We start from the raw sequence: 56,357 nt of genomic DNA on the forward strand, positions 1-56,357 counted from the left end.
TGGAGAACTATTCTGATTAAGGTCTCTGCTTATATGACCGATTCCACATGAGTTGGGTCTTTACGACGCTTCTTCATAGATTATCATCGAATTTTTAACCTTCAACTCAACTTCTTGGCGTCACTTATGATACGGTTCCCCCCGATTTATCCGCATCGCGCGATAAATCTGCTCCACCAGCACCAGCCGCATCAGCTGGTGCGGCAGCGTCATGCGGCCGAAACTTAGCCGCATATCCGCTCGGCGCAGCAGCTCGCTCGAGAGCCCGAGCGAGCCGCCTATAACGAAGGCCACCTGGCTCCGCCCATAGGTGGCCAACTTATCGAGCGAGCTCGCCAGCTGCTCGCTCGTCCACATCTCGCCGTCGATGGCCAGCGCCACGACGTACACATCCGGGCGCAGCGCAGCCAGCAGCCGCGCGCCCTCACGATCTTTGACCTGCTGTTCCTCAGCAGGGCTCATGTTCTCAGGTGCCTTCTCATCCGGCACCTCAATCATTTGCATCTTGGCATACGGGCCAAGACGCTTGACGTACTCCGCGATCCCGTCCACGAGATAGCGCTCTTTTAATTTCCCAACGGTCAGTATCTGTATATGCATAATGTACCCCTTCTTTTATCTCAATCTTTTGATCAATTCATTCTTTTCTCAAATAACCATCCATTCCTCCCATCATACCATTCGTTGTATATACGCACCAATAGCACCCCTCCACGCCAAAAAAGCCCAGAGTTATACCAACTCCAGGCTCCCTACTCATTCTCATTTAATTGATTATAATTGCTTACGAATCATTATTTGGCTGTGACGCCGCCATCGACAGGCAGTTCAACACCTGTAATATAAGCTGACTCATCAGAGGCAAGGAATAGTACGGCTTCGGCTACCTCAGACGCGCGCCCGACTCTTGGCAGTGCAGTCTGAGACAAGAACCATTGCAGCATCTGCTTATTATTTACAAATTCAGAGCTCATCGGCGTTTCGATAAAGCCTGGATGAACCGAATTGACACGGATGTGATCCTTGCCGAAATCCACAGCAGCCGCTTTGCTTAACATGCGGACACCACCTTTGGAAGCCGTGTACGCACCCGCTCCACTGCTGCCAGTTAATCCCGCGATAGAGGAAATGTTGACGATGGATCCACCGTTATTCGCCTGCATATGTGGGATAACGTGCTTCATGCCAAGGAACGTGCTCGTCAGGTTAATGCTCATGACTTTATTCCATTGTTCAATGGTCGTTTCCAGCAACCCAACTGCAAGGGAAATACCCGCATTATTGACCAAGACGTCCACTTTGCCGTAAGTCGCAACAGCTCCCTCGACTACTTTGATCCATTCTTCTTCAGAAATAACATTGTGTGCATAAGCTGTGGCTTGACCTCCGGCAGCTTCAATCTCCTTGACAACAGCTTGTACAGCAGCTTCGTTAATGTCCGTTGCTACTACCATAGCCCCTTCTTTGGCAAATAAAAGCGCTTCTTCACGGCCCATACCACTGCCTGCTCCAGTAATGATGGCAACTTTATTAGTAAGACGAGTCATTGCGATCTCTCCTTTTATAAAATGAAATTTTTAAATTATTACGTAAATGATAGTTTAACTATCACTACAATATTTATTATATCACCATGGTATTATGAACTCAACTTCCACTTGCTGAAAGAATACCCAGTCGATATAATACTTGTATTGAAATACCTAAGTTGAAAGGTTAATAACCCTCATGGATCCGAAAGCAAGATACGAGAAAGAACGATTTGACGGCAAGCAGCAACGACTATTTCTGATTCTCGACTCAGCTGAGCGTGTATTTACGCTGAAGGGAATCGAAAAAACCACCATGCAGGATATCGCCAGTGACGCGAATATCGGCATCGCAACCTTATTTCGGTATTTTCCCAAAAAAGAAAAACTGATCGTTGCCGTAGCTACCAAATTGCTTGAACCGATGCTTCATCGTTTTCAATACGTCGCTGACCAGCCCCTGTCTTGTCTTGAAAAGCTTGAACGTTTATTCGATTCCTTTATCGAAGATCAGAACGATTCGAGCATCAAATTCATGGTGGATTTTGAAAGCTACGCATCCCACTCGCTGGAGCCATTGGAAGGTATTCTCGACTTCAATGCCTTGAACCGTAAGATTTCACGTGAGTATGGCAGGATTATTCAAAATGGCATCGAGGACGGCTCAATTCGATCTGACCTTCCGGTTAAGGAAACCTTGACTACGATCATTAACACCTTCGGTCTCTTTTCCAAAAAACTGTCACTGCAGAAAAACATTCTCCTACTGGAGTCTGATCTGGACAACGAGCAGCAGTTGACTATTCTCAAGAACATTCTGATTGATTACCTGAAAGCTCGATAGACAGAACAAAGAGCCAGTTTCCTCCATAGAGGAACTTGGCTCTTTCTTTTAGTTCGAAACGATTAATTTCGGGTCTGTCTGCCAGAACCGCTCAAGGGCCATGACCACTATAGTGGCAACTAACAACCCGTTACCAAACGCATACTGCATGACTACAGGAAGCTCAGGCAAAGGTGAAGCCGCGATGAGGGTGAATCCGGCACCGACAAGAATTCCGATTCCAAGAATCGTCAACTGGCGTTGTGTTTGAACGACGCGCGATAAGGAAGAGAATGAGTTACTGGTCATTTGCACGAAAGTCGCTAACGAGACCGCACTAGCTACGGACGTAGGCAGCTGGGCAAGGAAATGAACGATCGAAGGAACAAGAGCAATTGCCGAGAGCGCCAAGCAGGCGATGATGAACGGCATTCTTCTCGTTTGCCCCGTCATTCTGATAAAACTCGCCGTAACCGGAAGCGAAACGACACCGACAGCGGAAAATAAAGCCGAAAGTCCGTGCGATACGCCTGCAATTAGGCTAGCCCGGTTGTAGACATCCTTGCCAGGGAGTTCCTTCCTCGGAACGGCCTGCTGGGCCGCTGTAATGGCGGCAACAAGATTTGAAACAAGGATCAGCGTAAATAGCGCGGCTGTTAAAGCCATGCCTGGATTCAACTGGGGGAATCCCCAGGCCCATATATCGGGAAGATTGATCCATACACCGGAGGCCGAGCCAGCACTAGAGACCCCTCCGACAGCCAATGCTTGAAGCACCCAACCGCCGGTAATCCCTAGCAGTACGGCATAGTTACGCGTCCATCCTTTCCCTTTTACATTCAGGAACACCACGCCACCAAATACTGCTAATGAGATCAGAATCGTTCCATAATCTACAGCCCCTTGCCCTGCTTTCAAGCCGAACATGCCTTTCAGAAACACACCACTCAGCTGCAAAGACAAGATGAACAAGAATAAATTCGTCACGAGTGGTGTAAATAGATTAAGGAGTTTATAAAAGAGGCCTGTTATGCCCAGTAAAAACAACAGCACACCGGCCATTAGCAGCCCGCCTTCTAGAACCTGCAGAGCTTCTTTGGCCGTGTGACCTTGGTTCGCGGAGATACCGGCCATCATGACAAACACGCTTACCCATGAACCCGCTGGACCATCCACGATCGGAAATCGATGACCGAGTGCTGCTTGCAGCATTGAACTGAGCCCGACTACAAAAAATGTACGCTGCATCAACGAGGCAATTTCGTCCTGAGACAAATGAAAAAGACCACCAATTACGATAGGAAGCGCCACGGAACTAGCTGTCATAAAAATAAACCATTGTAGAACATGTAAATACGGATTGGAATGATACTTCCGAAGCATAAAGGCTCCCCCTTTTCTGTCCGGTTCTATGGTATCATATCGAAAAGCATACGAAAAATATCTATATCCTTTGGTTTTCATACTTTTATCGTTTGGAAAGGAATCGTCACTACGATGGATATTCGCCAACTTCGCTATTTCATCGCAATCGCTGAAGAGAAGCAAATTACAGCTGCCGCCCAAAGATTGCACATGACGCAGCCCCCGCTAGGACAACAGTTGAAGCTCATGGAGCAAGAGCTCGGCGTCGAGCTTATTCTACGAACAGGTAAAGTCATCGAACTGACCGAAGCCGGACAGGCCTTATATAAACACGCCCTACATTTGACGAAGCTTATAGAAGAAGCGGAGAATGATGTAAAAGAGATCGGTCAGGGTACGCGCGGCAAGTTACGAATAGGCGTTAACACGCTGTCCTCGGCCCAGCTGCCGCAATTGCTGCGTATTTTTAAAACCCGCTACCCTGAGGTAACGTATAAAATACAACAGAATGAATCCGCGCAGCTGCTTCGGCTTATTCGAGAACATACCATCGAGCTTGCTATCATCCGGCTCCCGATGGAATTAAGTGATTTTGAAGTCATCCAGCTGCAATCTGAACCTTTTTATTTCGTTACAGCTAAGTCCTTCGCGTCAGAATCACAGGCATTCACTTACGCTGATATTCAACGTTTTCCGCTCATTTTGCCTAGCACAGAGGGTCTTGGGTTGTATCATAGTATCATCGATCAATTCACCGAACGCGGCTTGCAGCCTAACGTAATCGGGGAATGTTCCGATATGGTCACGCTATTGGACTGGGTATCCTCTGGAGATGCAACAACGATTGTACCGGAGTCCATTGTTAAATTGCATCGCGAATATGCGTTCCAAGCTTATCAAATCGCAGACAGTCAGCTCAAATTAGCAACCGGATTAATATGGCTGAAGGATCGCCATGTATCCAAAGCAGCCCAGCATTTTATCGAGCTTATGCAAGAAACGAAATAACAGTAGCTTGTTTATTTGGGGCGGTTCCGACTTCCCCTCTCCCTTTTTGTATACGGCGGCCACGTTGGCGCTCCTCTCTCGTGCAGGGATGCGGGCAGCCGTGGACCAAATTCTAGAGTAACTGTATTTTGTACAGCTAATTTCACCTCTAATTCGCGTTTCAGTGAATTAACTGGAAATTATCCATGTAATTTTAAGATTTCAAGAGAATACGGATGAAATCCGATGATTTAACTACATAAATTCCATCTAATCGTGGAATTTGGAGGAATTTGCGAGAATTAACTGTATGTTTTCCATTTAGCCGGGGTGGGAAAGCTGAAATCAGAGAAATTTGATTATACATGAAATAAGGGGATAGCCTCACTTACCCAAACCCAAAACTTATAAATTCTGGACAGAAAAAAGAGGCCCTTAGGCCTCCCTCATACGATAAGAAAACGTGATAATGACTGGCAATGCTCGCAGTGCTCAGGCGGTGCCCAGTGGGCGAAGTGCGTTTTCTGCAAATCCACCACGTCTGGCGCTTCCTCATACTCATCAACAAATTCATCTATGGCTATCTCCACATGATCTTTACAAACGACATGCATGTCTAGTACCTCTCATCCGCAACGGTTCTGTAGATTTCTATTCTATTACTTGTTCTTCTTCTTGTACTAGTTCTTGCACTTGACCCTTATTCCACTCTTGCACTTACGCTTCCTCTACTTATCCGTCGCCTCAACCAGCGTAAGCACCGTCGTCAGCTTCTTCCCGCCACGATAGTACACCACGTTGATCTTATCTCCGATTTTCTTTTCATTGTAAAGGTATTTCCTCAGCCCAATCGTACTCTCAATCTTGCGATCGTCCAACTGCACGATAACATCTTGCGCCTTTAGTCCCGCTTCTTTCGCAGGGCCAGAGACGTCGAAGACGATAACTCCAGTTTTGACATCTGCAGGCAGCTTTAATACATCCGTCCCCTTAAAAGCTTGCAGCTCCTGCGTCGACACCCCAATCAACGGTCGTTTCACCTTGTGGTCCTTGATAAGACTATCAATAATCGGTGTCACACTATTAATCGGAATCGCAAAGCCTAAACCTTCAACGCCTGTGTCCGAAATCTTCATCGAATTGATGCCGATCACTTTGCCCTCGATATTGACCAGCGGGCCTCCGCTGTTGCCTTGGTTAATCGCGGCATCCGTTTGGATGACGTCCATTTCCCAGTCATAGTCGCTACCTTCGCGTGAAAGCGAGACAGGTATCGTCCGCTTCGGTGAAGAAATGATACCTTGCGTCACAGTTGGTGAAAAGCCAAGACCTAGTGGATTGCCCACGGCAATCGCCATTTCGCCCGCTCTTAGCTTATCGGAATCGCCAAACTCAGCAAGTATTTTCACATCCTTGCCATCCGCCTCTAGTACAGCCAAATCGGTAATCCGATCGCGGCCAACCAACGTAGCTTTGCGATGCTCGCCTTCGAAGTTTACGATTTCGAACTGGTTCCCGTTCTCTACAACATGGCTATTCGTCACAATGCGAACTTTATCCCCGCTGCGTGCGAACATGACACCTGATCCGATGCCAATGCCTGTTTCTTGCCCCGCATCGTCCTTCTTCGAAGAGATGACACTGACCACGGCTGGTTTTATTCTTTCCGTCGCTGCAACAACCGAGTCATTGCTATTCATCGGATGCACATCCGCTTTGGCCACCACAGGAATCGCAAGTGCGTTTCCTGACGGGTTACTTCCTCCAATAGCGTGAACGATTCCTACCACGATGAGCATGCCTAGTGCCCCAACGAGTCCTGCGATGAGGGCTACATACCGTCTTCGACCAGCGAAGCTTGTGAAACTCGTGAAATTCCCTGTCCCTTTGGGACGCCAGACCGGCTCGCGCCTTCTGGACCTTTTGGTCGAATAAAAATCATCATCAAACAAACTCATTTCAGGTCCCTCCTCGCTGACGGGGTTTGAAGCTCACTCGCCTTGCTTTATTTCAATCCATGGATGGATTCACGAAGACATCACCCTGCGATTGTTTTTTCACAAAATATAGGAATGTTTCGCTCGCTTCTTGCCTACAATAATAGTAAACCAAATCTCTCACCGAATTACTAGAGTGTTAGGAAAGTTTTCCACATAAGAATGTATAAGTTTTCGATTCCCGAATAAGAAAGTATAAGTTTTCGGTTCCCGAAAATTGCTTTCTTATTGGCGATAAAACTTACCACTAAACGCGGTCGCTCATCTTTGAGTGGCTTCGATAGAAGTTTTCTCACTAGACCTTATTTAAAGGAGAATGCCACTATGAACCGTATTCCGTCCCATTTTGAAGAAATTAATATGATCGGTAAGCTTGCTGACCTTAAGGAAAGCCACTATCACCAGTCGCTCGTCCTCTCTTCTCTCATTCAGGTCTTGATTGATAAAGGTCTTATTACCGCGCAAGAAATCCAGCTCAAGTCCCAGGAACTCGATGCTGCACTTACTCCGAATCCAATACATCCCATTTCGTAGAACGGTCAAAATACGTATCCATCAGCCGCAGCTGTTTCGCCTCAGGCGCTCGCTCTTGTACTATGTTATTCACGGTTAGCCTGGCCAAATCCATTAAGTTATGATCACGGCTAAGGTGCGCCATATAGACAGACTTCGTCTTATTCGTCATGATATCACAGAGCGCTTCACCTGCGGCTTCGTTGGATAAATGTCCCTTGTCTCCGAGAATACGTCGCTTAATGCTCCATGGATAATGCCCCACGCGCAGCATGTCCACATCATGATTGGTTTCCAGAACCAAGGCATCCGAATCCGAGATCTTTTCTTTTACTTTTTCGCTCATATATCCAAGATCCGTTACGACGCTTAACTTCTGTTCCCCTTCATAAAAGACGTAACCCACCGGCTCCGCCGCATCATGCGAAATCCCGAAGGATTCCACCTTCAATGAGCCGAACTCCTCTACGCCGCCTGTATCCATCACACGCTTGTTGCCTTCGGCGATCACGCCAATTTGGCGATCTAACTCAACCCACGTCTTCTCATTGGCGTATATCGGCACATCATATTTCCGAGCGAACGCACCGAGTCCCTTAATATGATCAGAATGCTCGTGCGTGACGAGAATGCCGTCAATACTACTCGCGGCGAGCTCCCGCTCCTTCATGAGCAGCTCCATCTTCTTTGCACTGAAGCCTACGTCAATCAGCAGCTTGACCTCACCGTTATCGACAACTGTTGCATTCCCCGTTGAACCACTTGATAACACCGTAAATCGAATTCCCATCTTCCCTACTCCTCTATGCCTACCTGTGTGCCAGTTGGTTATTCCTTGCTAGTGTTACTTCTTCGGTGTGTTCTTTGCACCTGGCGCTGGAGAACCAGTGGATGTCTCTCCGTCACCCTTCAGGCCAAATGGGGTAAGTGCTGCCCCCTTCTCCACCGCGCCATTGAAAGCTTGTAAATAATAAATATCTCCGTTATCAATCGTTATGCGCCAGTGCGGATACATCGGCTGTGTTTGCGAGTTATAAGGTTGTCCGTGATACCCCAACCGAACCTCGGTAATAATGGAGCCATCGCTTAAATAATTGTCCACTAAGCTGCGGACCGCTAATTGGGCCGAAATCATCTTCTGCTCCGTCTGTTCTACCTCTGATTCTACTTCAACGAAAGCTTGACGGTAACTGGTAATTTCTCCATTTTTCTCATTTAGCTCGACCATCACATCGAATAGTGGAATCTTGCTATACATTTGGGAAAATACATAGATTCCGTCTCGACTAATCGCTGAGTCTAGCTGATACATCGTAAAGTTTGGAATCTCCGACAGCGACTGAACCTCTTTACTAGCGCCTTTACCGAGCAGTGCACTCATGTAAAGTGGTGTTTTGAGCGTTCTCTCCTCGCCTGGCTTGATACTATCATCATATTTCACCGTGATGACTTTCAACTTAGGCGGATCCGTTGGAAGCTCGTCCGCAAGCCGAATATTTTTGTTGCGGAGCGCACGGTTCAAATCCTCCACAGTACTAGATGGATCCAAGGATACGCCAGTCTGATTGGAACGATTGGTGGACCACAGCTGGAAGCCGAGAATCATATTCAGCAGTAAAAATGAAGCGATCAAAATCGACTTGGCCCTACTCCAATTCATAATCTCACCAACCCTTCCCTGTCATCTTTGTCTATTCAATAAAATCATAGGTTCCGTCACGCAGCTCGATTGCCCACGTACTCGTTAATGTTAATGTCTTCTCCATAATAACCGGACGATACGCTGGGAATATAGAAACGATGCTGGATCGACGTTGATAATACTGTAATCGTTGCTCTATGGCTTCGCCCGACATCAACTCATTCTCTTTGCGTTGCCCCGACTTCAGATCGGGAATCACCATCGATCGTTCGAATCCTGAGATAACACCTTTCTGTACTTGCATATTCATCGTTCCAAAGCCTTCTGGCTGTGTGGTTACGATCGGAAGTGACTCGTAGTATTGGCGGAATATGAACGTCTGGTTGTTCAACAGTTTCTCTGGGGTGCGGGCTACCATATATTTCCCATCCCAACCAATATGCTGATTGATAAATTTGATGCCAGCCATCAAATCTTCCAACACCTCGGTTTTACTAGCCGCTGGTGCTACTGGATCGAAATACGTCACCCACCGCTGGTCTCGATTCAGTTGGAAACCGCGCTTACTATCCGTGTAGATCTCCGAGCCATCCCGTTCTTTCAGATAGCGTGTAATGCCGGGGTCTACGAACAAGCTTTGCTTCAATTGATCCGCCGTAAGCTGCGTATAAGTAAATGTATAGCTAGGTAGATGCAGCGTCTTCAACGGTAGATAATAATCACCGCTATTCGTAGTCTTATATAAATTGCTTGGCTCTCCGTAGGCCACGAAATTCTCAACGTCCTTACTCGTGAAATCCGCCCCAATGACTTCATAACCAACACCTGGCGAATCCGTGAAAAAGAACGCACGAACCTCATCATTTGTCCCCTTGGAGTAGATCCAAATCTTCGTAATTTTGTCGTTCTCAACAGGGATTTCACCTTCGATCCGGAACAGTTGCTGCAGAATTGTGAAGGGAATTCCTTCCCGGAATCGAATCTCCACACCCAGCTGCTTGGTCCGAACTTCTTCCCAGTTCACATTGACGAGATACATGGACGTCTTACGGAAGCCTTTGAAGCTACGTTGCTTAATATTATCCAGCAATCTGGTGTAGTAGTAATTACTTGGGTACAACACGGAATGCTGTTGATTTCCTAAGTGAATGATGAGTTGATCAGGAAATAGCATATCAGCTAGCTCCGCTTGCTTACCGAGCGTTTCCGTCTGCACATAGTTGCTTTGCTTAATGGGCTCAATCTTCGGAGGGCTATATGAAGCTAGGATAAAGCTCTGATACAAGCTTGTTCCAATCAATAGAACGAGCAAGACCGATTTCAGACTCTCTATCATACTTCACCCTCCTCTTCCTGCCTAATCGGTAATGTAAATAGGACGCGCGTTCCTTGACCTAGCTCTGACTCTAATGCAATCGTCCCACCATGTGCTTTCACTATTTCCCGGGCAATGGATAGACCTAATCCTGTGCCTCCCATGTTGCGAGAGCGTGCTTTATCTACGCGATAGAAACGGTCGAAAATCCGGGAAAGGTCTTTCTTCGGAATCCCCATCCCGTTATCTTGCACGGATATTTCCAATATCTCTTTATCTATCTTGCGAGCTTCCAAGCGAATCGTACCTTCGTCGCCAGTATATTTAATCGCATTAGATACCAAATTATCGAGCACCTGATCAATTTTATCTCGATCAAGCAAGAGACTCGTTACACCATATTCCACGTGTAACATAATTTGAATTTTCCGTTGCTGCAGCTGAAAAGAAAACCGGTCCGCGACCTCCTCCAGCATCTCGCTGACGAGCGTCGAGGACTTGCTCATCATCGACTGCTTCGAATCCAGCCGCGAGAGATGCAAGAGATCCGTCACCAAGCGGATCATCCGCTCGGTTTCGCTACGCGTCACGCTGATGAAGCGTGACGCCAGCTGTGGCTCCTCGATAGCTCCGTCATCGAGCGCCTCGAGGTAGCTCTTGATCGTCGTCAGCGGTGTGCGCAGCTCATGAGAGACGTTCGCCACGAACTCTCGTCTGGCTTGCTCCAGCTTCTCCTGATCCGTTACGTCCTGCAGCACCGCGATGATCCCGTGCTGGCCCTCGCCACGCTTATGAATCGGCGTAAACGTAATACGAACCGACAGCTGTTCATCCTCGTCGTCTGGCAGCTGAATATCCAGCAGCGTCGTATTCACTTGCCCCGTGACCAAGCCGCGGATCGTATCTATCGGAATCCCGATGACTTCGGATATATCCAATCCCAGCGTTGTTTCCTCTTCCACCTGCAAGATTTGCTTCGCCCGACGATTCAATACGATTACTTGTCCTCTATCATCCGTAGCGATAACACCGTCATTCATATTCGTTAGAATGGAAGCAAGCTTCTCCTTCTCTTCTTCATTGAGCGAGAGCGCCTCTTTCAGTCGATTCATCATGAAATTAAAGGTCTGCCCCAGCTGGCCGATCTCGTCGGTCCCCTGAATGATGACCTGTTGATCAAAATTCCCCTCAGCTACCGCTGTTGCCTGCTTCGTAATCTCTTTAATAGGGTTCGTAATCGTGCTCGTTAAGAGAACACCTAATAAGGCAGTCAACCCTAGGGCAATCAACGTCGCCGAAATGAGGATTCGGTTAATGGAACGAATCGTCTTGTACACATCTTCCATGGAGGCGATGATGTACACCGCCCCTAAGACACGGGCCCCGCTGCCGACTGGCTTCGCGATAATAACCTTTCGATATCCATCTTCGTCCGTGAAGATCCGTTGATTATCTTTGATCCCTTGCAAGGCTCGAATGACTTCGGGTTGTGTATTTTTTTGCTTCAAATGACTGGCGACCGATGTGCTAATCACATTACCATTCGCATCAATGATTTGAATTTCCGCATTATTAATGGAAAAAAGATTGCTCACGAATTCATTTAAATCCGCGTAGGTTTTCTTGCCCTCGGTCGCATTCTTGCTCTCCTGATCCCCCGTCAAATACGATTCAACGAAGCCAGCAAGCAGCGTGACCTGACTATTGCGGGATGCTAGGAAATCATTCTTAAAATATGTTTCTACCGTCTTATAGAAATACACCCCAATGAGCTGCATCGCGATCAGAATCAGCAGAACATAAATAATAATTAGCTTCGCTTGAATCGATTGAAAGAAGCGGATGCCCTTCATGTTTAGAAGCCACCGGCTTTCGGACTGCGCATCAAGTAGCCCAGACCCCTGCGCGTCATGATATATTCTGGACGACTTGGATCCGTCTCCAGCTTCTCGCGCAGACGGCGAATCGTCACATCGACAGTTCGTACGTCGCCGAAATATTCAAAGCCCCACACCGCTTGCAGCAGGTGCTCACGGGTCATTACTTTGCCGGAGTTTTTGGCCAAATATTGAATGAGCTCGAACTCCCGATGTGTCAGATCAAGGGGTGTTCCATCCTTGTAAACCATGTACATGTCGTTATCGATAAAAAGCGCATGAATGCGCATCCCATTCCGCTGCGCCTCCGGCTCGTTCGGTGCCGTTTGCACCTTCGTTTGTCTGCGCAGATGCGCCTTCACACGGGCGAGCAGCTCCCTGGTGCCGAATGGCTTCGTCACATAGTCGTCTGCGCCCATCTCTAAGCCCAGAACCTTGTCCAGCTCTGTATCCTTCGCTGTCAGCATAATAATCGGCGTATTGAGCTTAGAGCGCACCTCACGGCATACGTCCATGCCATCCTTCACAGGCAGCATGAGATCAAGCAAGATCAGATCTGGCTGCTCCGAGAACGCAAGCTCAACAGCGCTTCCACCATCGTACGCACAGATGACCTGATAGCCCTCTTTCTCCAGGTTAAACTTCAAAATATCTGCAATTGGTTGTTCGTCATCCACCACGAGAATTTTTCCAAACATGCGACCACCGCCTACTATAAAGTAACTGACGCTAACACGCCCGATCGCGTGCAACTGCCAGAGTTAGATCCGTTTTTCAGCCAGTAATTTCCTACATACTCTTCTTCATTTTAACATACATTGATTGAAAAAGAGACAAGGCCCCCCGAGTTGTCCGGATCGACCTTGCCTCTTATCTCATCTTAACGATTCAAATATTTCAAAGGATTTTCCAAGTTACCGCTGCTGTGTATTTCAAAATGCAAATGCACACCAGTAGAGTCGCCTGTGCTCCCCATAATTCCAATTTTTTCGCCCTTTTCGACGATGGTGCCTGACTTCGTAGTAATTTGGCTTAAATGCCCATAAAGTGTTTCATATCCGTTGAGATGGTTAATAATAATATAATTGCCGTAATCTGACTTATAGCCCGTTTCGATGACCTTGCCGTTATCTGCTGCCATAATATTTCTGTTACCTGTGATGTCGATGCCCTTATGTAACTTGCCCCAACGATAACCGAATGTACTTGAGATACTAGGAGAAATAACAGGCCACGCGAACTTCCCTGTACCTTCACCTTTAATAACTTTTGTCCCTTTTTTCACCTTAGCGGTGACGGGCTGATCAATGATTTCTTCGTTCACGACTTGCTCTTCGGTCATTAAACCATCAACCTTCGTCACTTGAATGGTTACTTTCTTAAGGCCATTCTTTCCTGGCGAAATCGGTTGGACGACGCCTAAGCGCATCGAATCGTCTTTCACATACTCCGTATCGTACTGAATCTCTTGATTCTTTACGATTTTCTCCGTCGTTTTCACAGAAAGCGTTGGCTTCAGCACGGTAACTTCCAATTGATTTCCGATTTTAAGCTTATCATCTTGAAGGCCTGGATTATTATCATAAATAAATTGCTTGGTGATGCCTAATTTCTTCGCAATACAAGAAACGCAGTCACCTTCAACAACCGTGTACTTCGCTGGTGCAACATCGCCAGTTTGCAGGGTCTTCACGACATCATCTGGCTTCGCTAATTCCGTTGGATCGATAGGAACTTCCTCTTGATCGACCTTTTGAACGAATTCCACCTTTTCAAGCTCGGATGGTGCTGTTGAGATATCCTCACCTAGACCGGTAGATAAGGCAGCTACTTTTTCGCTATTTTTCCCTTTGGGTGTAAATGGTTCGCTGACTTGATTCAGAATCTGATTGGCTGTTGCCTGATCCTTCACAATCGCTACCGTCTTGCCATCTACTTTCAGTGCCACACCCACAGGTTGCGGTATGAGCATTTGATCCAAGGAGGAAATAACACCGGAATCGTCCGTTTTCATATTGTAAGCCCTTTCAGACGTGTAGGTGATTCCGTCTGTTTTAAGCACGACATGAACATTTGGAAAATCCTTCTGAACATCTAACGGTTTGTTCTTCTTATATTCATCAATTATCTTATTATCGCTTACGATACCCACTTCTTGGTTGTTAAGCATCACATGATACACTTCATCCATGCCCGCTTCTACATACTGATGTCCGGTGAACGTAATCACTCCCGTAAGTGCAATAACACCTACGCCTACTGCAAGAGACCATTTATGTCGTTTGATTACCGTTAGTGTCGTGGATGTCTGAACATCGGCTGATTGAACTTCCTCTAGCTGCTTGTCTGATAATGATTCATTTCCGGTCAAGCTTTCTCGCTTAGGCGTGAATCTCTTAACGAGATCCATGACAAAACGCATTCCCCTGAAACCTGTCATGATCTTCTCCCTTTGAACGGTTTTGCATCCCTAGAGTAAACACTCGTAGATACATAAATAAACCTTGATTAGACATAATATCCATTATGTTGTCTTTCTTTTGTTAAATTTAACACACTTTCCGTGCCTATTTCAACAAAATACTCGATTACCATGTGATAGATTCGTGTCCACCACCAAAAGAAGTCGCTAAAAGTCTATTTTTTTGTTCGAAATCCCAACTGTTTTGCCTGCAAGTTAAGAGAAATGACGAATAGGCATGAAACTTAGAAGGGAAGCTACGGATTGAGATCCATGGTCAGCAACTTCCCCTGAGCCTAGTACTTATTTAATATATCTGTTAATTGCGATAGCTCTTTGTCACTCAAATACTTCTTAAGTGTCGCGTTTACTTCATCAAGTTCTTGCGTAGTAATCCCATCTTCCAGGATCGCGGATAGTGTCTGCACCTCGGTCTGCGGCAGTTTAGCGACAACAAGTGAAAATATTTTCATTTTATCATCGCTTGAGAGGGCTTCTTTCTTTTTCGCAAAATCCTCTGTGGACATAACCAGCTCCTTCTTCTCGCTCTCCTCCGTTCGAGCGCTTCCCATCACGGCTACCGCATCGTCTTGATTCACAGTCGATGTGTCTAAACCGCCGCTTGACGAACTAATTCCGCCCACAGGTTGTTGATCATTCGGATTTGGACTTGAACTCGGGCTTGGAAAGGCTCCTGACGGGCCCCGACTAGGAGTTGGCGAAGGCTTCGTTGTTGGGGTTACTTCTACGGCAGCCTTCTTCCCCTCGTCTTTCCCCTTAACTATATTCAACTCTCCCACCAATCTTGACGCAAATTCACCAAATTGAATCTTTTTACCCATCGCTGGTAGCTGATATTGTCGAAATATATCCTCCACGTACATGTTCACCACGTACCATGTTGTAAACATCGTAATTGATGTAATAAGGACGGTACTTATGACGATTTTACTTAACCAAGTTAATAGTTTCATACGATTTATATCACTCCTAACATTGCTTCCAGCTAGATATCCTTCTCCTCCCAGTATGGACGAAAACCCTGCCATTATATCCCTGTAGGAAAAAAGAAAAATCCCCTAAGCTGCAAGAGCAGCCTAGAGGATTATTTAGCTTATCTATGAATTAAGCGTAGATAGGACGAACCAAATTCGTTTGCTCACGGTTACGACCTACGGAGAAGATCGCGATTGGGATACCTGTAAGCTGAGATACACGCTCTACATAGTGTCTTGCGTTCTCTGGCAAATCACTCAACGTACGAGCTTCAGAAACATCTTCTGTCCAACCTGGAAGCTCTTCGTACACCGCTTCACACTCGGAGATAGCTTTCAAGCTCGCTGGGTAGTGCTCAATCAACTCACCGCGGTACATGTAGCCTGTGCAAATTTTGACCGTTTCTAGACCTGTCAGAACGTCGATGGAGTTCAAGGACAAGCCCGTGATGCCGCTAACGCGTCTTGCGTGACGCACAACAACACTGTCGAACCAGCCAACACGACGAGGACGACCTGTTACCGTACCGTACTCGAAGCCTTTTTCACGAATCCAAGCGCCGATTTCATTGTCCAATTCCGTTGGGAAAGGACCGTCTCCGACACGTGTCGTATAGGCTTTAGCCACACCGATGATGTTGTGAATCTTCGTTGGGCCTACGCCTGAACCGATACACACACCGCCAGCTGTTGGGTTGGAAGAAGTCACATACGGGTATGTCCCTTGGTCGATATCCAACATAACGCCTTGCGCGCCTTCGAACAATACTCTGCGACCTTGGTCGATATATTCGTTCAAGATAACGGATGTATCTTTTACGTATGGACGAATGATTTCTGCATACGCAAGGTACTCTCTGAGGATTGGCTCCACATCAAGACCTGTAGAACCGTAGACTTGCTCGATCAATACGTTTTTCTCAGCAACGATACGACGAAGCTTCAATTCGAACTCTTCTGCATCCATCAAATCCGCGATACGAATCCCGTTACGTGCTGCTTTATCCATATAACAAGGGCCGATCCCTTTGCGGGTCGTACCGATTTTGCTATCACCTTTGCGATCTTCTTCCAGACCGTCAAGCACCAAATGATACGGCATAATGACATGCGCGCGATCACTGATATTCAGGTTCGTCGTTGTAAAACCATTATCATGAATGTAATTAATTTCTTCAATGAGTGCAGCCGGATTAATAACCATCCCATTCCCGATCACACAAGCTTTATCTCTGTAAAAAATACCGGAAGGAATCATCGTCAGCTTGTACTTTTTCCCACTGATAATGATCGTATGGCCTGCATTGTTACCACCTTGGTAACGCGCAACAACCTCAGCAGATTCCGCTAAGAAATCCGTGATTTTACCTTTCCCTTCATCTCCCCATTGCGTACCGACAACAACAACCGTTGACATATGCACTTACCTCCGTACGGTGACTAGTCACCCATAATGAGCCGTTATGGCTGTAAGACCACAGAGGAAAGTTGGACTTCATTAAAGCGCTAAAGCGTTCAGCGTCCATTGCACTTTCCCTCTGGCGATTCTGGTGATGCAACTACCTCTATTCACTGCTACACGCGGCAACAGACAAGAGAGCTAACTCTCACTTACTCACCGCAAAGGAATACTGGGTCTCTTTCGGCAGTGATCTGCAGGAAGGAAACCTACCCTTCGGCATGAAAAAACGACCTTATTTCGAGTTACCTGCCTAGGGCCGGCTTGTCGATCAAGGTTTTTTCACCGTCTTTAGTTTAGCAGTCCCCCATGCCAAAGTCAATGAAAAACGAACGATTATAGGGGCGTCTGTATAATTGTTCGGAAATTACGCAAACTTTTTCATTGCTGCCGCTTAAAGAAGGTAAACCTCTGTCTTTGCCAGTTTCACATGCATTCTGTTCCCCATAAGATTCCTCTTGAGGGCACTTTTTATGTCTGTTGCTGGAGAAAAACGCTGACACATTTGGGATAACACGCTGGAAGCGTGTTTAACCGCGTTATTCAGCCTGAAACTGCAGCTGTAACGATGGTTTTCATCACTATTACGGCGCTTTACCGGATTCCGCCCACTCCGAACGCCTCCCCATCTCCCCTACATCATCCGTCTCACTCTCCCATTAACACGCTACTCAGCATTAAATGGAAATACTACAGCTATTTTCGAGAAATTTCGCTGAAATGAGAATTTAGCTGGATAACATGTGGTTATTTCCAGCAGTTTCGCTCAAAAGAGTGAAATGCTGAGGAATTAGCTACATGAAATACAGTTAAGTGGATTTTGAACTGAAATTTTCCGGATTTAGCTACATGAAATACATTTATTTCTGTGACGACATAGGTGTAAACGAGTGTACACGGTCTTCCACAGGGGGAGCACCCGCCCCCCTCTAGAAATAAAAAAACAGCCGTCAATACTGCGCGGCGGCTGCTTCTTGATGACTGCGATCCATATTCACGAATTTATTGAATTGCTTCAGGAAGGCCAGCTCGACGGTACCTACGGGACCATTCCGCTGCTTAGCAATAATAATCTCGATAATGTTCTTCTTCTCGGATTCTTTATCGTAGTAATCGTCCCGGTAGAGGAACGCTACGATGTCGGCATCTTGCTCAATGGAACCGGATTCCCGAAGGTCAGACATCATCGGACGCTTGTCCTGACGCTGCTCAACGCCCCGGCTCAGCTGCGAGAGCGCGATGACCGGTACATTCAGCTCACGGGCAATTTGCTTCAGCGTACGGGAGATCTCAGAGACCTCCTGCTGACGGTTGTCTCCGCCCTTGCCGCCACGTCCGGCAATCAACTGCAAGTAGTCGATGAGGATCATGCCGAGCCCCTTCTCCTGCTGCAAACGACGGCATTTTGCACGAATATCCGCGACCGTAATCGTCGGGGTATCGTCGATATAGATATTCGCCTCTGACAAGGCGCCAATCGCCATCGTCAGCTTCTCCCAGTCATCGCCTTCGAGATAACCCGTCCGCATGCGGTTCGCATCGACGTTGGCCTCGGCGCAGATCATACGTTGTACGAGCTGCGCGGCACCCATCTCGAGCGAGAAGATCGCGACGGTCTCTTTGGCCCGAACGCCGACATTCTGCGCCACGTTCAGGGCGAACGCGGTTTTACCAACAGAAGGTCGGGCGGCCAGAATGACTAAGTCTGAACGCTGGAAGCCAGACGTCATCTTGTCGAGGTCAATGAATCCTGAAGGGATTCCCGTTGACCCGCCCTTGTTCGAGTAGAGGTTTTCAACCTTCTCGAACACTTCCATCAGCACGTCGCGAATGACGACGAAGCCGCTGGAACTGCGACGCTGCGAAATCTCGAGGATCTTCGCCTCCGCCTCGCTGAGCATCGCCCCAACATTATCCTCATTGGCATAGCCATTGGTGACGATCTGCGTCGCGGTCCGGATCAAACGACGAAGCATCGACTTCTCCTCGACAATCGCCGCGTAGTAGTCGATGTTGGCAGCGGTTGGCACTGCATTCGCCAGCTCCGATAAATACGTCACACCGCCGATCTCCTCAAGCTGCTGCTTGTTTTGGAGAAGCGCTGTTAGTGTAATAAGATCGACAGGCTCTTGATCCTCTGCGAGCTCAACGATCGCCTCGAAAATGCGCTGATGAGCGCCGCGATAGAAATCATCGCTAGTTATTCGCTCCATCGCGGTGATCAAAGCATCCGCATTAATCAGAATCGCACCAAGGACGGCTTGCTCAGCTTCTATATTTTGAGGCGGAACACGATCCACAAACATATTATCTCCGTTGCTCATGCTACTGTGCCCGCCTTTCATTTTCACAATTGATAGTTTACTAGCTAGTTTATGTCTACAAGAGAGAAGAGCCCCATCAGGGACTCTCGTTCTACTGCCTGCTATTCAAAATCTTCATGTCCTCTGTGGCTGAAGCTTACTTCTCTTCCGTTACTTGAACGTTCAAACTAGCTGTTACTTCCGCGTGCAGCTTAACCGGAACTTTCGTTACACCTAGGGTACGAATCGGCTCTTCCAGTACGATTTTACGCTTATCGATCACGATCTTATACTGCTTCTCTAACACCTCAGCGATTTGTTTACTAGGAATGGCTCCGAACAAACGGCCGCCTTCGCCAGACTTCGCTTTAATTTGAACGGTCATTTCACCAAGCTTCTCGCCTAACGCCTGCGCATCTGCCTTCTCTTGGTCCTTGCGGCGCTGCTCGGCTTTCTTTTGATTATCTAACACTTTGACTGTGCCCTGAGTAGCTGGAGCTGCAAGTCCTTGTGCGATTAGGAAATTTTGTGCGTACCCTTCGGATACTTCCTTCACTTCGCCCTTCTTACCTTGGCCTTTAACGTCTTTGAGTAAAATTACTTTCATTCGAAAAGTCCCTCCTCTTCCTGCATATCGGCTAGTACTTGTTTTAAGCGGTTCGTCGCTTCTTCTAATGTGCAGTCTGTTTGCGTCGCAGCATTGGTTAAATGCCCGCCGCCGCCCAGACGCTCCATCACGACTTGGACGTTCATTTGGCCCAGCGATCTCGCACTGATCCCAATTAATCCATCCGGTCGTTCGGCAATTACGAAGGAAGCCATAATATTCGTCATATTTAACAATGTATCAGCAACTTGCGCGATCATCAACTGAGAATATTTACGTGATGGCTCAGCAACTGCCAAAGCCACATGTTCATAGATGGTTTCGGTGTGCTTAATAATCTCGGAACGCTCAATATAAGAATCCAAATCTTCCTTCAATAACTTCTGAATGAGAGCGGAATCTGCCCCATTGCGTCGCAGGTACGACGCGGCTTCGAAGGTTCTTGCACCAGTCCGAAGACTAAAGCTCTTCGTATCTACAACAATTCCTGCGAGCAGCATCGTGGCCTCTAGAACCTCCATCGATAGCTTCTCGTTGATGTACTGCAGCAGCTCGGTCACTAGCTCACACGTAGAGGACGCGTAGGGCTCCATATAGACGAGTGTAGCATCATGGATGAACTCCTCACTCCTACGGTGATGATCGACCACCACGACCCTGTGTGTCAGCTGTAGCAGCTTAGGCTCAGCGACCATGGATGCCTTGTGTGTATCCACGACGACAGCAAGTGTTCGCTGCGTCGTAATCTGCATGCCCTGCTCAGGTGTAATGAACCAACGATGTAGCCGCTCATCAGAGGAAATCGTCTCCATCACCTTCTGAATGGCTGGATTCACGCCCTCCAGCACAATATAGCCTTCTTTGCCGACGACTTGGACAGCCTTGAGCACGCCAATCGCCGCGCCGATGGAATCCATATCTGCAAATCGATGACCCATGATGATGACCTTATCACTGTCTTTCATCAGATCACGCAGTGCATGCGAGATCACCCGAGCTCTAACTCGTGTACGTTTCTCAACCGCGTTCGTTCTCCCACCGTAGAATGACAGTCTCTGTCCAACCTTCACCGTTACCTGGTCACCACCGCGGCCGAGCGACATGTCCAGCCCCATTTGTGCCATTTGACCAAGTTCAGTGAGTTGTTCAGCCCCAGATGCAATCCCGATACTAAGCGTTAGAGGCAGCTTATTCTCAATCGTAAGATCGCGAACATCGTCTAGAAGTTCAAAACGTGTTTGTTCCAACTGGCGTAATGCCTTCTGATCCATCAAGATTAGGAATCGGTCTGATGAAGTCCGACGTAAGTACAGCTGATTCTTCTGAGCCCACTCGGTAATTTCACCAGTGACCTTGGCCAGCATAAGGCTGCGTGTCTGATCATCCAGACCCTGTGTCGCCTCTTCCAAATTATCCATCATAACGATACCAATCGCCGTTTTACTATCTTCGTATTTCTTCGCTAGCATGGCTTGCTCCGTAATTTCACGCAGATAGAGGAGTCTCTCCTCGGGTTTGGACCAGACTTGATAAATAAATTGGCCAACTTTAAGCTCGAGTGTTTCGGCCTTGTCTTTCTTATTCTTGAGATCGGGGAAATAATCAAAGAGCGACTCACCAATCACCGAGTCTTGCCCTAGCATTTTCGCTACAAAAGGATTGTGCCACTCCATGCGTTTCTCTTCATTATATAAAATAATGCCGATGGGCAGCCCGCTCATGACTTCATTACCGGCTTTTTTCACCCGATGAGTTATCGTTCCGACGTACGTATTCAATTCTCGACGAAAAGCTGTCTCCGCTTGCAGCGTAAAATACGCCATTACTCCGCAGAGTAAGAGAGCCGTTAGGCCAAGCCACCATTTGAACATATAGATAATGGCTGTCAAGGCGATGAGCAGAACGAACATCCACACAATATGTTGACCGTGCCACCGCTTCAAAAGGAACTTCGGCATTCGAACTAGCTCCTAATCCTATAAATTTTTCTTGAACCGTTCACGGATTGGAAACGCAACATCAAATACCCCTAATAAGCTATACACAATAAATAGTGGCGGCATAAAGATGAGAATGATAATGGCCACAATGGGCAAGATCGGTTTCCACTTATTTGCATGCGCCACAAAGAACAGAAAGCCTATCGCTTGAACTGCAAATACGAGCATTAACAACGGCATCGCATTCATCAGCAGTGTTGAAATGAGTGAACTTGAATCAGGCTTTGAGAATAAATCTAAAACAAAAGCCACTAAATAAATCCAGACAAGTGATCTTTGCAGCTTCCACTCTCGCATTGGGCGCAAACCAGGAATACCTTCTCCTGTTTTGTTCAAGAACCACCGCGTTACACCATGTGTCACAAAGGTTATAAACAACGCCACAAAAATCAAATACAACGGTATCACTTGCACGATGAATCCAACGTACCAGTCCTGATCTTTAGGTAAAATCTCCTGAATGCTACTCGGCATCGTTGCAATACTATCTATCATGAATTGCTTGAACTTAGTCACCGGGTCAAGACCTAAAGCAAAGCCTAGAAGCAGGCTTAATAATGACTCAGCCAAGACGGTAACGATACCCGCAGTTAATACGGATCTTGCTGCCGCTTTGCGTTTGTACAGGTTCCCCATCACTAACACTGGAGGTAATATGAACAACGCAATCGTTATTAAATAGAGACCTACCCACTGGGTAAGTATGTAGACGACGAGCAGACTGAGTACATAACTTATGACGAAGCGCTTCGTACTTGTTTTGACGTAAAGCATTAGAACGGGTACCAACAGAAAACTACATGTAAAAATAATAAATGGTGTCATCAGCGATAGCAATGAAATAATCATAACAACGCTCCAAATGACACTCTGCCAACTTCGATTCCCCAACCGGGCTCACCTCTTACGTAAATGTTCTTCGAGCGATGAAATGTCGCCGTACCAGTCCTCAAGTTGATGGCCCTCTTGGCGGTGCTTCTTCATTTTCTCAACAATAGCTTCGTCCAAACTGCGATAAGAAATCCCCAGTCTTCGGCCTAAAATATAGCCACTCGAAATCAAACTGGCTAATCCATCGACCATTTTTACATGACTACCTTCCCACATGCCTTTGAGCAAGTGAGCTACATGATCTACGACTTCTGTTTTGAGCCACTCAATGACTTTGGCCCGTCTGGCTAGGTCAACTTCTTTATCCCTATTCAGCAACCGTCATCACTCCTCATATCAGCAGAAACGATATTGATCAATTATACCACAAAAAGGTACTAGAAAAGAAAGCCTCTAATCGAGCTCTCCGATGCCATAGAAAAAGACAGCTGATCTGGACAGCTGCCTTGTTGGGGAATTGTATTCTTTTAGGATAAATGCCTCGAGATTGGCAATCTAGATTACTCCCTCAATTTGTAATTAACTGCTCCTTCAAAGCTAGAATCTGCCCTTCCGTTATACCAATCGTTAGTAAATAGCGTTCCGCATTGCCGTACCGAAGCTCTAAGTGAGATAGCAATGCCTCCATATAAGCGGGGTCACAACCTAAGAAGCTCTCATACACTTCATCAGGCACATTCACAGGTTTACCCTTACGCAATTCATCCATGATTGGCGTAATACAGGCATTCGTTAGCACATAGTCTTCCAAAATTGTTCCATGTGGAACATTTGCAAGGTCTAACAAGAGGGCCGAAACGACACCAGTACGATCTTTACCTGCCGCGCAATGGAAGAGACTTCCATGGATGGATCCCTCAGCAAGCAAACTGAAAACACGTAACAATTCGGCTTGCGAAGTTTCAAGCAAGTTAATATATAAATCACCTAGATTGCGAATTTGTGTCAGACTCGATGTCGCTGGATTGATCAAACTTACATTATGATAGCTCACTTGCTCGGAATCTGCGAACACGTTCTTACTCTCCACAAGCTCATGCGCATTTCGCAAATCAATAATCGTCCGTACACCTCTGTTCACCAAATCTTGTTGGCTATCCGTACTAAGTTTGTGCAAACCATCCGCTCGAAACAGTACGCCCCAACGTGTCATTCGCCCGTCTTTCGTCTTGTAGCCTCCTAGATCACGCAAGTTATATGCGCCTTCAACCTGTAGAACGCGCTGCTCATTGGCCATATGTGTTGTCATGGTTATTCATCCGCCTCTATTCAAATTTGGTATACGTCAAATATCGAATTGCTTCAGTTGCTGATGCAACATCTCATTCACTTCATAGATCGCTTCTTTCGCATCTTGGATGTTCCCTTGCTTAAGAGCCTCATAGATGCGGGAGTTGATCCTTCTCCCCTGTCTCGGATTGGATAGAGACTGCGGATTCATTGTTCGATAGGAAACAACTTTGCACATATATTTACCTTTTATTTGCTCCAGAATCTGCATCATGTTCTGATTGTGAACGGTAGTTAGAATCGTCTCAATAAATAGCAGCGAACTTTCATAATAGAGCCAGTGATCACCGTCATCCGCCGCTTGAATTTGACGATCCAGATGGCCTCGTAACGACGTCAAATCGAAGGAAAGTCCTCGCTTTTCAGCAACATCGAACGCATAAATCTGCATAGAAACCAATACTTCAAACATGTCACAAAACTCTTTGAACGAAATATTTTTAACAAAAACGCCCCTGCCCCTTATCGACTCCACGAAACCTTCTTGCTCCAGTAAAGAAATAGCCGCCCGAATCGGCGTTCTACTCATGTTCAGTTGATCCGCCAATTCATTCTCTGATAAAAGGGTGCCAGGCAAATAATTCGCATGAATAATGTGATTCCGAATTTCTTGGTAGGCTTTCTTTTCTAGCGATGGTTTGGCCTCACTTTTTGTTTGAAGAAGATGTCGTGGCTGTGTAAATAATGAACTCATTAACGCAAACCGCCTTTGACGAACGAATCGATAATTTGACGCTGTAGAATAAAATAAAGCAGAAGAATCGGCAAGCTTGCCATGGTTGTCGCCGCCATCATCGGACCCCACAGATTAGCGTCTGTGGACATAAACGACTGCAACCCGATTTGGAGTGTGGCATGCTCCGGTTTGTTCGTGACCAGTAACGGCCAGAAGTAGTCATTCCATGAGGAAATGAATAGTAGCACGCCTATAGAAGCAATCGATGCACGTAAATTCGGGAAAATCGTTCGCCACAACACGCTCCAGTCGGATGCCCCATCCAGATGAGCCGCTTCAATTAACGTTCGCGGGAACGATTTGAAGGTGTTGTACAGCTGGAGCACTGCAAATGCGGACACGATGTTCGGGATGATTAACCCCATCAAGGAATTCCGCAGCCCCCACCCGCTAATAACCACATAGTTAGGAATCATGATGACCTGAAATGGAACCAGCCATGTCAATGAAATTAAACCGTAGAAGAAACCTTTGCCGCGAAAATCCCAGCGTGTGAACGCATATGCCGCCAGAATGCTCGTGAGCAATTGGGCTGCTGTTTGACTTATAGCAACGATAATCGAGTTCGTCATCATACGAGCCATAGGAATGGCGTGCCATGCCTGCACGTAGTTATCGAACGTCCAGTGCGTGGGAAGCAGTGACGTGGAGTACACTTCACCTGCTGGTTTAAAGGATGTGTTTAACATCCAGTAGAATGGGAAAATCGCAAGAAAGCTAAGCAATATCAATACGGTATGCTTACCGACGGTTGCGCTGCGGGATCCATTCAATCGCGGATTCTTCATGCTGATCCTCCTTTAGTTGTCGTAAAACGAGAGCTTTTTCGAGAGTTTCATGAAGCCTAATGAAATAAGTCCAGAACCAATAAACACGCACACAGCGGCTGCTGAGCTCCAACCTACGGAGAACGTTTTGAACCCGTACGTCCATAGCAAGTAATAAATGTTTGTCGTTGAATTGAGTGGCCCTCCCTGCGTCAATACATTGACATAGGAGAAGCTCCACTCTGCAGCAAACAACGTACTGAGCATCGCCATAAACATAATCGTAGGCGACAACAATGGCAGCAAAACGTACCAAATGATCTGATAACGATTCGCTCGATCGATTCTAGCGGCTTCTATATAATCTTTGCTAATCCCGGTCATCGCTGCGGAGAAAATCAACGTACTGAAGCTGAGCAGCTTCCAACCCGTGATGAACGTGATCGACCAGATCGCCCACCGCTCATCGGAGAAGAAGCGTATCGGTTCCTGAATGTGCAACACAGCCTGCAACGTTTTATTGAGAATACCGCCCATTGGATTCATAATCCAGTTCCAAACGGCTGATACCGCAACAGGTGCCATAATCATGGGTACAAAAATTAACGCTCGGTACGCATTGCGAGTACGCTGCCCAATGTTGTCCGTGGCAATCGCAATCAGTAGCGGCAAAAGTAGCGAAAATGGCATAACGCCCACCGTGTAAAACAAGGTATTCAATAAGGCTCTACTCATCTCGGGAAGAGTAACTAGCTTCTCAAAGTTATCCAATCCCATGAATTCCTTCGGGGATGTCGGCAGCATGTTCCACTCGTAGAAGCTGAGCTGAAAGGTCTCGATTAAAGGACGATAGATCCAGAAGCCAATCGAAATCATCACCGGCAACAAATATAAATAAGGGATCAACTTTTTATAGGGGAACGGTCTTTTTACCTGCTGCACCGACTTCGGACGAGCCTTAGAAACTGTCCTCGTGATTGCATTGCTATTCATGGTATCCCTCCTGAATGTCTAGAACGGTCTCTCGGCGATCATCGAATGACCGATTCATGGCAGAAGACAGAAGGAAATGACTACCTCCTGTCTTCGCACCCATTATGGCATTAGTGATTGTGCACGTTTCTGAGCATCCTGCATGATGGACGTGGTATCTCCCGAACTCTGAATTGACTTCTGCACGCCTTCCAGCAAGATCGTCTCGATTTGGCTCCATTTTGAACCTGGATAGGATACCCAAGGCTGCAAGCGTGTCAGCTGGTCTAGATTTGGTTTCACCAACGGATTGGCTGCCACCCAGTCCTTCAAATACTTCGGATCATCCACAATAGCTGGGCGAAGCGGCAGATACCCGATTTTGGACGTAATGATCGTGTAGCCCCGCTCACTGGTAACAAACTTGAGGAATTCCCACGCTGCCTGCTGTTTCGCTTTATCATCAGATAACACGAACAAGGCACTTCCTGAGTTCACTGGTGTTGTAGGTTTACTTCCGAAGGATGGCATCTGGACAGCTTTCAGATCCCAGCCTCCAGCTTTAGAAGCACTGAGCAAGGCGCTCTGTAATGCGCTTGTATACAGCAGCATCCCAACCTTCGATTCGCTGAACGCTTGAATCACTTCCGTGTCGTTCATCTTGTCGCTTGCGCCACTTTGAACGAGATCCTGCCACATCTTGATCGCGCCAATCGCTGCGGGTTCACCGAACTGAATCGTTTTGCGGTCATCCGATAGCACCTTACCGCCGTTGCTGCCGATCAAGGCCTGGACAATCCAGTCCGCTCCGGCTGCACCACCTACATGCACACCAGAAGCTTTCGTTTTGGCAGCGATCTGCAGCGCATAGGTCTTCACTTCTTCCCACGTTTTCGGAGGGTTTTCTGGGTCAAGACCCGCATCCTTGAATAGCTTTGCATTATAAAATAAGACCGGTGTGCTGAATGTAAAAGGAAGTCCATATGTTTTGCCCTTCAGTTGACCTAATTTCAGTCCATTCGGAGAGAAGCCTTCGAAGTTCTTCTTCAGCTCGTCAGCAGGCACAATATCCTCCAATGCCTTCGCATTGTAGTTCTGAACGGCATAATCCAACCCATCGAATACGAGCTGCGCAACGTCAGGTCGCGAACCTGCCGCGATATCTGCCTGTACCTTCGTATTAATTTCCGTTGACGTAACCGGAATCGCATCGATCTTAATGTTCGGATGAGCTGCCTCGAATTCCGTAATCAGTTGCTGAGTGCCTTCCTTTTGACTAGCGATCGCTAAGTTGTAGCTATAGAAAGAAATCGTAACTGGCCCGGTTGATGCACTCTCCTTGCCATTTCCACATGCTGCTGTTACCAGTGCAGTTAATGAAAGCAACATTATGATCTTTGTTTTGGTTCGTGACATGTCACAGCTCCTTCTTATTATCGATCTATGGGTAGGATTAGGCCTCAGCATGAATCTTGGATACATTCATTTCATATAGCAAACGTTGTTCACCGGGCAAGGTCATGGGTTGTACGATCATTTGTCCGTTCTTCACCGTGATCAAGTTGTAACCAGATCTATCGATGAATCGCATGTTCGTCGACGAAGACGGATCCAGACCGAAGGCAAGTCCATCTGCGGCTGCGCACAAAATACCATTAAAAACACCGACATTATGATAATGAATGTGCCCCGACAATAAGCCAATCACGTCCGTTCCTTCGATGACGTTTGCCAAGTCCTGCGGGTTTTCCAATAGATGATCATCCATTATTACCGTAGGTGTCTTCACAACCGGATGATGGTGCACAATAATCGTTCCAGATGGTGCCGGCTCAGCTAGCACTTGCTCTAGCCAGGCGAGTTGTACGTCATCAAGTCTACCGCCATGAGTCCCTGGTACTTGTGTATTTAATATCACGATGCGGAGGCCATCGGCCATAAAGCTATAGTAATAGGACTCGTTCGATGGCTCTTCTTCTAAGAAACCTTCGCGAAATGGCTCGCGGAAATCATGATTGCCCAGCGCGACATGAATCGGAATACCGAGAAGCGCTTCTTCTTCGTCTAGCAGCTTTTTGAGAAAACGATAGTCTTCCAAATTGCCATCATGCGTCAAATCACCGCTAATTACCACGAAGGATGGTTTCGCCTCCAAGGTGCGAATTTCCGCACAAGCAGCGCGCAGCTTATCTGACATTTCGAGGCCGAACAATGGTTTCTTTCCTGGTGTGCTGATGTGAATATCCGTTAATTGTATGAAAAAGATCGGTTCTTTCGTCGTCATGTTAGACACTCTCCCCGTGAACGTGTTGATGAGGCTGATAAGCTGTTAAATCATTGACACCATCCAGATGAATAACGCGATATGTAGGCATTCCTCCGCGCATGGTGACCCATAACACGACATTCTCGTCACTAGGATTCGTGCCATCCCCATGTGCAAGACCACCTGTTCTACCTAGCTGTATGAACTCTGCATTACCTTTTCGAGAATACTCCATCGCATGCAAATGCCCAGCAAAAATGGTGTAGGAGCGTTTCCCAAGCATCCCAATGAGCTCTTGGTATTCTTCGCTTTCTGATTTCCAACCTGGCTTATGCATGTTGACGAACGTCCATTTTACATCTGCATTGTTGGCCAGTACGCGTCTAAAGTAAGCAAGTTGCTCCTCGCCCAAACTCAGCTTGATCTTGCCAAAACCTTGTAGTTCCTCAGGTGTGAGTTGCCCTTTCAGTTCATCAACAAAAGCACTCATGTGTTCATTGGCGCGTTCAGGTTCGCGTTTCACGTCCGCTGTTATCCGTTTGATGATGTCGATAAATGCATCGGAGAACTCATCCGGTGTATGCTCCGTATTTAAAGAAAGGAAGAGTGTATCCCCTACACGAAACGCGTAGTAGTCCAAGCCTCTGCGCTCGCGCCATACCTCTGCCATCGTTAGATTGCCATAGTCGTGATTGCCGATGACCGGAAAGAAAGGTAGTCCCATCGCGGCAATTTTGCCGTCAATGTCATCCCATTCCTGATGTGTGTCCGCGGCGTTATTCCAATAGCCTTCGATCAAATCACCAACTGCCAAGACAAAGTCAGGCTTCAAATCCTTCACCATGTCCAGCGCCTTCTCAAAAACCCCCTCCGTCGCCATCCCGCAACGGTCCCCCATCACAACAAACGAAAAGTCTTCTCCCAGTTGACTAGGCATGCTCCCAAACCAAGGGCGTTTCTCTGTGTTCACTTGCTGATCCTCAAAGATCGTTACGTTCTTCTTTTCATCGAGCTGTACAGTTTGCATGGTTCCTATCTCCCTTCTATTGGTGAAAGCTTGTTCTTATCCTTAGTATGCAGGTTGTATGTAAGCAGAATATTAGCTTGATTTATAGTTATTATTAATCTAGTTGTCCTTGGGTCTGGCTGCGGCAAAAGAAAGCCAATGCCAAAAAAGCGAGCCCGCGGGGGCTCGCTTCTCAACATAAATATAAAAAGAGCAACCGGTTGCCCGATTGCTCTTTATTCCGAAACCTATTCCGTTGTGTAAGGAAGCAACGCGATTGTACGGGAACGCTTGATAGCGATCGTCAAAGCACGTTGGTACTTAGCGGAAGTTCCAGTTACACGTCTAGGAAGAATCTTCCCGCGCTCACTGATAAACTTTTTAAGAGTCTCGATATCTTTATAATCAATATGCTTGATTTTGTTTACAGTGAAGTAACAAACCTTACGGCGTTTGCCTTTACCGCCTTTGCCACGAGGAGCAAATTTGCGATCAGCACGATCATCACCATTATTGTCTCTTTTTTGGAAAGCCATTGTGTCTCTTCAGTCCTTTCTACGTTTAAAATGGCAAATCATCATCGGAAATATCGATCGGTTTCCCGTCATCTATGAAAGGATCCTGCTGCTCGCGCGATCCACCGCCACGATTGCTGCTTCCGCTTCCGCCGCCGTAGCCTGCATTCGCGTTTGCATTAGATGATCCGCCCTCTTCGCGATTTCCGCCGCCGCTAGATTCAAGGAAACGTACATTGTCGGCAATAATTTCGGTCACGTAAACACGTTTTCCTTCATTGTTGTCGTAGTTACGCACTTGAATGCGTCCTTCAACTGCTGTTAAACGACCCTTACGCAAGTAATTCGCGCATGTTTCGGCGAGCTGCCTCCACGTGACGATATTGATAAAGTCCGCTTCACGTTCTTTCGAGCCACCGCTCGTGAAAGGACGGTCTACAGCAAGTGTGAATTGGGTAACTGCTACCCCAGCAGGTGTATAACGAAGTTCTGGATCTCTGGTCAATCGACCGATAAGAATGACACGGTTCAACATGGAATAACCCTCCTGACGAAAATACTGGCATTGATTAAGCTACGTCGTTTACGATTAAGTGACGAATAACTTCGTCCGAAATCTTAAGTACGCGATCAAGTTCAGTTACAACAGCAGGTTCTGCGTTGAAGTGTACAAGCACGTAGTGCCCGTCACGGAACTTCTTGATCTCATACGCAAGACGGCGTTTACCCATCAGGTCATGTTTGGAGATTTCTCCCCCACCGTTCGAGATGATGCCTTGAAATTTTTCTACCGTAGATTGAACAACTTCTTGCTCAACGTCAGTACGAATGATGTACATCAATTCATATTTGCGCATGTATTTCACCTCCTTTTGGACTAAGCGGCTCCTATTCTAACTTGCTAGGCAAGCGAAGGAGCAAGGAGCGAGGATTCTTATTCAAAACTCGCACCTGAATACTATAGCAAATCATGCGGCAAATTACAAGTTTTTATCACACGCTTCGCACAGGTGGAAGCTGGAAGCTCGTCAGGTACATGCTTCCCCCTTCTGCGGGCATTCTAACTATGATTGTTATTCTTACGAAGAGGTGATTCAATCGTGGGTGAATGGACACATTTTAATGAAGGCGATCATGTTCCTAACGACGGTGAATATATGGAAATTGGCGAGAATGCCTTCCATATGGGGATTAACAATCCCAAGACAGTTACCCTCCGCAAAGGGGACACTTTTCCAGCAACAAGCAATCATAATCGCAAATGGCACAAAAAGGGCGGCAAGCGAATGTAGTTCTTCTATATGAAAAAGAAAGGAACACCCCTCTTTAGCTTTAGTGAGAGGTGTTCCTTTCTTCCACATTCTTTTACTTCCAAATCGTCATCTTAGCTATTTAAACCCCTTCTACTTCTGGTACACGCGCTTCTCTGAAATCTTCCCATCGTTAAAATAGACGATTTCCGCATAATACCCTGCTTGATTAGAGATCGCAAATTCATAGGTTCGTTTACCATTCTCCTCTTTCACTAACTTCCCTTTGGACCCCGTCTGTTTAATCAAATCATCGTAGGTACTCGTCAATGTGATTTTCTCCACTTGTTCTTTCGTTAACGTGGAAGGTGTCTCTGCTGCTCCGCCACCAGTTGTTCCCTTTGGTGTAGACGTAGGTGTCGCAGGTGTCGCTGTTACAGCACCTCCTGCACTCGTCCCACTAGGCGTCGCTGAGGCCCCTGCTGAGGGCTGTACCGTCACACCTGGTGATGGACTAACTGTCGTCGTATCGTCCTTCTTAGAGCAGCCTGAGGCCACCACAGCAAGCATTGCTAGGGCTAGTATCCATTTATTCATTTATCTCGTCCTCCTACGTAACTATTTGCCATAACCTAACTGTTAGGTTGCTTCAGATCTTTACTTTCTATCCCTTCTCTTCATATAAACCATTATCACGATATCGAAACAGGAAAATAAAAAAGCCGCCCATATCCCCGAAGGATATAAACGGCTTTCATCTGGTGTGTTCTAGTACGGAAAGAGTGGGAGTCGAACCCACGCACGCCTCGCGACGCCTAACTGATTTCGAGTCAGCCCCCTTGGACCACTTGGGTACCTTTCCAAGAAAATGAGAACAGGACTTATTGTATCAAAAAAGTCTGTCTCTCGCAAGTGTTTTACTAATATTTATGGAAAAGCTAATTGGACTCTTCCTCTGCTGCCGCATTGCTGCGCAATATTTTTTTGAGCTTGCTTTCGAACTTCGTTCTTGGCACTAAGACGCTGTGCTTACAGCCTACACATTTAATCCGAATGTCCATCCCCATTCGAATAATTTCCATTTCATTTGTACCGCATGGATGGGGCTTTTTCATCTGTACAACGTCGCCAAGTTGGTATTCCTTCTTCTCCATCTTAGTTCCCCTCCACCTTTTCCTGTTTAATGCCATGGGTATCTAAATACTTCTTAATCTCTGCATTTAGAATACGGCTGACTTCGCCTTGCTTGTTAGGCTTACATTCCGCAATAACCCGTATCTTCAAATCCGTGTTTCCAACCATTTGCACACCGAGCACTTGTGGCGCTTTAACGATACTCTCTGTGCGTTCATGCACTTCAGCAACAACTTCATTTAATAAGACAATCGCACGATCAATGTCAGCGTCATAAGCGATAGATACGTCGACGATAGCAATCGAATTATAAGTGGAAAAGTTCGTCACTTGCTTGATGTTTCCGTTAGGAATGATGTGAACCTCACCGGTCCAGCTTTTGATCCGAGTCACACGAATACCGATTTCCTCAACCGTTCCTTTGAACTGATCGATCTGAATCACATCGCCAACGCCGAATTGATCTTCGAAAATAATAAAGAACCCCGTAATGACATCCTTCACCAAACTCTGTGCTCCGAAACCTATCGCCAATCCAAGAACACCTGCACCCGCTAGTAAGGGGCCTAAATTCAATCCTACTTGACCAAGGATCAACATAATAGCAACTAGATTTACTGTATAGGCAATAAGATTATGTACGAGAATTGAAATGGTATTCGATCTTCGTCTATCAATTTTAAGTGGTGACTTCTCTCTCGCAATTACCATATGAGCGATTGTTTTGTCAGCAATTTTGATAATAACTCTAGCAATGACATAGATAAGTACAATTTTGATAGTGATCCAGAATATCGAGGCAATGATTTCAGGTTTACTGATATGCTCCCGAATCCAATGCATCAAATCTTCGAAATATTGTGTTTCGTAAGACACTAGTAAGCCTCCTTACTTTTCTACTATGGTACCATATCCATCTTCTTTTTTAAAATAAATGCCTCTAATCTCGACATTCTCGCTCTCTATAATCTCTTGAACTCGCACAAGATCTGCTCCTGGAAATTCAATAGAAAGAGCGCATCCTGCTGTAATCTCTTTCGGCGTAGGCCTGATATCGATCTCAATATCCGCGTATTCTAGCAGCATCTCAGCTCTTAGTGCTTGTTGGGTAGAATCGAAAGCTAGCAACATGATAGAAAATTCCAGAGAAAGCTCTCCTCTCTACGTATAAATGTACCTCTCTCTCCATATACTAGTAAAAAAGATTTACTACTTTGGAGGGATATCATGAAATTCCATTTCGGATTCGACGGCGATAAAACCCCAGTGCAAGAACCTTTGAAAATTCAACATACCGATTCCAATACACCTCATCTGCTCGCCAAGCATTTGCAATCGATTTTTAGTAAACTACCAACCTATCAACCTATCGTCGTCATTTGCGTAGGAACGGATCGTTCTACAGGCGATGCTCTCGGTCCTCTCGTTGGCTCCCATCTTAATCGTACGACCACACTCCGGAATCTTCATTTATTTGGTACCTTGGATGAGCCTGTCCATGCGATGAATTTAGCCGAAACCGTTGAAACCATTCACAAGCAATTTCAGAACCCTTTCATCGTCGCTGTTGATGCTTGTTTAGGGCAAGTTGCCAGTGTCGGCTGCATTCAAGTCGCGCATGGACCACTCAAGCCAGGTGCGGGTGTCAATAAAGATCTGCCTCCTGTTGGTGATATTCATGTCACTGGGATTGTGAACGTTGGCGGGTTCATGGAATATTTCGTCTTGCAAAATACGCGGCTTAGCCTCGTGATGAATATGGCTACGGTCATTGGCGATGCCCTCTACGCTTCGATCAGACGGACGCAATCTTTTGCACCGAGTGCTACGACTGCTTTAAAGTTTGAGTAAGTGTTTCCTTCTCTTCTGGACTTAACGTGTAACTGGATTGCCCCTTTGCGATCGGCTTCGCATATACATACATTTGCTCTCGACTATGTATTCCCGTAATGATCACACCGTCCTGTTCTTCGTTCAGCATCGCCAACGAGAAACTGAGATCACTACCACCTTCATTGAAGGCATTGTAGCGACGAACTTTAATGTTCGATGTCATCTTCTTCATGGACTGATGAATACCAGATATTTGGGTCGAAGCCTTAACGGATTCGGCCTTTTGCTCATTCAAGGCGTTCTGCATCTCAATAAGTAATTGTTCCATATTCTCAGCGCTTGTACCATTGATCATCCGAGTATATCGTTTTCGCAAGGATGACAATCGAATTGAAATAATGATGACCATAACCAATAATACAAGAATGAATGCGAAACAAACTAACATCACGTATTCTGCATTCAAGCCAAACAGTTCCCCCATGCCTTATCCCTCTTTCTACTTCGCATATTGCGCTTGAATCTCTTTGACAGCTTCAATGAGTGCCGTTACCTCTTCGTCCGTGGTAAAATACCCGATGCTCGACCGCACTGCTCCCTTGGCCAACGTACCGGCAACTTCATGTGCAAGCGGTGTACAATGATAACCCGCTCGCACGGCAATTTGAAACGACTGGTCGAGGATAAAAGCAACTTCCGATGAATCCACATTTTGAATGTTAAAGGAAACGATTCCTGTTTTATTTTGTCCAAGCTTTGGCCCTAGAATCGTAACTCCTTCAATTCCCAGTAGCCCTTCCATTAATTGCTGGGTATGTGCCCATTCTTTCGCATGAATCTTGTCCACGGTTTCCGCTAGGACGAACTTCACACCTTCATTCAATCCAGCGATGCCTGGTGTGTTCTGCGTCCCTGCTTCATAGCGATCAGGCCGTACTGTCGGCTGGTGGATGGCCTCCGACTGACTGCCCGTCCCACCATGCAGCAACGGTTCCAAATCAATGTCCGGATGGATGTATAACCCACCCGTTCCTTGAGGCCCCAGGAGCCCCTTGTGGCCTGGGAAGGCGAGCATGTCGATATTCATATCAACGACATGAATAGGCAGTACACCGGCGCTCTGAGCCGCGTCTACAAGCAGCTTCGCGCCGCGGCTTCTGCAGAGCTCCCCAATCTCTCCAATTGGCATGATGGTACCAAGTAAATTGGAGCTGTGATTCACCACAACAAGTGTTGTATTCGAGCGAAACGCTTCTTTCAAATCATTGAATTGCACATTCCCCTGCTCATCGTGTTGCAAATAGGTAAGCTCGACGCCAACTGAGGCTTTTAAATATTCTAGCGGTCTTCTCACCGAATTGTGTTCAACATTCGTACAGATTACATGGTCGCCCGGCTTTACAAACCCTTTGATTGCTTGGTTTAGTGCATGTGTCGTATTTAAGGCAAATGAAATGTCATTAGGGTTTCTGACACCGAATAACTTGGCTAGATTCTTTCTCGTCTCGAACAATGTTCGGCTTGCCTTCACAGCCATTTGATGGCTGCCTCTACCAGGATTCGCTGCATACTCCTGCATGCATTGCATCATTGCATCCATCACTGTTGGCGGCTTCGGCCATGAGGATGCTGCTTGGTCGAAATACATAACGTCTTTCATATGTCCAGCCCCTTTCGAGAAATCCTACCCCGCATTAATTATAAATACCATTTCCAATTATATTTGGTCAAAAATATAGCATACCTTAGTTTGTTCCTTCTGTTCGAAAGAAAAACATAGGTATGCTAGCAATTTCTAAGAGATTTTACCTTGCAACAATTCTAGCAGTCGGTTGAGATCGTCTTTTGAATAGTAGAGCAACTCGATCTTCCCTTTATCCTGCTGACTCTTAATTTTAACGGATGTCCGATAAATGTCTCGCAATTGCTCTTCTGCTTGATTGATATACGGATCTCTATTTTTTTCTTTTTGTTTTGCCTTTTCCTTTTCAGGGCCAGGCGGTTCTTCTAGCATCTTAATTGCTTCTTCAAGTTCTCTAACACTCCATTGTTTAGAGATCGTTGACTCTGCAAGTTCTTTCTTAACCTTATCATCCTTCACACCAACAATTGCTCTCGCATGGCCCATGGATAATGTTCCACGTGAAACATATTGTTTAATCGATTCAGGAAGGGAAAGCAATCTTAGGAAATTGGCAATATGAGATCTACTCTTACCAACCTTCGCTGAAAGCTCTTCTTGTGTTAAAGAGAACTGATCAATGATGCCTTGATAAGCAAAAGCGATTTCCAGCGCATTAAGATCCTCACGTTGCACGTTCTCGATCAATGCAATCTCCATAACCTGCTGATCAGAAAGAATTCTTTCTACAGCTGGAATGGTTGGCGTTCCTGCAACTTGTGATGCACGGAAACGACGTTCGCCCGCAATGATCTCGTAGCCCTTAAGTACCTTCCGAACAATGATAGGCTGAATGACGCCATGCTCTTTGATCGATTCTGAAAGTTCCTTAATGCTATCTTCATTAAAATGCTTTCTAGGCTGATACGGATTAGCTCTCAATTGAGCTAGTGGAATCTGAATGACTTTATCGCTCTCATCAATATGCAAGGACGTAATTAATGCGTCTAATCCTTTACCTAAACCTTTAGAGAGGCCTTTGGTCATACTGAGATCACTTCCTTAGCAAGTTCTAAATAAACTTCCGCGCCCTTTGATCTAGGATCATACGTAATAATGGATTGCCCATGACTCGGCGCTTCACTCAAACGTACATTACGAGGAATAATCGTTTGATAAACCTTTGTTTGGAAGTACTTTTTAACTTCTTCAATAACTTGAATACCTAAGTTCGTCCTTGCATCAAACATTGTCAATAGCACGCCTTCAATTTGAAGTCCTGTATTTAAATGCTTTTGCACCAATCGCACTGTGTTCAGAAGTTGGCTTAAACCTTCTAATGCGTAGTATTCACACTGAATAGGAATGATTACGGAATCCGCGGCTGTTAAAGAATTGATCGTTAAAAGGCCAAGTGATGGAGGGCAATCTATCAAAATATAATCATATAAGTGTTTGACAAGTTGAAGTGACTTCTTTAATCGAACTTCTCTTGAAATGGTTGGAACCAATTCAATCTCTGCACCAGCCAATTGAATCGTTGCCGGTACAATTTTAAGATTCGGTACATTTGTTTCCACTGTTGCATCTTTCGGATGTACGTCATTAATCAATACATCATAAATGCAATTTGTAACATCAGCTTTATTTACACCAATACCACTTGTTGTGTTCCCTTGAGGGTCAATATCAACCAAAAGGACGCGTTTACCAAGCGAAGCTAATGAAGCGCCTAGATTCACAGAAGTCGTCGTCTTGCCGACGCCACCCTTCTGATTCGTTATTGCAATAATTTTAGACAAAACCATTTCACCTCTATCGCTTATGTTCCATAATGCTATTTAACAAGCAGTAGTACTATCTTACCATATCTATCAATCAGTTACCTTATGAATATTTGATAGATTCGTGCCATTAGATGCAAAAAAAACGGCTTGCGCCGTTTTAGGTAGCTGGAATGCCTAAATTATCGCTTAGGAATCTTAATTATAATTTCGTAATGATCTTCATGATCTTGTTCTGATGTATTAATATGTAAGCCCGAACTTGAAACCATTTCAACCGACTGTCGAATGGTATTGAGAGCAAGTCGAACATCCTTCGTAAAGGATACACGACGTGACTTCTTAATCTTCGCCGCTTCCTTCAGAAAACTTATTTTGATTTCCGTTTGTTTAACGTTTAATTCTTTGGTGATAATCTCTTCTAGCAATTTCACCTGTTGCTCTTCTTGATCAAGAGCTAATAAAGCCCGTGCATGGCGTTCCGTAATCTTGCGCTCCATCAATGCCATTTTAACAGGTTCGCATAATTGCAATAAACGAATCTTATTGGCGATTGTGGATTGGCTTTTGCCCAAACGCTGGGCAAGGCTTTCCTGTGTGAGATCATGCATCTCGATCAATTGGTGATACGCTGCCGCCTCTTCAATCGCAGTAAGTCCTTCACGCTGCAGATTTTCAATAAGCGCAATGGATGCCGCTTGTGAATCATTAAAGTCCCGAACAATAGCTGGAATCGTATCAAGACCTAACTTTTTCACCGCACGCAAGCGTCGTTCGCCAGCAATTAATTCAAATGTATTATTTTTGACTCGTACAACGATCGGTTGAATAATACCATGTGTTCGAATGGTTTGGCATAATTCATCAATACGATCATCATCGAATAACGTTCTTGGCTGATAGGGACTTGGAATAATACTATTTACGGGTATGTTTTTGACCTCATCCGTCGTCGAACGATCTGCAAGGCCAAATAGCTTCGATATTTGTTCTTTCATAGGAAAACTTACCACCAACTCTTCCCGTAGTTTAAGCGATCAGTACAGTTTCAATAAACGGATACAACGCCCTGTACAAGGTGCAAAGATCTTTTCGCCATTCCGAGACGATGTCATTCATGCTGTCTGATTCTAGTAAATTTAATCTATCAATTGCGAATATCCAACCACAACATCACAAATAAAAGGTAAGGCGAAGCCAGTATATGACGGGCTTTCACCTTATATAGGTATTCTCCATCGAAGGCCATAATCCTTCTCTACAATAGGTAAGCAGGTAAATGTTTCACGTGAAACATTTCTATCATTTGAAAAGTGGTTCCTTTAAAGGAATCCCCGCTTTCCTAGGATATTTAGCAGGCGTCGCAGACGTCTTCTGAATCTCTACAAAGTGTCTTACAGATTCTTCGATAGGTAGAATCATACGATTAACTTTCGTTACTTTTCCTCGCAGCTCTACTAAACTATAGGAAGAGTCTTTAATCTCATCATCCACTTCGGAACCCTTCATTGCAATGAAAGTTCCACCACTCTTGGCAAAAGGAAGACAGAACTCATTTAGCACTTGCAGTTTCGCAACAGCTCTAGCTGTGACGAGGTCAAAGTGATCACGATAGCGAGGAAGTCTAGCAACATCCTCTGCCCTACCGTGCACACAGTCCATCTCCGTTAGAGCAAGTTGAGAAACAATTTCCTTTAAGAATAAAATCCGCTTATTCAAAGAGTCAACAATGGTAACTTGAAGATGAGGAAATGCAATTTTAAGAGGTATGCTTGGGAATCCAGCGCCTGAACCGATATCAGCAAGAGATTTAACCTTCCCCATATCGTAATTGAAAGCCACAGAAAGAGAATCATAGAAATGTTTAAGATATACTTGATCTCTCTCTGTGATACCTGTTAAATTCATTTTCTCATTCCACTCTACGAGAGTCTTGTAGTACTGTTCAAACTGCGCTAACTGCTCCGTAGAAAGAGAAATGTTTTCTTTTGCTAATAACTCTGTGAATTGTTGCTGTATAGCATCCATGTCTTTAACCTCTAGCCGCTATGACTCTATTGTAATGTTCGAGATAAACAAGCAAGATCGAAATATCCGAAGGTGTAACCCCACTGATCCGAGATGCTTGACCAATCGAGATTGGACGGATTTTCGCGAGCTTCTGCTTCGCTTCTGTAGCAATCCCATGAATCTCACTGTACTCAATATCATCCGGAATTTTCTTCTTTTCCATTTTGCGCAAACGATCAACTTGATTACTTTGCTTTTCAATATAACCAGCATATTTCACTTGAATACCAACTTGCTCCTTCATATCTTCATCTAAGTCAAAAGGAGACATCGTCATTTGCTCAATATGTTTATATTCAATCTCCGGACGACGCAGTAAGGAAATCGCTGGCACCGAATTCGTCAATTCCACACTTTCCAAACTTCGAAGCAATTCTTGAACATGAGGCTCAGGTTTCACCTTCACTTCAGATAAACGTTCAATTTCTTGCTCTACTAGCGATTTTTTGTTCAAAAATCTCGCATAGCGCTCTTCAGAAATCAATCCGATTTCATGACCAATTGGCGTCAAGCGAAGATCAGCATTGTCATGACGGAGCAACAAGCGATATTCTGCGCGTGAAGTTAGTAAGCGATAAGGCTCACTCGTTCCTTTAGTAACCAAATCATCAATCAGAACGCCGATATAGCCCTCCGATCGATCTATTACGATCGCTTCTTTCTCTTGCACTTTACGAGCAGCATTAATACCGGCCATAACACCCTGACCAGCAGCCTCTTCGTAGCCTGATGTTCCGTTAATTTGTCCAGCTGTGAAAAGTCCGCTAACTAACTTTGTCTCAAGCGATGGCTTCAATTGTGTAGGTACAACTGCATCGTATTCGATCGCATAGCCGGTACGCATCATTTCAACTTTTTCTAACCCCGGTATGGAACGTAAAATCCCCAACTGCACATCTTCCGGCATACTCGTAGAAAGACCTTGAACATAATACTCCGACGTACTGTGACCTTCTGGCTCTAGGAAGATTTGATGCTTTGCCTTATCAGCGAAACGAACAATTTTATCTTCGATAGAAGGACAATACCTCGGTCCCGTCCCTTCAATAGCACCAGAGAACATCGGAGCGCGATGAAGATTATCATTAATAATTTGGTGAGTTTCTGCAGACGTATAAGTTAACCAGCAAGGCAATTGTTGATTATGATTAGAACCATACTTCGTTTCGAACGAGAAAAACTTCGGTTGCTCATCGCCAGGCTGAATTTCTGTTTTGCTAAAATCAATCGTATCTCCATGAACGCGCGGTGGCGTTCCCGTTTTAAATCGAACCAAGTCAAAGCCTAGCTTACGCAAGGACTCCGATAATTTAACCGAGGGTTGTTGATTATTAGGCCCGCTCTCGTACATCAGTTCGCCCATGATGACTTTACCGCGCAAATATGTCCCCGTGGTCAAAACGACAGATTTTGCATAATACTCAGCACCTGTCTTCGTAATCAGACCTTTACATACACCATTCTCCACGATAAGCTCTTCTGCCATTCCTTGACGCAATGTCAAATTAGCCGTAGCTTCAATCGTTTCTTTCATTTTATGCTGATACGAAAATTTATCGGCTTGAGCGCGCAGCGCATGAACAGCTGGTCCCTTGCCTGTATTCAACATACGAAGTTGAATGTAAGTTTTATCAATATTGCGACCCATCTCACCGCCAAGCGCGTCAATCTCACGAACAACGTGTCCTTTCGCTGGACCACCGATGGATGGGTTACAAGGCATGAAAGCAACCATGTCCAAATTGATCGTTAATAGCAACGTATTACAACCCATGCGAGCTGATGCTAATGCTGCCTCGCAACCTGCATGTCCGGCACCGATAACGATAACGTCATAATCCCCTGCGTGATATCCCATTGAAACGTCCCTCCCTCTTTTATGAAAACGCAAATGCTGTCGGTTTTCATTTTCCTAAGCAGAATTGTGTAAAAATTTGATCGATTAAGGACTCACCTACAGAATCTCCGATAATTTCCCCTAGCTGCTCCCAAGCAGCCCGAATATCAATTTGAATCATATCAATCGGCACATATTGCTCATTGGCATCCAACGCATCCTGCAAGGAACGCTTAGCCTGCTTCAACAAAGAAATATGACGAACATTACTCACATATGTTAAATCACTGGATTCGAGCTTTCCTTCAAAGAAAATCGCCGCGATCGCTTTTTCCAAATCTTCAATACCTTTATTCTCAATCAGGGACAGTTCCACAATACGCTCTTGCGGGAAATAACTGAGTACCTGTTCCACATCTAATTTGCGATCCAAATCAATCTTATTTAGAATAACGATCGTTTGTTTATCAGCTAACTGCTTCATCAACGCAATCTCGTCGAGTTGAAGCTCATCGTTACTATTCAGAACCAGTAAAATGAGGTCAGCCTCAGCTAAGGCAGTCTTAGAGCGTTCCACACCAATCTGTTCGACAATATCCGAAGTTTCACGAATACCAGCTGTATCAAGCAGCTTCAACGGGATACCGCCAATATTAACGAACTCCTCAATGACATCTCGCGTAGTTCCTGGAATATCCGTAACAATGGCCCGATTCTCTTGGGCTAATTCATTCAACAAGGAAGACTTCCCAACATTAGGTTTGCCGACAATGGCCGTCTCAATGCCCTCGCGCAAAATTTTACCTTGTTCTGCGGTCACCAATAAACGATCAATATCTAACATGACCGTATCACACTTCGTCTTAATGAATGCATTTGTCATTTCCTCTACATCATGTTCCGGGTAATCAATATTCACCTCAACATGAGCCATTAACTCCACCAGAATATACCGTAAATGCTTAATCTGTTTGGATAAATTGCCTTCCACTTGCTTTAAAGCTACCTTGAAAGCTCGATCGGATTTAGCCCGAATTAAGTCTATAACCGCTTCTGCCTGCGTTAAGTCAATACGACCATTCAAGAAAGCTCGCTTTGTAAACTCACCAGGCTCAGCTAAGCGAACCCCTTGTACGAGTAGTAAATCAAGGACTTTCTTAACGGAGACAATCCCTCCGTGACAACTAATTTCGACAACATCCTCCATGGTGAAGGATCGCGGAGCTTTCATTAACGTAACTAGAACCTCCTCTACCTTTTCGGCGGAAGCAGGTTCTATAATGAATCCATAATGTACCGTATGCGTGTCAGCAACAGATAATTTCGTTTTGGAGCGGAAAATACGTTCAACGTATGTGACAGAATCCTCGCCGCTCACACGAATAACCGCTATCCCACCCTCACCAAGCGGTGTAGAAATAGCAGCAATCGTATCATTTAACATAGTATTTGCACCTCGAATTTACCTCATCTTAAAGAAAAAGCAATGACATATGAACCCAGTCATTGCGATCTGTGTTATTTAACAGCGATGACAACCCGACGATTCGGTTCTTCGCCTTTACTGTACGTTTTGATAACTGGGTGCCCTTGTAATTCCGCATGAATGATTTTACGTTCTTGCGAATTCATTGGCTCCAAAATAACTTCTTTTTTCGACTTTATCACGCGATTAGCTAGTCTTAACGCCAGCTCTTCCAACGTTTTCTTCCGTCGATCACGGAAATTTTCCGCATCTAAGATGATACGGAAATGAGAATTCGCATATCGATTACCAACAATATTGACTAAATACTGAAGAGCATCCAGTGTTTGTCCTCTTTTTCCGATCAAAATACCTAATTCCGAGCCACTCATGTTTAAGATATAGCCTTCACGATCTTTATGTGTATCTATGGTGATGGAAATTTGCATCGCTTCGAACATATCTTGTAAGAAAGCTATCGCTTCCTCAAGTGGATCGGGTATCAATTCGAGCTCAACCTTCGCAACTCTGGATCCAATAAACCCGAACAACCCTCGTGAGGGCTGTTCCAAAATATGAATTTGTACACGATCCTCCGAAACTTGCCATTGATCTAGACCAGATTTAACTGCTAGTTCAATTGTCTTTCCAGTCACCACGATTTTCTTCATTTCGACAGGCCACCCTTATTATTTTGAGATCCAGGCTTTTTTTGTGAACCAGGAGCACCATAGATGAAATAAGACTGAACGATTGTGAAAATGTTACCGTAAATCCAGTAAAGCGGAAGTGCCGATGCAAAATTCATGGACATAACGAAAATCATGACCGGGAAAATGTACATTAAACTTTTCATTTGTTGATTCATCTGGGAAGACATAAACATTTGTTGAATGAACGTCGTAGCCGCGGCAATCAACGGTAAGATGTAAAGGTGATCCGGCTTACCAAGATTCAACCATAGGAACGTGTGCTCATGAATTTCTTGATTACGCATAATCGCTTGATAAAGGGCGATTAGAATTGGCATTTGGACAATGATTGGAAAACAACCAGCCAACGGATTTACACCATTTTGTTGAAATAGTTTCATCGTTTCTTCTTGTTGCTTTTTCGCATCATCTTTATATTTCTCTTTAAGCTTTTTCATTTCAGGCTGCAGATCCTGCATCCGTTTGGAGCTTTTGTATTGCTTAAGCGTAAGCGGCAAAATAATCAATCGAATAATCAGTGTAACAACCAAGATGGATAATCCATATTGACCCCATAGATGATCGGCGAACCAGTCAAGCGTTTTTGAAAGCGGGTACGTAAAGTACTTAGTGAAAAAATTAGCCGTGTTCGGGTCGATTGGCGCTGATGCTGCACTTGACGGGCTACATCCGGACAAAAGTAAAATCACCGAAGACAGTGCTACTAGCATATAAATTCGACGAGTCAAAATGAGATCCTCCTAAATGTCTTTTCCAAGATAAACTATAACACATCTTCAGTCCGCAAGGAAATATTGCGTCACTTTTTTGTCGCGTCATTTTTTTTATATAAAGAAGCTTTACGAATGACATGCCAGATACTCTTCTCCATGTCTGCGTAAGCCATATCAACAACAGGTTTTCTAGCCAGCAGAATGTAATCATATTGAGGCGTCATGTTTTCTTTTTTCAACCGAATAATTTCTTTCATCATTCGTCTCAAACGATTACGTACAACGGCATTTCCAATTTTCTTGGAAACCGATACACCGAAACGAAAATCTTCTGCTTTCGGCTGCGGCAAATAGTATAGAACGAACTGCTGATTGGCCATCGATTTCCCATAGCGATACACCTTACTAAAGTCTTCCCTTTTTGCTAACCGATATTGTTTCTCCACACCCATGTACACTCCAGACAGATCACATTCATTAGTTGAAAGAACACTACATATCTAATCTAGTTTTAACAAAACCAGCTCGATGTAAACCGAACAACAAAATGCAAAAAAAAAAGCCCCTTTCGGAGCCTCTTCTTACGCGCTTAGAACTTTTCTTCCTTTAAGACGACGAGCTTGTAGAACTTTACGACCGTTCTTCGTGCTCATTCTTTTACGGAAACCATGGTTCTTCTTACGCTTTCTCGTATTCGGGTTAAATGTTGGACCCATCTATAGCACCTCCCTACCTGGCTGAGGATATCCATCCTACAAAATTTCTACTACTCATTAAATCATTTTCACAGAAGAAAGTCAACCTACCCAAGTGTGCAGTATTTGGCTGGCGGAATCTCCCCAGAACGACAAAAAGAATAAGCTGTGCATAAAGTTTTGACGAGAAAGAACAAACTTTGTCGAAAATCAACAGAATATCAACAATATCTTGTGTTGTGAACAATTTCTACCCACAAGTTGTTGTTATTGTGGATAATACGAAACAATCCGTTGATTAACAAGGTATCTTTTGTTAAGATAGTAATGTTTCTGCTGTGGATATACACCACTAATCCTCCGAGTTATCAACACCCTGTGGATAATAATGTGCACAAACTTCCCTCTACAAGAATAAGTCATTTCTGCGGATCCTTAGTAATGTGGATAAAACCGACAAAAGTCATCCTTTTTTGACCCCACCAGACACTCGATTCTTTTAGACGATATTTGGGCACACTACATGCTAACTACCAATTCTTCGAGATTCCAACGTGAGTTGTTTGTTTTCACGTTTTATCCATAAATCATAACCAAGTTTCCCCTGGCCTATGCCACATGTTTGATTCAAAAGGAGTGAAGTACTGTGGAAGGCCATTCTACGGACCTTTGGCAACAAATTTTAACGATTATTCAAACAAAGCTCAGTAAACCTAGTTTCGACACCTGGCTCAAATCAACGAAGGCTACTGTATTCAACGATTCAACAGTCATCATTTGCGCACCTAATAATTTTGCGCAGGAGTGGCTTGAGAGTAGATATACGAAGCTCATCGAAGGAACGATCTACGATTTTACGGGAAAGCATGTATCCGTTAAATTCATCATCGAAACCGAAGATCAGAAGTCACAGTCGATGCAGGCCATTCAACCTGTTGTGATTCCCCCCAAAGGTCCAGCCATTGTTGCTGGTGAAGAAAACTTTACAAGTATGATGAACGCTAGGTACACATTTGATACCTTCGTTATCGGATCTGGCAATCGTTTTGCTCACGCTGCTTCCCTCGCCGTAGCTGAAGCGCCGGCCAAAGCGTATAATCCCCTCTTTTTATATGGGGGTGTTGGACTAGGTAAAACTCATCTCATGCATGCGATCGGACATTATGTACTCGAACATAACCCTGGCTCTCGGGTTCTATATATATCCTCCGAAAAGTTTACGAATGAATTTATCAATGCAGTCCGTGATAACCGCGGGGAAGGCTTTCGTAACAAGTATCGAACCATTGATGTACTGCTCATCGATGATATTCAATTCCTTGCTGGGAAAGAAGGAACACAGGAAGAGTTTTTCCATACATTTAACGCGCTTCATGAGGAAGGAAAACAAATTATTATCTCAAGTGACCGCCCACCTAAAGAAATTCCAACCCTGGAAGATCGGTTACGCTCACGATTTGAATGGGGACTTATCACAGATATTCAACCACCAGATCTAGAAACACGTATCGCCATTTTACGCAAAAAGGCGAAAGCCGAGAATCTAGAGATTCCAAATGAGGCCATGATCTATATCGCGAACCAAATTGATACGAATATCCGAGAACTGGAGGGTGCGTTAATACGCGTTGTCGCGTACTCGTCCCTTATTAATCAAGATATTAGCGTTCATTTAACGGCTGAAGCGTTGAAGGATATCATCCCATCCAACCGACCAAGAGTCATTACGATACAGGATATTCAAGCGCGAGTTGGAGAATTCTATGGTTTAAAGCTCGAGGATTTCAAAGCGCGTAAACGAACAAAAGCCGTAGCTTTCCCAAGGCAAGTAGCCATGTACCTTGCACGGGAGCTTACAGACTTCTCATTGCCGAAAATCGGAGATAATTTTGGGGGTCGTGATCATACGACCGTCATACATGCGCATGAAAAAATTGTGCAGCAGCTCAAAGTGGATCAAGAATTATATAAGATTGTCCATAACTTAACGGAACGCATCAAAAACCCCTCTTAATAACATCACTTTTTCCATAAGCCTATGCACAATCTATTCACATGTGGATAGGCTTGCTCTATCTCAGGTTCATCCACATATCCACATATCCAGAGCCCCTACTGCTATTACTAATAAAGAATGTTATTATATAATGATTATGCTAACGCACCGTAAAAAAAGAACTGCAGGAGTGAAGTCATGAAATTAACTATCCTAAAAGACCATTTAATCGAATCCATTGGTCACGTTTCCAAAGCCATATCCTCTCGAACAACGATACCCATTCTTACAGGGATCAAAATAGATGCAACCTTAAGCGGTGTTACGCTAACAGCTAGTGATACCGACATTTCAATTCAAAGCTTTACAGCAAGTGAAAACAGCACAATTAAAATTATTGAACTAATCCAAGCTGGGAGTGTTGTACTTCCCGCTAAATTTTTCGTTGAAATCATTCGTAAGCTGCCAGCACAACTAATCGAAATTGAAGTAAAAGCCAACTTCCAAACGATTATTCGTTCAGGTTCTTCTGAAATTCAAATCATGGGCTTAGATCCAGATGAGTATCCACTGCTTCCTGAAATCGAAGAAAGCAAAATGCTTCGCCTTCCAAGTGATTTGCTTAAAACAATGATTAAACAAACGTCCTATGCGGTATCAACCAATGAATCCACGCCTATTCTTACAGGAGTTCTTTGGAACATTACAGGTGATAAGTTGAAATTTATCGCATGCGATCGTCATCGCTTGGCAAGTAGAGAAGTCACCGTTGATAATGAGCAAGCGCAAAACCTGCCGAATATCGTTATTTCAGGACGTACACTGAATGAGTTAAGCAAAATTTTGCCTGATCAAAACACCCTTATAGATATAGTTATTGCGGACAACCAAGTTTTATTCAAAATTCAAAACATTTTATTTTATTCGCGTATTTTAGATGGCACATACCCAGATACGTCTAAGCTGATTCCGCAATCCTTTCAAACGGAAATGGTTGTTCCAACGAAAGAATTGGCAGAAGCGATCGATCGTGCCTACCTTCTCTCCAAAGAAGACAAAACGAATATTGTTAAAATGATGATGCTTGAAGACAAAACCATCGAAATCTCATCCAGCTCCTCCGAGCTAGGTAAAGTAACCGAACAAATTGCCCTGCAGCATATTGTTGGTGATTTACTTAAGATTTCGTTTAACTCCAAATATATGTTGGATGCGCTCAAAGTACTTGATTCCGAGTTTATTCAAATTGGATTTACGGGAGCTATGCAGCCCATCATCATGAAACCACAAGATTCCACAAATATTCTTCAGCTGATTTTGCCATACCGAACAACGAATTAAGGGAGCGCTCGTATGAAACAAATAGTTATCAACACTGCATATATTACACTTGGGCAGTTTTTAAAGTTATCGGACTGCATATCCACAGGTGGACAAGCTAAATTTTTCGTTGTGGAAACCAAAATCGAAGTAAACGGGCAAGCTGAAAATCGTAGAGGACGGAAACTTGTGCCGCAAGATATTGTAAAGGTGGAAGGTTTCGGTCAATTCGAGGTCATTAGCTCCTGATCGGATTAACCAGGAGGATGATCGGCTATGTTTTTGAATAAACTCGTACTCAGTCATTATAGAAATTACGATCACATCGAGTTAACGACCAATAACAACGTGAATATTCTTCTTGGTCCCAATGCGCAAGGCAAAACGAATTTATTGGAATCCATTTATGTCTTGGCCATGACCAAATCTCATCGAACGCATCAAGATAAAGAGTTGATCGGCTGGAACGGCGAGCAGACCTTGCTGCATGCAGAGGTTCAGAAAATGTACGGAAACTGCAAATTGGACCTCTCCATCACATCGAAGGGGAAAAAAGCGAAGATTAATGGTCTCGAGCAAAAGAAGCTCAGTAATTTTATCGGGGCTTTGAACGTGGTCATGTTTGCACCGGAGGATTTAGAGATCGTCAAAGGAACACCTGGCATTAGACGCCGATTCCTCGATATGGAAATTGGGCAAGTACAGCCCTCCTACCTCCATGATCTCTCCCAATATCAAAAAATATTAGTGCAGCGGAACAATTATTTAAAGCAGAATTACCCTGGAAAAAGCACACCGGACGCCATGTTGGACATTTGGAATGAACAATTAGCACAGTATGGTGTTAAAATTATGAAAAAGCGTCAAAACTTTATAAAGAAGCTGCAAAAATGGGCGGAGAACATTCACAGAGGAATTACGAATGACAGCGAAGCGTTAGTTATTCGATACTCCCCTTCTTTTGACATGGAGCCATTTGAAGATGAATCTGTTTTATTAAACCAATTTATGATAAAGTTATCTTTGGTGAAAGATCAGGAATTCCGAAGAGGCGTAACTTTAGTGGGCCCTCATCGTGACGATCTTCTCTTTTTCATAAATGACAAAGAAGTCCAAACGTACGGTTCCCAAGGTCAGCAGCGTACAACCGCGCTATCACTCAAGCTAGCAGAAATTGAGCTCATTCATGAAGAAGTTGGCGAGTATCCTCTGCTATTGCTAGATGATGTCCTATCGGAACTGGATGAATATAGACAGACACAGTTAATTCGCACGTTTCAGCAGAAAGTCCAAACGTTTATTACGACAACAGGTCTAGAGAGTGTTCATTTGGACCAACTGGATCATGCTTCCGTGTTTCATGTTTTGAAAGGAAATGTAAGCGGCAGGAGCTGAGAAGCATGTTTATTCATTTGGGTGGAGAGAAAATCATTAGAGCGTCTGAATTGATTGCTATATTTGATATTTCGATTGAGAAGTCATCTAAAATATCAAAGCAATTCATTCAACAAGCATTACAAGATAAAAGAACGGAGCAAATTGGTGAGGAAGATTGCAAATCACTAGTCGTTACCAAAAGTAAAGTCTACTATTCCCCCATTTCCTCGACTACGCTCAAGAAAAGAGCTAATCAGTTATTGACGAATTAACTTCTTTTAATATAAAAAAGCAGGTGAAGAGTAGCATGTCTGTGAATCAAAATGCGTACGATGACAGTCAGATTCAGGTTCTGGAAGGTTTAGAAGCCGTTCGCAAAAGACCGGGTATGTATATTGGTTCAACTAGTGCCCGAGGACTGCACCATCTCGTGTGGGAAGCTGTTGATAACAGTATCGATGAAGCCCTGGCCGGTTTTTGTACAAAGATCGATGTGATTGTGCATAAAAATAATAGCATATCCGTTATCGATAACGGACGTGGGATTCCTGTTGGTGAGAATGCCAAACTGAAAAGACCGACACTCGAAGTTGTTCTTACCGTGCTTCATGCTGGTGGGAAATTCGGTGGGGACGATTCTGGTTATAAAGTTTCAGGCGGACTTCACGGGGTAGGTATCTCTGTTGTAAATGCGTTATCAGAACTGCTTTTGGTTCAAGTTAAGCGTGAAGGCCAAATTCATCAACAAGAATATCGCCGCGGTGTGCCTCAATATGATGTGAAAATCATCGGAGAAACGGAAGAAACAGGTACGACAGTTACGTTCCAACCGGATCCAGAGATTTTCAAAGAAACGACAGAATATGATTTCGATACGCTGCAATCCAGAATTCGCGAACTCGCTTTCTTGAATAAAGGCATCGAGATTAACTTAATAGATGAGCGTACGGACACGGTAGCAACGCATATGTACGAAGGCGGTATTGTGTCCTTTGTACAGCATTTAAATCGCAACCGTGAAGTCGTCAATGAATTGCCGATCTATGTTGAAGGTGCTAAAGACAATATTTCCATCGAGATTGCACTACAGTACAACGATAGCTATACCGAAAACATTTACTCTTTTGCTAACAATATCAACACACACGAGGGTGGAACGCATGAATCAGGATTCAAGAGCGCACTGACGCGGATCCTGAATGACTATGCCCGTAAAAATAATTCGATCAAAGAAAGCGACTCGAATCTTTCTGGGGATGACGTGCGCGAGGGTCTTGCTGCGATTATTTCCGTGAAAATTCCAGAGCCTCAGTTCGAAGGTCAAACGAAGACGAAACTTGGTAACAGTGAAGTTCGTGGTATTGTGGAATCCCTTTTCGCAGAGAAACTGCAAGAATTCCTTGAAGAGAACCCAGCTGTAGCTCGCAAAATTCTCGAAAAAGGTATTCAAGCTGCTAGAGCCAGAGAAGCTGCGCGTAAAGCTAGAGAATTGACTCGCCGCAAAAGTGCGCTTGAGGTTAGTGCCCTGCCAGGTAAACTAGCAGATTGCTCTTCCAAAGACGCTTCAATCAGTGAGATCTACATTGTAGAAGGTGACTCTGCAGGTGGTTCAGCTAAGCAAGGGCGTGATCGTCACTTCCAAGCGATTCTGCCTCTGCGTGGTAAAATTTTGAATGTAGAGAAAGCACGCTTGGATCGTATCTTATCCAATACTGAAATCCGTGCCATGATTACAGCTTTCGGGACAGGAATCAGCGATGATTTTGATATTACCAAAGCACGTTATCACAAAATTATCCTCATGACGGATGCCGATGTGGATGGTGCGCATATTCGTACTTTGCTGCTTACTTTCTTATACCGCTACATGAAAAAACTAATTGAGACTGGCTATGTGTATATTGCACAACCACCACTCTTTAAGCTTGAGCGTAATAAAACGATTCGATATGCGTATAACGAGAAGCAACGTGAAATCATTATGCAAGAGTTTGGTGAAGGCGTGAAAGTCAATGTCCAACGTTACAAAGGACTTGGCGAGATGAATCCGGGCCAGCTTTGGGAAACAACCATGGATCCGGAAAGCCGTACGCTTCTGCAAGTGACGATCGAAGATGCTATAGAAGCAGATACACTCTTTGATTCATTGATGGGCGATAATGTAGAGCCTAGACGTGATTTTATCGAGGAACATGCGAAATACGTGAAAAATTTAGATATCTAACGTCGTCCGAGACGTTGCAAACGATGTAAGCTTTCAGGAGGAACATTCATGAGCGAAGAATTACATTCGCAAGTCAAAGAAATTGACATTTCGACCGAAATGCGTACATCCTTCTTAGACTATGCGATGAGTATCATTGTCAGTCGCGCACTGCCAGATGTTAGAGACGGTTTGAAGCCGGTTCATCGCCGTATCTTGTTTGCGATGTCTGAACTAGGTATGTCTCCAGATAAGCCACATAAGAAATCAGCGAGAATCGTTGGTGAAGTTATCGGTAAGTATCATCCACACGGTGATACCGCTGTTTACGAAACCATGGTTCGGATGGCACAAGATTTCTCCCTGCGTTATATGCTTGTTGATGGGCATGGGAACTTTGGATCCATCGACGGCGATATGGCAGCAGCTATGCGTTATACCGAGGCACGTTTATCGAAGATTGCTATGGAGCTTCTTCGTGATATTAACCGAGAGACAATCGATTTTAAACCAAACTACGATGGCGAAGAAAATGAACCCGTCGTTCTCCCTTCTCGTTTCCCGAACTTACTCGTTAACGGTAGTTCAGGGATCGCCGTAGGTATGGCAACGAATATTCCTCCACATAACCTTAGAGAGGTTATCGAGGGTATTCAGATGATGATCGAGAATCCAGATGTCACGCCTATGGAATTAATGCAAGCGATCAAAGGGCCTGATTTCCCAACGGCCGGATTCATTCTTGGACGCGAAGGCATCAGATCAGCCTATACCACAGGTAGAGGCTCCGTTACGATGAGAGCTAGAACGGTCATTGAAGAGAATAATAATAAGGCTAGAATCATTGTGAATGAGCTGCCTTATCAAGTAAATAAAGCAAGATTAGTAGAGAAAATTGCTGAGCTTGTGCGTGAGAAGAAGATCGACGGAATCACAGATCTTCGAGATGAGTCAGACCGTAACGGGATGCGTGTGGTTATTGAGCTACGACGCGATGTTAATCCTAACGTTGTTCTGAACAACTTGTTCAAACAGACAGCCATGCAATCCAATTTTGGAATCATTATGCTCGCTCTCGTCAACGGAGAACCAAAAGTTTTGAATCTTCGTGAGATGCTGCATTATTATCTTAAACATCAGCAAGAAGTTATTCGTCGTAGAACCGAATTCGATTTGCGTAAAGCGGAAGCTAGAGCGCACATTCTAGAAGGTTTACGTATTGCACTTGATCATCTGGATCAAGTTATTGCATTAATTCGCTCTTCTCGTACAACGGATGAAGCGAGAGAAGGACTCATGACGACATTTAGTTTGAGTCTGGATCAAGCACAAGCCATTCTCGATATGCGTTTACAGCGTTTGACAGGTTTGGAACGTGAGAAGATTGAAGCGGAATACGCGGAACTCATGAAGAGAATTGCTGAGCTTAAAGCGATTCTTGCCGATGAGCAGCTGATTCTTGCGATCATTAGCGAAGAACTGAATGAAATTAAAGAAAAGTTCGGTGATGACCGACGTTCGGAGATTACAGTTGGTGAAGAAAGCATTGAAGATGAAGACCTTATCCCACGTGAAGATGTCGTTATTACGATAACGCACACTGGCTACATTAAGCGCCTACCGGTTACGACGTATCGGAACCAGAAGCGTGGAGGACGCGGTGTTGTCGGTATGGATACGAAAGATAATGACTTCGTGGAACATTTGTTCGTAACGAATACACATCATTATCTGATGTTCTTTACGAATAAAGGTAAAGTCTATCGTTTGAAAGCTTATGAGATTCCAGATTTGAGCCGTACAGCTCGTGGAACACCAATTATTAACTTGATTCAAATCGAACAAGGGGAAACCGTCAATGCGGTCATTCCTGTTGAAAGCTTTGAAACAGAGCAGTATCTGTTCTTTGCAACGAAGCAAGGGGTTGTTAAGAAAACACCAATTGATGATTATTCAAACATTCGTAAAGGCGGTTTAATCGCCATTAATTTACGAGAAGATGATGATCTCATTGGTGTGAAGCTTACGGACGGTAACCAGGGCATTATTATGGGAACCAAGCTAGGAATGTCCATTCACTTCCCAGAGAGTGATGTGCGTTCAATGGGCAGATCGGCTACGGGAGTAAAAGGTATTCACTTGGATGATGAAGATGCTGTCATCGATATGGACGTTGTTCATGAAGATAATAGTGTACTAATCGTAACGTCCAAAGGCTTCGGCAAGCGGACACCTGTTTCCGAGTATCGGATTCAATCACGTGGCGGTAAAGGGATCAAAACTTTAAATGTCACGGAGAAGAACGGTCCGATTGTCGGTCTTAAAGTGGTGCAAGAAGATGAGGATCTGATGATTATTTCCGCATCGGGTACTGTCATACGTACAAGCATGGACGGCATTTCTGTTATGGGGCGTAATACGCAAGGTGTCCGTCTGATTAACATACGTGAAGATGACGAAGTAGGGACGTTGGCTCGCGTTCAGAAGAATGAAGAACAGAACGAGTCTGAGGAAGACGGCGACTGGGAAGAGTCAGCAGAAGCAACAGAGTCAGAAGAATAAAATGTAGGGATGGGGCTTACAAACCCATCCCTTTTACTTTACAATAAGAAGTATAAGAAATAGTAAGGTGAGTGAAGGACCGTGCCGACAGTAGCCGTTTCGCAATTAAAATATGGTGAAAGATTAGGCGATATTGTAATAACCAAGATGGGCAATACGCTTTTTCACAAAGGAAGAATCATTCAGGAGAGAGAGCTCGAAATTCTGAAAGCATTTCTCATTCCTTCTGTTTATATTGAAGTTAAGAACGGCAATGAAGTGGAGCAAGAGAGTGAAGAGCCCAAAGTGAAAGAAGTTGAGACTGTTCATCCGTTTTATGTGGAATATCATAATATGGTGAAACTGATGAAGAGAGTTTTCCTTCTTGCTAATGGCGGACAACAGCTTCCTATCTTAGAAATTCGGACAGGTCTCGAATCGCTAATTCGACATATTGATGCTTATAAAGTGCTCACCTTCACACCTAAGAACCGGAATCTACATGAGTATATTTATCATAAAAGTATTTTAGTAAGCTTAGCCTCGTACTCCTTAGCAAAATGGGCAGGTCTTCCGCAGAAGGATTTGCTTCAAATTGCAATAGCAGGTTTACTTCACGATATTGGTACGAGCAAAGTGGATCGCACACTTCTGGAGAAGAAGACGCCTTTAAATGCTTCAGAAATGGACGAGATTAAGCAACATACACTGATTGGCTACCAGATTCTTAAGAATATGTCTGGCATTAATGAAGGTGTGAAACTAACAGCGCTTCAACATCATGAAAGAGAAGATGGCTCAGGCTATCCGCTCGGCGTAAAGTCTGACAAGATTCATGTGTATGCCAAAATTGTTGCCATTGCTGATATCTATAACGCGATGACGAATGAGCGATATTACAAAGGTGCTCTATCGCCCTATGTAGTATTAGAGCAGTTGTTGAACGAATCCTTCGGTAAAGTAGATCCTACACTCGTTCAAGTCTTTATGAACAAATCCACGCAAATTAGTAACGGTACACTTGTGAAACTAAGTGACAACCGTGTAGGTGAGATCGTGTTCTCTGATCGCTCACATCCTACAAGACCATGGGTTAATGTCAATGGTACAATCGTTAACTTAACCGTCGAAAGAAATCTATTCATTCAAGATGTGATTGGCCATATTTAAATTGCTCTGGTTAACCTTCACTCTCAGCGAGTGAAGGTTTTTTTATATTGTAAATAAAGCTTGCAATCCTTTCAGGTATTTGTTATATTACTCCTTGTCGCTTCGGCGGTCGAACGAAAGAACGAAAGAAATTAAAAAAAAGTTCTTGCAATTGAGTAGGCCGATGTGGTATATTGATCAAGTCGCCTTTGAGGGGCGAAGGATTAATAAGGAAATAATTGATCTTTGAAAACTGAACAACGAGTGAGTAAGCACAGTCGAGCAATCGACTATAAAAGAGATTGCAAAATCTCGCTAGCATCAAAATGAGCATTTCAGC

Annotated in this window: 57 protein-coding genes and 1 tRNA gene; 13 read left to right on the plus strand and 45 right to left on the minus strand. The window is 44.7% G+C overall.

All coding sequences use genetic code 11. From position 1 onward, the window contains the following. Positions 1 to 120: 120 nt before the first annotated feature. Positions 121 to 600, minus strand: a complete 480-nt coding sequence (gene rlmH, locus GC096_RS32315) for a 23S rRNA (pseudouridine(1915)-N(3))-methyltransferase RlmH (protein WP_171636258.1) — start codon at positions 598 to 600, stop codon at positions 121 to 123. Positions 601 to 794: 194 nt separating this feature from the next. After that, complete coding sequence (locus tag GC096_RS32320) at positions 795 to 1,547, minus strand: SDR family NAD(P)-dependent oxidoreductase (RefSeq protein ID WP_171636260.1); 753 nt, start codon at positions 1,545 to 1,547, stop codon at positions 795 to 797. Positions 1,548 to 1,728: 181 nt separating this feature from the next. Between GC096_RS32320 and GC096_RS32325 the strand changes: the two genes are divergently transcribed. After that, positions 1,729 to 2,373 (plus strand): TetR/AcrR family transcriptional regulator, encoded by a 645-nt coding sequence (locus GC096_RS32325; RefSeq protein ID WP_171636262.1) that lies wholly within the window; start codon positions 1,729 to 1,731, stop codon positions 2,371 to 2,373. A gap of 48 nt (positions 2,374 to 2,421) precedes the next feature. Here the strand turns inward: GC096_RS32325 and GC096_RS32330 are convergent, their stop codons facing one another. Continuing rightward, a complete protein-coding gene (locus GC096_RS32330) occupies positions 2,422 to 3,735 on the minus strand; it encodes a purine/pyrimidine permease (RefSeq protein WP_171636264.1) in 1,314 nt (437 codons plus the stop codon). A gap of 114 nt (positions 3,736 to 3,849) precedes the next feature. Here GC096_RS32330 and GC096_RS32335 point away from each other — a divergent pair, with 114 nt between their 5' ends. Continuing rightward, positions 3,850 to 4,725, plus strand: coding sequence for a LysR family transcriptional regulator (locus GC096_RS32335; RefSeq protein ID WP_171636267.1), 876 nt, complete (start codon positions 3,850 to 3,852; stop codon positions 4,723 to 4,725). Between the two features lie 425 nt (positions 4,726 to 5,150). Here the strand turns inward: GC096_RS32335 and GC096_RS32340 are convergent, their stop codons facing one another. Further along, complete coding sequence (locus tag GC096_RS32340; RefSeq protein WP_063795715.1) at positions 5,151 to 5,318, minus strand: CxxH/CxxC protein; 168 nt, start codon at positions 5,316 to 5,318, stop codon at positions 5,151 to 5,153. Between the two features lie 114 nt (positions 5,319 to 5,432). Then, positions 5,433 to 6,662, minus strand: coding sequence for a S1C family serine protease (locus tag GC096_RS32345; RefSeq protein ID WP_171636269.1), 1,230 nt, complete (start codon positions 6,660 to 6,662; stop codon positions 5,433 to 5,435). A gap of 363 nt (positions 6,663 to 7,025) precedes the next feature. Between GC096_RS32345 and GC096_RS32350 the strand changes: the two genes are divergently transcribed. Continuing rightward, positions 7,026 to 7,235 carry a hypothetical protein gene (locus tag GC096_RS32350; protein WP_056622608.1) on the plus strand — a complete coding sequence of 70 codons (210 nt, stop codon included), beginning with the start codon at positions 7,026 to 7,028 and terminating at the stop codon, positions 7,233 to 7,235. Here GC096_RS32350 and GC096_RS32355 read toward each other — a convergent pair. From GC096_RS32355 to rpsF, 23 genes are all read right to left on the minus strand, one after another. Continuing rightward, positions 7,204 to 8,004 carry an MBL fold metallo-hydrolase gene (locus GC096_RS32355; RefSeq protein ID WP_171636271.1) on the minus strand — a complete coding sequence of 267 codons (801 nt, stop codon included), beginning with the start codon at positions 8,002 to 8,004 and terminating at the stop codon, positions 7,204 to 7,206. The genes GC096_RS32350 and GC096_RS32355 overlap by 32 nt on opposite strands. A gap of 54 nt (positions 8,005 to 8,058) precedes the next feature. Then, on the minus strand, positions 8,059 to 8,874 hold the full coding sequence (gene yycI, locus GC096_RS32360) for a two-component system regulatory protein YycI (protein WP_171636273.1): 816 nt from the start codon (positions 8,872 to 8,874) through the stop codon (positions 8,059 to 8,061). A 31-nt stretch (positions 8,875 to 8,905) separates the two neighbouring features. Continuing rightward, positions 8,906 to 10,192: a YycH family regulatory protein gene (locus GC096_RS32365; protein WP_171636274.1), complete on the minus strand. Its 1,287-nt coding sequence runs from the start codon at positions 10,190 to 10,192 to the stop codon at positions 8,906 to 8,908. Then, entirely contained in the window at positions 10,189 to 12,024 is a 1,836-nt protein-coding gene (walK, locus tag GC096_RS32370) for a cell wall metabolism sensor histidine kinase WalK (RefSeq protein ID WP_171636275.1), read from the minus strand. The genes GC096_RS32365 and walK overlap by 4 nt, the downstream gene beginning before the upstream one ends. A gap of 2 nt (positions 12,025 to 12,026) precedes the next feature. Next, the gene (gene yycF, locus GC096_RS32375; protein WP_056622616.1) at positions 12,027 to 12,746 is read right to left on the minus strand and encodes a response regulator YycF; all 720 of its coding nucleotides are present in this window, start codon (positions 12,744 to 12,746) and stop codon (positions 12,027 to 12,029) included. Between the two features lie 182 nt (positions 12,747 to 12,928). Then, positions 12,929 to 14,488, minus strand: coding sequence for a M23 family metallopeptidase (locus GC096_RS32380; protein ID WP_171636276.1), 1,560 nt, complete (start codon positions 14,486 to 14,488; stop codon positions 12,929 to 12,931). Positions 14,489 to 14,805: 317 nt separating this feature from the next. Further along, positions 14,806 to 15,483, minus strand: a complete 678-nt coding sequence (locus GC096_RS32385; RefSeq protein WP_171636277.1) for a hypothetical protein — start codon at positions 15,481 to 15,483, stop codon at positions 14,806 to 14,808. 151 nt (positions 15,484 to 15,634) lie between these two features. Beyond that, positions 15,635 to 16,921: an adenylosuccinate synthase gene (locus tag GC096_RS32390; RefSeq protein WP_171636278.1), complete on the minus strand. Its 1,287-nt coding sequence runs from the start codon at positions 16,919 to 16,921 to the stop codon at positions 15,635 to 15,637. A 992-nt stretch (positions 16,922 to 17,913) separates the two neighbouring features. After that, a complete protein-coding gene (gene dnaB / locus GC096_RS32395) occupies positions 17,914 to 19,287 on the minus strand; it encodes a replicative DNA helicase (protein ID WP_056622622.1) in 1,374 nt (457 codons plus the stop codon). A gap of 136 nt (positions 19,288 to 19,423) precedes the next feature. Beyond that, positions 19,424 to 19,873 carry a 50S ribosomal protein L9 gene (gene rplI, locus GC096_RS32400; RefSeq protein ID WP_065851200.1) on the minus strand — a complete coding sequence of 150 codons (450 nt, stop codon included), beginning with the start codon at positions 19,871 to 19,873 and terminating at the stop codon, positions 19,424 to 19,426. Further along, on the minus strand, positions 19,870 to 21,831 hold the full coding sequence (locus tag GC096_RS32405; RefSeq protein WP_171636279.1) for a DHH family phosphoesterase: 1,962 nt from the start codon (positions 21,829 to 21,831) through the stop codon (positions 19,870 to 19,872). The genes rplI and GC096_RS32405 overlap by 4 nt, the downstream gene beginning before the upstream one ends. Positions 21,832 to 21,849: 18 nt before the next feature. Next, a complete protein-coding gene (locus tag GC096_RS32410; RefSeq protein WP_171636280.1) occupies positions 21,850 to 22,764 on the minus strand; it encodes a DUF2232 domain-containing protein in 915 nt (304 codons plus the stop codon). 6 nt (positions 22,765 to 22,770) lie between these two features. Beyond that, the gene (locus GC096_RS32415; protein ID WP_056622632.1) at positions 22,771 to 23,082 is read right to left on the minus strand and encodes a MazG-like family protein; all 312 of its coding nucleotides are present in this window, start codon (positions 23,080 to 23,082) and stop codon (positions 22,771 to 22,773) included. A 190-nt stretch (positions 23,083 to 23,272) separates the two neighbouring features. Beyond that, positions 23,273 to 24,013 (minus strand): tyrosine-protein phosphatase, encoded by a 741-nt coding sequence (locus GC096_RS32420; RefSeq protein WP_171636281.1) that lies wholly within the window; start codon positions 24,011 to 24,013, stop codon positions 23,273 to 23,275. 36 nt (positions 24,014 to 24,049) lie between these two features. Then, positions 24,050 to 24,748, minus strand: a complete 699-nt coding sequence (locus GC096_RS32425; protein WP_171636282.1) for a GntR family transcriptional regulator — start codon at positions 24,746 to 24,748, stop codon at positions 24,050 to 24,052. Continuing rightward, entirely contained in the window at positions 24,748 to 25,578 is an 831-nt protein-coding gene (locus GC096_RS32430) for a carbohydrate ABC transporter permease (protein WP_171636283.1), read from the minus strand. Before GC096_RS32430 ends, GC096_RS32425 begins: the two co-directional genes overlap by 1 nt. Before the next feature lie 12 nt (positions 25,579 to 25,590). Then, complete coding sequence (locus tag GC096_RS32435; RefSeq protein ID WP_216626335.1) at positions 25,591 to 26,550, minus strand: carbohydrate ABC transporter permease; 960 nt, start codon at positions 26,548 to 26,550, stop codon at positions 25,591 to 25,593. A gap of 102 nt (positions 26,551 to 26,652) precedes the next feature. Further along, a complete protein-coding gene (locus GC096_RS32440; protein ID WP_171636285.1) occupies positions 26,653 to 27,945 on the minus strand; it encodes an ABC transporter substrate-binding protein in 1,293 nt (430 codons plus the stop codon). A gap of 37 nt (positions 27,946 to 27,982) precedes the next feature. Next, on the minus strand, positions 27,983 to 28,813 hold the full coding sequence (locus GC096_RS32445) for a metallophosphoesterase family protein (RefSeq protein WP_171636287.1): 831 nt from the start codon (positions 28,811 to 28,813) through the stop codon (positions 27,983 to 27,985). A 1-nt stretch (position 28,814) separates the two neighbouring features. Then, positions 28,815 to 29,822 carry a metallophosphoesterase family protein gene (locus GC096_RS32450; RefSeq protein ID WP_171636289.1) on the minus strand — a complete coding sequence of 336 codons (1,008 nt, stop codon included), beginning with the start codon at positions 29,820 to 29,822 and terminating at the stop codon, positions 28,815 to 28,817. 227 nt (positions 29,823 to 30,049) lie between these two features. Beyond that, entirely contained in the window at positions 30,050 to 30,337 is a 288-nt protein-coding gene (gene rpsR, locus GC096_RS32455; protein ID WP_028557221.1) for a 30S ribosomal protein S18, read from the minus strand. Between the two features lie 25 nt (positions 30,338 to 30,362). Further along, the gene (ssb, locus tag GC096_RS32460) at positions 30,363 to 30,851 is read right to left on the minus strand and encodes a single-stranded DNA-binding protein (RefSeq protein WP_171636291.1); all 489 of its coding nucleotides are present in this window, start codon (positions 30,849 to 30,851) and stop codon (positions 30,363 to 30,365) included. A gap of 34 nt (positions 30,852 to 30,885) precedes the next feature. Next, complete coding sequence (gene rpsF, locus GC096_RS32465; RefSeq protein WP_056622648.1) at positions 30,886 to 31,173, minus strand: 30S ribosomal protein S6; 288 nt, start codon at positions 31,171 to 31,173, stop codon at positions 30,886 to 30,888. A gap of 243 nt (positions 31,174 to 31,416) precedes the next feature. On the opposite strand from rpsF, the gene GC096_RS32470 reads away from it, so the two are divergent. Continuing rightward, positions 31,417 to 31,608, plus strand: a complete 192-nt coding sequence (locus tag GC096_RS32470; protein ID WP_028557224.1) for a YjzC family protein — start codon at positions 31,417 to 31,419, stop codon at positions 31,606 to 31,608. Between the two features lie 111 nt (positions 31,609 to 31,719). Here GC096_RS32470 and GC096_RS32475 read toward each other — a convergent pair whose 3' ends face one another. From GC096_RS32475 to GC096_RS32495, 5 genes are all read right to left on the minus strand, one after another. Further along, on the minus strand, positions 31,720 to 32,163 hold the full coding sequence (locus GC096_RS32475; RefSeq protein ID WP_171636292.1) for a hypothetical protein: 444 nt from the start codon (positions 32,161 to 32,163) through the stop codon (positions 31,720 to 31,722). Positions 32,164 to 32,340: 177 nt separating this feature from the next. Then, a tRNA-Ser gene (locus GC096_RS32480) sits at positions 32,341 to 32,428 on the minus strand. Positions 32,429 to 32,504: 76 nt separating this feature from the next. Further along, positions 32,505 to 32,720, minus strand: a complete 216-nt coding sequence (locus GC096_RS32485) for a DUF951 domain-containing protein (protein ID WP_171636294.1) — start codon at positions 32,718 to 32,720, stop codon at positions 32,505 to 32,507. Between the two features lies 1 nt (position 32,721). Beyond that, on the minus strand, positions 32,722 to 33,576 hold the full coding sequence (locus tag GC096_RS32490; protein WP_312886391.1) for a mechanosensitive ion channel family protein: 855 nt from the start codon (positions 33,574 to 33,576) through the stop codon (positions 32,722 to 32,724). A 12-nt stretch (positions 33,577 to 33,588) separates the two neighbouring features. Then, positions 33,589 to 33,831 carry a putative Se/S carrier protein gene (locus GC096_RS32495; protein WP_063868179.1) on the minus strand — a complete coding sequence of 81 codons (243 nt, stop codon included), beginning with the start codon at positions 33,829 to 33,831 and terminating at the stop codon, positions 33,589 to 33,591. Between the two features lie 96 nt (positions 33,832 to 33,927). On the opposite strand from GC096_RS32495, the gene yyaC reads away from it, so the two are divergent. Beyond that, the gene (gene yyaC / locus GC096_RS32500; RefSeq protein ID WP_056622658.1) at positions 33,928 to 34,551 is read left to right on the plus strand and encodes a spore protease YyaC; all 624 of its coding nucleotides are present in this window, start codon (positions 33,928 to 33,930) and stop codon (positions 34,549 to 34,551) included. Here yyaC and GC096_RS32505 read toward each other — a convergent pair. From GC096_RS32505 to rpmH, 12 genes are all read right to left on the minus strand, one after another. Beyond that, positions 34,526 to 35,017 (minus strand): DUF4446 family protein, encoded by a 492-nt coding sequence (locus tag GC096_RS32505; RefSeq protein ID WP_171636296.1) that lies wholly within the window; start codon positions 35,015 to 35,017, stop codon positions 34,526 to 34,528. The genes yyaC and GC096_RS32505 overlap by 26 nt on opposite strands. A gap of 15 nt (positions 35,018 to 35,032) precedes the next feature. Then, positions 35,033 to 36,193 (minus strand): aminotransferase class V-fold PLP-dependent enzyme, encoded by a 1,161-nt coding sequence (locus GC096_RS32510; RefSeq protein ID WP_171636298.1) that lies wholly within the window; start codon positions 36,191 to 36,193, stop codon positions 35,033 to 35,035. A 135-nt stretch (positions 36,194 to 36,328) separates the two neighbouring features. Further along, a complete protein-coding gene (locus GC096_RS32515) occupies positions 36,329 to 37,201 on the minus strand; it encodes a ParB/RepB/Spo0J family partition protein (RefSeq protein WP_171636300.1) in 873 nt (290 codons plus the stop codon). Beyond that, positions 37,198 to 37,956, minus strand: coding sequence for a ParA family protein (locus GC096_RS32520; protein ID WP_056622827.1), 759 nt, complete (start codon positions 37,954 to 37,956; stop codon positions 37,198 to 37,200). Before GC096_RS32520 ends, GC096_RS32515 begins: the two co-directional genes overlap by 4 nt. Before the next feature lie 164 nt (positions 37,957 to 38,120). After that, positions 38,121 to 38,936 carry a nucleoid occlusion protein gene (gene noc, locus GC096_RS32525; protein ID WP_056622673.1) on the minus strand — a complete coding sequence of 272 codons (816 nt, stop codon included), beginning with the start codon at positions 38,934 to 38,936 and terminating at the stop codon, positions 38,121 to 38,123. Between the two features lie 304 nt (positions 38,937 to 39,240). Continuing rightward, a complete protein-coding gene (rsmG, locus tag GC096_RS32530; RefSeq protein ID WP_171636302.1) occupies positions 39,241 to 39,966 on the minus strand; it encodes a 16S rRNA (guanine(527)-N(7))-methyltransferase RsmG in 726 nt (241 codons plus the stop codon). 4 nt (positions 39,967 to 39,970) lie between these two features. Beyond that, positions 39,971 to 41,866 carry a tRNA uridine-5-carboxymethylaminomethyl(34) synthesis enzyme MnmG gene (gene mnmG, locus GC096_RS32535; protein WP_171636304.1) on the minus strand — a complete coding sequence of 632 codons (1,896 nt, stop codon included), beginning with the start codon at positions 41,864 to 41,866 and terminating at the stop codon, positions 39,971 to 39,973. 46 nt (positions 41,867 to 41,912) lie between these two features. Continuing rightward, a complete protein-coding gene (mnmE, locus tag GC096_RS32540) occupies positions 41,913 to 43,289 on the minus strand; it encodes a tRNA uridine-5-carboxymethylaminomethyl(34) synthesis GTPase MnmE (protein ID WP_171636306.1) in 1,377 nt (458 codons plus the stop codon). Between the two features lie 74 nt (positions 43,290 to 43,363). Continuing rightward, positions 43,364 to 43,981, minus strand: coding sequence for an RNA-binding cell elongation regulator Jag/EloR (jag, locus tag GC096_RS32545; RefSeq protein ID WP_056622682.1), 618 nt, complete (start codon positions 43,979 to 43,981; stop codon positions 43,364 to 43,366). Next, positions 43,978 to 44,751 (minus strand): membrane protein insertase YidC, encoded by a 774-nt coding sequence (gene yidC, locus GC096_RS32550; protein WP_246303121.1) that lies wholly within the window; start codon positions 44,749 to 44,751, stop codon positions 43,978 to 43,980. Before yidC ends, jag begins: the two co-directional genes overlap by 4 nt. A gap of 71 nt (positions 44,752 to 44,822) precedes the next feature. Continuing rightward, positions 44,823 to 45,182, minus strand: a complete 360-nt coding sequence (gene rnpA / locus GC096_RS32555; RefSeq protein WP_171636308.1) for a ribonuclease P protein component — start codon at positions 45,180 to 45,182, stop codon at positions 44,823 to 44,825. Positions 45,183 to 45,317: 135 nt separating this feature from the next. Continuing rightward, on the minus strand, positions 45,318 to 45,452 hold the full coding sequence (gene rpmH, locus GC096_RS32560) for a 50S ribosomal protein L34 (protein WP_028557239.1): 135 nt from the start codon (positions 45,450 to 45,452) through the stop codon (positions 45,318 to 45,320). Positions 45,453 to 46,077: 625 nt separating this feature from the next. On the opposite strand from rpmH, the gene dnaA reads away from it, so the two are divergent. From dnaA to GC096_RS32600, 8 genes are all read left to right on the plus strand, one after another. Beyond that, entirely contained in the window at positions 46,078 to 47,445 is a 1,368-nt protein-coding gene (gene dnaA / locus GC096_RS32565) for a chromosomal replication initiator protein DnaA (RefSeq protein WP_056622690.1), read from the plus strand. Positions 47,446 to 47,625: 180 nt separating this feature from the next. Beyond that, the gene (dnaN, locus tag GC096_RS32570) at positions 47,626 to 48,768 is read left to right on the plus strand and encodes a DNA polymerase III subunit beta (protein WP_171636310.1); all 1,143 of its coding nucleotides are present in this window, start codon (positions 47,626 to 47,628) and stop codon (positions 48,766 to 48,768) included. Between the two features lie 12 nt (positions 48,769 to 48,780). Next, entirely contained in the window at positions 48,781 to 48,996 is a 216-nt protein-coding gene (yaaA, locus tag GC096_RS32575; RefSeq protein ID WP_056622694.1) for a S4 domain-containing protein YaaA, read from the plus strand. Between the two features lie 27 nt (positions 48,997 to 49,023). Then, positions 49,024 to 50,142 carry a DNA replication/repair protein RecF gene (gene recF / locus GC096_RS32580; protein WP_171636311.1) on the plus strand — a complete coding sequence of 373 codons (1,119 nt, stop codon included), beginning with the start codon at positions 49,024 to 49,026 and terminating at the stop codon, positions 50,140 to 50,142. Between the two features lie 5 nt (positions 50,143 to 50,147). Further along, a complete protein-coding gene (gene remB, locus GC096_RS32585; protein ID WP_171636312.1) occupies positions 50,148 to 50,396 on the plus strand; it encodes an extracellular matrix regulator RemB in 249 nt (82 codons plus the stop codon). 35 nt (positions 50,397 to 50,431) lie between these two features. After that, positions 50,432 to 52,348, plus strand: a complete 1,917-nt coding sequence (gene gyrB, locus GC096_RS32590) for a DNA topoisomerase (ATP-hydrolyzing) subunit B (protein WP_171636314.1) — start codon at positions 50,432 to 50,434, stop codon at positions 52,346 to 52,348. Positions 52,349 to 52,396: 48 nt separating this feature from the next. Beyond that, complete coding sequence (gene gyrA / locus GC096_RS32595) at positions 52,397 to 54,889, plus strand: DNA gyrase subunit A (RefSeq protein ID WP_171636316.1); 2,493 nt, start codon at positions 52,397 to 52,399, stop codon at positions 54,887 to 54,889. An 81-nt stretch (positions 54,890 to 54,970) separates the two neighbouring features. Then, complete coding sequence (locus GC096_RS32600) at positions 54,971 to 56,038, plus strand: HD-GYP domain-containing protein (protein ID WP_171636318.1); 1,068 nt, start codon at positions 54,971 to 54,973, stop codon at positions 56,036 to 56,038. Positions 56,039 to 56,357 lie beyond the last annotated feature (319 nt).

Origin of the sequence: Paenibacillus plantarum (genome assembly GCF_013141695.1) — a bacterium.
Taxonomy (GTDB): Bacteria; Bacillota; Bacilli; order Paenibacillales; family NBRC-103111; genus Paenibacillus_E; species Paenibacillus_E plantarum.

Bases quoted from the DNA above. Each gene is read 5' to 3' on its own strand.
- GC096_RS32325 (WP_171636262.1), top strand. From the start codon at position 1,729: ATGGATCCGAAAGCAAGATACGAGAAAGAACGATTTGACGGCAAGCAG.
- rpsR (WP_028557221.1), bottom strand. From the start codon at position 30,337: ATGGCTTTCCAAAAAAGAGACAATAATGGTGATGATCGTGCTGATCGC.
- GC096_RS32450 (WP_171636289.1), bottom strand. From the start codon at position 29,822: ATGCAAACTGTACAGCTCGATGAAAAGAAGAACGTAACGATCTTTGAG.
- yycI (WP_171636273.1), bottom strand. From the start codon at position 8,874: ATGAATTGGAGTAGGGCCAAGTCGATTTTGATCGCTTCATTTTTACTG.
- GC096_RS32420 (WP_171636281.1), bottom strand. From the start codon at position 24,013: ATGACAACACATATGGCCAATGAGCAGCGCGTTCTACAGGTTGAAGGC.
- GC096_RS32495 (WP_063868179.1), bottom strand. From the start codon at position 33,831: ATGTTGCTAGCTTTCGATTCTACCCAACAAGCACTAAGAGCTGAGATG.
- noc (WP_056622673.1), bottom strand. From the start codon at position 38,936: ATGAAAGAACAAATATCGAAGCTATTTGGCCTTGCAGATCGTTCGACG.
- gyrB (WP_171636314.1), top strand. From the start codon at position 50,432: ATGTCTGTGAATCAAAATGCGTACGATGACAGTCAGATTCAGGTTCTG.
- recF (WP_171636311.1), top strand. From the start codon at position 49,024: ATGTTTTTGAATAAACTCGTACTCAGTCATTATAGAAATTACGATCAC.
- GC096_RS32505 (WP_171636296.1), bottom strand. From the start codon at position 35,017: ATGGGGGAACTGTTTGGCTTGAATGCAGAATACGTGATGTTAGTTTGT.
- gyrA (WP_171636316.1), top strand. From the start codon at position 52,397: ATGAGCGAAGAATTACATTCGCAAGTCAAAGAAATTGACATTTCGACC.
- rlmH (WP_171636258.1), bottom strand. From the start codon at position 600: ATGCATATACAGATACTGACCGTTGGGAAATTAAAAGAGCGCTATCTC.
- yyaC (WP_056622658.1), top strand. From the start codon at position 33,928: ATGAAATTCCATTTCGGATTCGACGGCGATAAAACCCCAGTGCAAGAA.
- GC096_RS32440 (WP_171636285.1), bottom strand. From the start codon at position 27,945: ATGTCACGAACCAAAACAAAGATCATAATGTTGCTTTCATTAACTGCA.
- GC096_RS32335 (WP_171636267.1), top strand. From the start codon at position 3,850: ATGGATATTCGCCAACTTCGCTATTTCATCGCAATCGCTGAAGAGAAG.
- GC096_RS32390 (WP_171636278.1), bottom strand. From the start codon at position 16,921: ATGTCAACGGTTGTTGTTGTCGGTACGCAATGGGGAGATGAAGGGAAA.
- ssb (WP_171636291.1), bottom strand. From the start codon at position 30,851: ATGTTGAACCGTGTCATTCTTATCGGTCGATTGACCAGAGATCCAGAA.
- mnmE (WP_171636306.1), bottom strand. From the start codon at position 43,289: ATGTTAAATGATACGATTGCTGCTATTTCTACACCGCTTGGTGAGGGT.
- GC096_RS32435 (WP_216626335.1), bottom strand. From the start codon at position 26,550: ATGAATAGCAATGCAATCACGAGGACAGTTTCTAAGGCTCGTCCGAAG.
- jag (WP_056622682.1), bottom strand. From the start codon at position 43,981: ATGAAGAAAATCGTGGTGACTGGAAAGACAATTGAACTAGCAGTTAAA.
- GC096_RS32350 (WP_056622608.1), top strand. From the start codon at position 7,026: ATGAACCGTATTCCGTCCCATTTTGAAGAAATTAATATGATCGGTAAG.
- GC096_RS32510 (WP_171636298.1), bottom strand. From the start codon at position 36,193: ATGAAAGACGTTATGTATTTCGACCAAGCAGCATCCTCATGGCCGAAG.
- walK (WP_171636275.1), bottom strand. From the start codon at position 12,024: ATGAAGGGCATCCGCTTCTTTCAATCGATTCAAGCGAAGCTAATTATT.
- rplI (WP_065851200.1), bottom strand. From the start codon at position 19,873: ATGAAAGTAATTTTACTCAAAGACGTTAAAGGCCAAGGTAAGAAGGGC.
- GC096_RS32345 (WP_171636269.1), bottom strand. From the start codon at position 6,662: ATGAGTTTGTTTGATGATGATTTTTATTCGACCAAAAGGTCCAGAAGG.
- GC096_RS32365 (WP_171636274.1), bottom strand. From the start codon at position 10,192: ATGATAGAGAGTCTGAAATCGGTCTTGCTCGTTCTATTGATTGGAACA.
- yaaA (WP_056622694.1), top strand. From the start codon at position 48,781: ATGAAACAAATAGTTATCAACACTGCATATATTACACTTGGGCAGTTT.
- GC096_RS32515 (WP_171636300.1), bottom strand. From the start codon at position 37,201: ATGACCAAAGGCCTCTCTAAAGGTTTAGGTAAAGGATTAGACGCATTA.
- GC096_RS32475 (WP_171636292.1), bottom strand. From the start codon at position 32,163: ATGAATAAATGGATACTAGCCCTAGCAATGCTTGCTGTGGTGGCCTCA.
- GC096_RS32385 (WP_171636277.1), bottom strand. From the start codon at position 15,483: ATGAAACTATTAACTTGGTTAAGTAAAATCGTCATAAGTACCGTCCTT.
- GC096_RS32445 (WP_171636287.1), bottom strand. From the start codon at position 28,813: ATGACGACGAAAGAACCGATCTTTTTCATACAATTAACGGATATTCAC.
- remB (WP_171636312.1), top strand. From the start codon at position 50,148: ATGTTTATTCATTTGGGTGGAGAGAAAATCATTAGAGCGTCTGAATTG.
- GC096_RS32355 (WP_171636271.1), bottom strand. From the start codon at position 8,004: ATGGGAATTCGATTTACGGTGTTATCAAGTGGTTCAACGGGGAATGCA.
- mnmG (WP_171636304.1), bottom strand. From the start codon at position 41,866: ATGGGATATCACGCAGGGGATTATGACGTTATCGTTATCGGTGCCGGA.
- GC096_RS32430 (WP_171636283.1), bottom strand. From the start codon at position 25,578: ATGAAGAATCCGCGATTGAATGGATCCCGCAGCGCAACCGTCGGTAAG.
- yycF (WP_056622616.1), bottom strand. From the start codon at position 12,746: ATGTTTGGAAAAATTCTCGTGGTGGATGACGAACAACCAATTGCAGAT.
- rsmG (WP_171636302.1), bottom strand. From the start codon at position 39,966: ATGGATGCTATACAGCAACAATTCACAGAGTTATTAGCAAAAGAAAAC.
- GC096_RS32340 (WP_063795715.1), bottom strand. From the start codon at position 5,318: ATGCATGTCGTTTGTAAAGATCATGTGGAGATAGCCATAGATGAATTT.
- dnaB (WP_056622622.1), bottom strand. From the start codon at position 19,287: ATGAGCAACGGAGATAATATGTTTGTGGATCGTGTTCCGCCTCAAAAT.
- GC096_RS32485 (WP_171636294.1), bottom strand. From the start codon at position 32,720: ATGGAGAAGAAGGAATACCAACTTGGCGACGTTGTACAGATGAAAAAG.
- GC096_RS32405 (WP_171636279.1), bottom strand. From the start codon at position 21,831: ATGCCGAAGTTCCTTTTGAAGCGGTGGCACGGTCAACATATTGTGTGG.
- GC096_RS32425 (WP_171636282.1), bottom strand. From the start codon at position 24,748: ATGAGTTCATTATTTACACAGCCACGACATCTTCTTCAAACAAAAAGT.
- rpsF (WP_056622648.1), bottom strand. From the start codon at position 31,173: ATGCGCAAATATGAATTGATGTACATCATTCGTACTGACGTTGAGCAA.
- GC096_RS32380 (WP_171636276.1), bottom strand. From the start codon at position 14,488: ATGACAGGTTTCAGGGGAATGCGTTTTGTCATGGATCTCGTTAAGAGA.
- GC096_RS32320 (WP_171636260.1), bottom strand. From the start codon at position 1,547: ATGACTCGTCTTACTAATAAAGTTGCCATCATTACTGGAGCAGGCAGT.
- dnaN (WP_171636310.1), top strand. From the start codon at position 47,626: ATGAAATTAACTATCCTAAAAGACCATTTAATCGAATCCATTGGTCAC.
- GC096_RS32330 (WP_171636264.1), bottom strand. From the start codon at position 3,735: ATGCTTCGGAAGTATCATTCCAATCCGTATTTACATGTTCTACAATGG.
- rpmH (WP_028557239.1), bottom strand. From the start codon at position 45,452: ATGGGTCCAACATTTAACCCGAATACGAGAAAGCGTAAGAAGAACCAT.